A 56,434-nucleotide genomic window follows, 5' to 3' on the forward strand; every position below is an offset into this window, starting at 1 on the left:
CCGGTTATCAGCGAGACCCCGCTGGTAGCAGCAGTATTCGGTGGTGCGGTAGTTCAGTCGGTTAGAATACCGGCCTGTCACGCCGGGGGTCGCGGGTTCGAGTCCCGTCCGCACCGCCACCTAACAGAGAAGCCCTGACTGAGAAGTCAGGGCTTTTTCTTTTCCGAAAAAAAGATCACCGCACGCGATGATTCTGACAATTATCAACACCGATTGAATCCCCCGACTAAAATCCCTATAACAGACAGGTGCAACGGGTACGGAAGGAATTGGGCAATAACGTGCGAAAAAAAACTTATGCAATGCGCTATGTCGCGGGTCAGCCGGTCGAACAGATCTTTCCGCCGGGCGCTATGCTGCATCTTGGCCAGGCGCTGCCGCCAGGGGCGCCACTGTCGCCTGATGCCCATCTCAAAGTGCTGGTCTGGAATATCTTCAAGCAGCAGCGTGCCGACTGGATGTCCGTATTACAGGGATTCGGCAAAGACGCGCACCTGGTGCTGCTACAGGAGGCGCAAACCACGCCTGAGCTGGTGCAGTTTGCAACCAGCAACTACCTGGCCGCCGATCAGGTTCCCGCCTTTGTGCTGCCGCAGCACCCCTCTGGCGTGATGACGCTGGCTTCTGCCCATCCGGTCTACTGCTGCCCGCTGCGCGAGCGAGAGCCGCTGCTGAGGCTGGCTAAATCGGCGCTGGTCACCGCCTATCCGCTGCCGACCGGAGAAATGCTGATGGTCGTCAATGTTCATGCGGTCAATTTCAGCCTCGGCATCGATGTCTACAGCAAACAGCTGGGCCCCATAGGCGAGCAGATCCTCCATCACAAAGGGCCGGTTATCATGGCGGGCGATTTCAACGCCTGGAGCCGCCAGCGTATCCACGCGCTCTACCGGTTCGCGCGCGAAATGACGCTAAAAGAGGTGAAATTTACCGACGATCATCGACGTAAAGCCTTTGGCCGCCCGCTGGACTTCGTCTTCTATCGCGATATGAACGTCAGCCGCGCCTCAGTGCTGGTTACGCGCGCCTCGGACCATAATCCCCTGCTGGTAGAGTTTAACGCCGCACGCTGACCTCTCTGCTCGTTACGGCGTCCCGTAGCCTTCTCCGCCTCACTCGCGTGAGAAGGCGACCCCATCCGCCTCAATGCAATCCCTGTCTCTCTGACTTTCATTTCCGTCATCTATAGCCTGTCAGCATCAGGGAGACAAATGCGGGAAAAGGGCGTATCGCTCGACGCTTAAGAATGAGAACAGGGGGAGAGGGAAGGGGGCAGAAATGTAAAAAAGGCCAACAATTGTTGGCCTTTTCAACGCATCAGGTATCAGGCGACGCGTTATTATTTACGTAGAGCGTTAGCCTGTCACCAGGCTGGATATCTTTCGCGCTGCTCAGGACCGTATTCCATCGCATCACATCTTTGATATCGACGCCGTGGCGCCTTGCAATACTGGCAAGAGAATCACCTTTACGCACGCGATAGGTGATGCTGTTGCTATTATCAGCCAGGCTCGTGCCGCTCTCGCCGACGGTCAGCGTCTGACCGGTGCGAAGGCTGGCGCCCTGCAAATTATTCTGCTGCTTCAGCGACGCAACGCTGACGCCCAGCTTGCTGGCGATGCCGGAAAGCGTATCACCGCGACGCACTTTGTAGCTGCTGCCAGCCGCGCTGGCTTTTGCCAGCTGCGTTGGCTGTACCGCAGCGATATCGCCGGAAGCCAGCGAGCTACGCAACTTCGCCACGTGGGACTTAGGCACTAAGATGTACTGCGGTCCGTTGGGCGCGGTAGCCCCTTTCTTATAGCCGGTATTGAAGCTCTTGAGCTTGCTGAGCGACATCCCCGCCATTTCGGCAGCCTGCGTCAACTGCATCTGCTGACCGACTTCAACGCGCGCCAGTGCGCGGCTTTCGTCAGGCGTCGGCAGTTTAATACCGTAGCGCTTGTTGTTCTTCAGCAGTTCGCTCAAGGCCAACATTTTCGGTACGTAGACCGTAGTCTCGCGCGGCAGCGACAGATTCCAGAAGTCGGTGGGCTTTCCGCGCGCCTTGTTCTGTTTAATCGCCTTTAATACGCGTCCTTCACCGCTGTTATAAGCAGCAACGGTCAGCAACCAGTCGCCGTCAAACATCTTGTTCAGACGCTGCATCATATCCAGCGCAACTTTGGTCGAGGCCACCACGTCGCGGCGCCCGTCGTACCACTGGTTTTGTTTCAAACCATAGTTTTTGCCCGTTGTTGCAACAATCTGCCAGATGCCGGCGGCATTGGCTGATGAGGTTGCATGAGGGTCAAAAGCGCTCTCCACTATGGGTAGCAGTACCAGTTCCATCGGCATCTTACGTTTATGTATCTGCTCGACTATCCAGTACATATACGGCTCTGCCCGTAATGTTACATCGTGGAGATAGCTCTTATTTTTTAAGTACTTTTGTTTTTGTTCGCGGATCCGGCTGTTTTCCGGAATCCCCATCTTCAACTCGTCACTAATGAAACTCCAGAGATCGGTATCTTCTGCGAGGCCAGTTCCATCTTCCTGCCATCGCGGCGACAACATTCGATCACCGTACTTTCCATTTTCACCTTGACCAGCTGAAGACAGACTCTGTGCATGCTGTTCGGGGATATTGGCGTCATTCCGTGATGCCTGACATCCCACCAGCAAGACCGAGGCGAGTAATATCGCTTTAGCCTTCATGTGTGTGTCAATAGTTCGCTTAAAAGACGAGCAACTATACGTGACCCCTTGTCACAACACAACCCGAAAAATCAAAACTTGTCCTTCTTCTCACGTAAAAGGGCAAATGTGTCCCATATGTGGTCGGGTGTTAAATTTATGTTCAATGCTCTTTTTAAATCAGGATCTTGCGTACGCAAAAATAAATTTATTTGCCGTTCGTGCGCCAGTTTTGTGGGTAAAGTAATGCCGTTTTTGGCGCGTAAGTCCTTAATTTTCTGATATTCGGCCATAATTTGCGGGTCATGAGGCAGAATAGCCGCAGCAAACTTCAAATTGGATAAAGTGTACTCATGCGCGCAGCAGACCAGCGTGTCACCGGGAAGCTGATCAAGCTTTTGAAAAGATTCGTACATTTGCTCTGCTGTGCCTTCAAAAAGACGCCCGCAGCCGCCGGAAAACATTGTGTCGCCACAGAAAAGATAAGGCGCACTGTAATATGAGATATGTCCTAAAGTATGACCAGGCGTATGGATTACGCTGAAACGCATACCCAGCAGCGACACCGTATCCCCTTCGCTAACCACCCTGGTCGCGCCTTTATCTTCCGTCTCCTGTGGACCGAAAACCTCAATGCCGGGAAATTTTTCCAGCAGGGCTTGTACGCCGCCGACGTGATCGTAATGATGGTGGGTCAGCAAAATTCCCGCCGGTTTCCAGCCGTTCGCGTAGACTTTCTCCAGCACGGGTTGCGCCTCGCCGGGATCGACAATCAGGCAGTTGCCGGCCTCGTCGTTCAGCGTCCAGATGTAGTTATCCTGTAGCGCAGGAATACTGGTAAGATTCATAATCACCTCTCGCAGGCCGTTAGAAAAGGAAGATGGTAAAGCATGAAGCGCGCTAAAACACGCCAGATTCTGACCGCGCCGCACTCCTGGCGCGATATGCCATGGGGAGACTATTTCCGCGATGCGCTGACTCAGCAGCTTCAGCCCTACCTGGGAAAGCTTTATGGCTTTCATATGCTTAAGCTTGGCAACCTTAGTGCAGAAATCAACACCGAACACTGTGCTATTTCACATCAGGTCAACGTCGGCAGCGAAGGCGAGCTGCTGCAGGTGCTGGCGCATCCGACACAGCTGCCGTTTGAATCCAAGTCTATCGACGCCTGTCTGCTGGCGCATACCCTGGCGTGGAGCCAGGACCCACACCGGGTGCTGCGCGAAGTGGATCGCGTGCTGATTGACGACGGCTGGATGATTATCAGCGGCTTTAATCCCTTCTCGCTGCTGGGCATCACTAAAGCGCTGCCCGGCATTCAGCGCAAAGCGCCATGGAGCGGACGGATGTTTAGCCAGATGCGCCTGCTTGACTGGCTGAGCCTGCTGAATTACGAAGTGGTATTCCGCACCCGTTTTCAGGTGGTGCCCTGGCATCGGCAGGGCGGCAAGGTGATCAGCGCGCATCTGCCTGCGCTGGGCTGTCTGAATATCGTCGTGGCGCGCAAGCGCACTTTCCCGCTGACGCCGACCAAAGCGAAAAAATCGCTCTCTCAGGGGCATCTGCGTCCGGCGGTAAACGCCACGCGGCAGTTCCGCGCGGCGAAAGATCAGGACTCGACCTTGTAGCCGATATCCTCTGACTGCGGATGGGACGCCGCGCTGCGCGCCAGCTCGTCGCAGCGTTCGTTTTCCGGATGGCCGGCATGGCCTTTAACCCATTCCCACTGGATCTCATGCCCGGCCAGCGCACTGTCGAGGCGCTTCCAGAGATCGACGTTTTTCACCGGCTTTTTATCCGCCGTTTTCCAGCCGCGCTTTTTCCAGTTATGGATCCAGCTGGTAATGCCCTGGCGCACATACTGGCTGTCGGTGCTCAGCACGACGTGACAAGGCTCTTTTAGCGCCTCCAGCGCCACGATGGCCGCCATCAGCTCCATGCGGTTATTGGTGGTGAGCCGATAGCCCGCACTGAACTGCTTTTCGTGCTGGCCGTAGCGCAAAATCGCGCCATAGCCGCCGGGACCGGGATTGCCTAAGCAGGATCCGTCGGTGAATATTTCTACCTGCTTGCGCATCTCTGGTAGACTCCCTTCTGAGAAAAACGCCAAGTCTGACATAAAACGAATCCTATGAGCACTGCAAATAACCGCCAGATCGTACTCGATACTGAAACCACCGGCATGAACATGATCGGTGTGCATTACGAAGGTCACCGCATCATTGAAATTGGTGCGGTAGAGGTGGTGAACCGTCGCCTGACCGGCAACAACTTCCATATCTATCTGCGGCCCGATCGGCTGGTGGACCCGGAAGCGTTCGGCGTGCACGGCATTGCGGATGAGTTTCTCGCCGATAAGCCAACCTTCGCCGACATTGCAGATGAATTCCTCGACTATATTCGCGGCGCCGAGCTGGTGATCCATAACGCCTCGTTTGATATCGGCTTTATGGACTACGAGTTTTCCATGCTGAACCGCGGCATTGGGAAAACCGAAACCTTCTGCCATGTCACCGACAGCCTGGCAATGGCGCGCAAGATGTTCCCGGGCAAGCGCAACAGCCTGGACGCACTCTGCTCGCGCTATGAGATCGACAACAGCAAGCGTACGCTGCACGGCGCATTGCTCGACTCCGAAATTCTGGCGGAAGTCTTCCTGGCGATGACCGGCGGCCAGACGTTGCTGGCGTTCTCCCAGGAAGGGGACGGTGCGCAGCAGAACGAAGGCGAAACCATCCAGCGTATCGTTCGACCCGCGTCGGCGCTGCGCGTGGTGGCGGCGTCGGACGAAGAGGTGATGGCGCATGAGTCGCGCCTCGATCTGGTGATGAAAAAGGGCGGAAGCTGCCTGTGGCGCGGTTAACCGACAGGGTTTCGCTGGTTAAATCAGCGTTAAGCGTAAAAAAACAGCAAACGCGCGGCGCGGCGATAAAAAGCGTTGACGGGGTCTCGGGCGGCCATTAATATGCGCCTCGTTCCCGACGGGGAACACAGCGCGGTGCGGTAGTTCAGTCGGTTAGAATACCGGCCTGTCACGCCGGGGGTCGCGGGTTCGAGTCCCGTCCGCACCGCCAACTCTTCAGAAAGGCCGATTCAGCAATGAATCGGCCTTTTGCTTTTCTGACGCCTCAGCTTTTACTCTTTCTGCATTGCAACGCCGCCGGCGAAAGGCTGCGCTGCGCCCGCTTCGCGCTCATGGCGCGCCAGATAGCGATAGCATCCAGCCCCCAGCGCCGCGCCGATAAACCAGCTGAAGTTGGCAACCTCATGCAGCGACGGCACAAAGCTGATAATCAGCCCAATGATCACCGACGGCAGCAGCGCGGCGATCGCTTTCGGGTTGAAGCCGCTGCGATACCAGTAGCGCCCCTGCGGCGTCGCATCGAACAGATCGTCAACTGAGACGCGGCTGCGTTTAATCAGGTAGAAATCCGCCAGCAGAATGCCGAACAGCGGGCCGATAAAGGCGCCCAGAACGTCAAGGGTATAGTGGATCAGCTCCGGCGACTGAAACAGGTTCCACGGCGTCAGCAGCACCGAGCCGACCGCGGCAATCATGCCGCCGGTGCGGAAGCTGATTTTCTGCGGCGAGCAGTTAGAGAAATCGAACGCGGGCGAGACGAAGTTCGCCACGATATTAATGCCGATGGTGGCGGTGATCATAGTCAGCAGCCCAATCGCGACCGCCACATCATTGCCTACCATACTGACGGTCTCGATGGGATCGGTAATCATCTTGCCGAACAGCGACTGAGTACCGGAGACGATCACCACCGTGACCACCGAGAAGAGCAAAAAGTTAAAGGGCAGGCCCCAGCGGTTGCCGCGACGGATCTCCCCCATGCTTTTGCCGTAGCGCGAGAAGTCGCCGAAGTTGAGCAGCGGCCCGGAGAAGTAGGAGACTACCAGCGCGGTGGCGGTAATCATCTGCCAGCTCTGTTCGCCTGCGCTTAATGATTTGCTCGCCAGGGTAAAAGAGATACCGTCGAAGCCGGTCTTGTATACAATCCAGCCCGCCAGCGCCACCATGACCACATAGACCGCGGGACCCGCCACGTCGATAAAGCGCTTAATGGCGCTCATGCCGTGCCAGAACACCATCGCCTGCAGCAGCCACATTACGCCGAAGCAGCACCAGCCGAGCAGCGACAGGCCCAGCCAGCTGGCGTGGGTCATCGACGCCAGCGTCGGAAAGAACTTCAGCAGCACCAGCATCAGCGCGTTGGCGGCCAGATAGGTCTGGATACCGTACCAGGCGAAGGCGATCAGCCCGCGAATGACCGCCGGAATATTGGCGCCGAAGACGCCAAACGCCTGACGGCTGATCACCGCATAGGGCACGCCCGCCATCTGGCTCGGCTTCGCCACCAGGTTAGCGCAGAGCTGCACGATGCAGATTCCCGCCAGCAGACAAATCAGCACCTGCCAGCTCGCCAGGCCAAGGGTGAAAAAGCTGGCCGCGACCACATAGCCGCCCATGCTGTGCACATCCGACATCCAGAACGAGAAGATGTTGTACCACGTCCAGTTCTGCTGGCGCGTCGGCGCCAGATCCTCATTGGTCAGGCGGGGACTGTAGCGCGCGCGGGCTTCAGCGGCCGACGCAGAAACACTTTTTTGAGGGTTTGGCATGAAACCTGCTCCTTTTTACCAGGGTTAACGGTCATAGCAACGTAAAAAGCTGTTGCAGGATCCAGGCCAGAATTGAAATCTTGTATACAAAAAAAAGTGTTCGCGTATACGATGTTGGCACACAGCGCGTAAAGGGAGTCCGATATGAGAAGTGAGACAGGTCAGACGCTGGCCGCCGATCTCGGGGATAAAGACGAACCTATCTATCAGGCGTTGATGAACGCCATCGTCGAGCATCAGCTGCCGCCCGGCAGCAAACTGCCGGAGGAGGCGCTGGCGGAGGTATTCGGCGTCAGCCGCACCGGCATTCGTAAAGTCTTGCAGCGCCTCGCCGCAGTGCAGATGGTCACGCTGTTGCCCAGGCGCGGTGCACAGGTGGCGACGCCCGGCGTTGACGAAGCGCGTGATATCTTCCGCACCCGGGCGCTGATCGAGTGCGCCAATCTGCCCGCCGTACTGGCGCATCTGCAGCCGCCCCATCTGGCGGGACTCACGCAGCGCATCGCCGAAGAGCAGCGAGCGCACGACGCGCGCGACGGCGCGGCGGCAATTCGCCTTTCCGCCGCCTTCCATATTGAACTTCAGGCGATTGCGGGTAATCAGGTCCTGACTGAACTGGTTACGCGCCTGACGCAGCGCTCCTCGCTGGTGATCGCCGCCTGGGGCGCGCCCTGGCAGCAGGGCTGCCGCTGCGACGACCACGACCGGCTGGTGGCCTGTCTGCGCGATGGCGATCTCGCCGCGCTAACCCAGGTGCTGCAGCACCACTTCGACCATATCGTCTCCAGCCTGCACTTTGAACGCAGCGGCGAAACGCTGCCCGATTTCTCGCGGTTATTTGCCCGTCATAAAGAGGTGACATTATGAGCCTGATTCAGGTGATCAACCCCAACACCAGCCAGGCGATGACGGAGACCATCGGCGCGGCGGCGCGCGCGGTGGCCGCGCCAGGCACCGAAATCCTCGCGGTGTCGCCCACGCAGGGCGTGCCGTCGATAGAAGGGCACTTTGATGAGGCGATCGCGGCGATTGGCGTGCTGGAGCAGGTAAAGCGCGGCAAAGCGCAGGGCGTCAGCGGCCACGTGATTGCCTGCTTTGGCGACCCTGGCCTGCTGGCGGCGCGCGAGCTGGCCAGCGGGCCGGTTATTGGCATCGCCGAAGCGGCGATGCACACCGCGACGCTGGTGGCGACGCGCTTTTCCATCGTCACCACGCTGCCGCGCACGCTGATCATCGCGCGCCATCTGCTGCAGCAGTACGGCTTTACCCACCACTGCGCCGCGCTGCACGCCATCGACCTGCCGGTGCTGGCGCTGGAGGATGGCTCAGGTGTGGCGCAGGAGAAGGTGCGCCAGCAGTGTCTGCAGGCGAAGCGACAGGATGGCAGCGGCGCGATCGTGCTGGGCTGCGGCGGGATGGCGACGCTGGCGCGCGAGCTGACGCAGGAGCTGGGCATGCCGGTTATCGATGGCGTCAGTGCGGCGGTGAAAATGGTAGAGGCGCTGGTGGCGCTTGGCTTTGGCACCAGCAAACAGGGCGATCTCGACTGGCCGATTGCGAAACCTCTCTCAGGCGCGTTTCAGCATCTAAACTAACGGAACCTTGTCGTAATGAAACAGGAATTGATGAATGGATAGTGCAGAAAAGAAAGAGTACAGCTTCAACAAAAACTATCCGCGCGATCTGATCGGCTACGGTGCCACGCCGCCGCATGCCGCCTGGCCGAACAAGGCGCGCGTGGCGGTGCAGTTCGTGCTCAACTATGAAGAGGGCGCAGAGAACAACGTGCTGCACGGCGATGCCGGATCCGAGCAGTTCCTCTCCGATATCATCGGGGCGGCCAGCTATCCCGATCGCCATATGTCGATGGACTCGCTTTACGAATATGGTTCGCGTGCCGGCTTCTGGCGCATCCACCGCGAATTCCAGAAGCGCGGTTTGCCGCTGACGGTATTTGGCGTCGCGATGGCGCTGGCGCGTCATCCGGAGATCGTCGAGGCGATCAAACAGGCTGACTACGATGTGGTGAGCCACGGCTGGCGCTGGATCCACTATCAGTCGATGGACGCCAAAACCGAACGCCAGCATATGCAGCAGGCGGTCGACGTGCTCACCGATCTGTTCGGCAAAGCGCCCACCGGCTGGTACACCGGGCGCGACAGCCCCAATACGCGGCGGCTGGTGGTCGAGCAGGGCGGCTTCAGCTACGACAGCGACTACTACGGGGACGATCTGCCGTTCTGGACCCAGGTCACCTGTCAGGACGGTACCGTGAAGCCGCACCTGGTCATTCCCTACACCCTGGAGTGCAACGATATGCGCTTCGCCACGCCGCAGGGCTTCAACACCGCCGAACAGTTCTTTACCTACCTGCGCGACACCTTTGACGTTCTCTATGAAGAGGGGGAAACCCAGCCGAAGATGATGTCGGTCGGCATGCACTGTCGCCTGCTGGGTCGCCCCGGCAAATTCAAAGCGCTGCAGAACTTCCTCGACCATATCCAGCAGTATAGCGACGTCTGGATCTGTACCCGTCAGCAGATCGCCGATCACTGGGCCGCCACGCACCCTGCGCCGCAGCCCTGAGGCTAACCGACGCGGCCGCACGGCCGCGTTTTGCTGCACCTCCTTGTTAAAAAGATGTAACGGATTATTTAGCAGGAATATTAATGCATCTCCGCAACCGTTGACGAATCGTGCGTGTGAAAAAGCCGATTCTGCTGCTGTTTTTTAACCTCAGCTAAATGAAATAAAAATATTTGCGCAGCAAAATTGATTAACAATGCTAATTATATCTGCCGCCTGTTCAACTGTTACATCTTGCCTGCCGCCAGCATTCCCCTTTGCGCGTATAGCTATTCCAGGTCAATCACGGAAAAAGGAATGGTTTTATGAGCAAACTTTCCCGCAGAAACTTTATGGCGTTCGCGGCGGGCGGCACGGTGGCGCTGGCGGCAGGCCAGGTCCACGCCCATGACGTTATTACCGCCTGGCCCGCCGGTACGGCGCGCGATCCCGGCCCGCACGATCCGGCGCGTGAGGCGCAAAACCCCGATATCGTCGATCCGCCCGCCACCGACAGCGGCACGTTGCCCAACCTGCGCTTCTCTTTCAGCGACGCGCACGTGCGCAAAGGCAGCGGCGGCTGGACGCGACAGGTGACGCAGCGCGAGCTGGGCATCTCCACCACCATCGCCGGGGTCGATATGCGCCTCAATGCGGGCGGCATCCGCGAGCTGCACTGGCACAAAGAGGGTGAATGGGCCTATATGACCTTCGGCAACGCGCGCGTCACCGCCTTCGATACTGACGGCGGCTGGTTTGTGGACGATATCGGGGTGGGCGACCTCTGGTACTTTCCGCCGGGCATACCGCACTCAATTCAGGGGCTGGGGCCAGACGGCTGTGAGTTTCTGCTGGCTTTTGACGATGGCGGCTTTGATGAAGACAGCACCTTTCTTTTGTCCGACTGGTTCAGGCATATTCCGCCGGAAATTCTGGCGAAAAACTTCAGCGTGCCGGTCTCCTCCTTTGCAAAGCTGCCGTCCCCGGACGATGAGTATATTTTTGCCGGCAAGGTGCCGGGCAGCCTGGGCGCGGACGCCATCAGGGGCGCGCCAAAAGCTAAGCGCGTATTCACCCATCATATGCTGGCGCAGACGCCGATTAACGCGCCGGGCGGCACGGTGCGCATCACCGACTCCTCGACCTTTCCGATCTCAAAAACCATCGCTGCCGCGCTGGTAGAGATAGCGCCGGGTGGCATGCGCGAACTGCACTGGCATCCCAACAACGATGAGTGGCAATACTATCTGGCAGGCGAGGGGCGTATGGGCGTATTCGCCTCATCGGGCCAGGCGAGAACCTTTGACTATCGGGCGGGCGACGTCGGCTATGTGCCCTTTGCCATGGGGCACTATATCGAGAATACCGGCAGCGGGCCGCTGCGGTTCCTGGAGCTGTTTAAAAGCGATTACTACGCCGATATCTCCCTTAATCAATGGCTCGCCAGCACGCCGCGCGAGCTGGTGGCGCAGCATCTGCAGCTCGACGACGCATTCCTCTCTGCGCTGTCGCTGAAAAAGAGTCCGGTTGTCAAATAGCCTCTGGGGCTGGCGTCGCGCCAGCCCAGGGCACTATTCCGAATCCTGGCCATGCTGCCCGGGCCGGGTTGTTAGCGCTAAATCGATCGGCGACAATCGCCGCTTCTGTAATTTTTCTGATGAATACACGTTGTGAAGATGAGTGAAACGCGTCAGGCAAAGGAGAGAGGCGCGCTGCGCACCTTTTTTGCCCGCTTCTGGCCGCATCCGCTGCCGGTGGCAAAAAAAGAGATAGTGATTGCCAGCGCGGGTGCCGGGCTGGGCCTGACGATCACCAGTCTTATCAGCCACTGGCTGCTGGGGCAGGTTAATTTGTGGTTTGTCGCGCCGATGGGCGCCTCTGCGGTGCTGCTGTTTGGCATACCCAACAGCCCGCTGGCGCAGCCCTGGTCGATTGTCGGCGGCAATATGGTGGCGGCGGCAATTGGCGTAACCGCGGCCATGACCATTCCTTATGCACCGCTGGCCTGCGGCGTCGCCGCCTGCCTGGCGATCGCCGTCATGTTTCAGCTGCGCTGCCTGCATCCACCCAGCGGCGCGGTGGCGCTGACCGCCATTCTGGGCGGCGGCAACGTCCATCAGCTGGGCTATCACTATATTCTGACGCCGATCCTGCTTAACTCTCTCTGCCTGGCGCTGCTGGCGATTATCTTCAACAACCTGGCGGGCCGTCGCTATCCGCATCCGCTGGCCGCTGCCGAAGCGAAGCCCGAGCCGGTGGCGCTGGATGTGCCGATTACCCGCGACGATCTGCACCAGGCGCTGGAAAGCGGCCAGCTGCTGGATATCGATGAAGATGATCTCCAGCAGCTGCTGCAGCGCGCCGAAGCGATTGCGGCGCAGCGTCAGGCGCAGCGCGCCCGCTAGCCTCAGCTTTCGCTCATCAGGCTCACCTGTGCGGCGACGATGCGCCAGCCCTGCGGCAGCCTGACCCAGCTCTGCTGCTGACGGCCAGTTTTCGTCGAGCCTTCACGCGTGAACTCGGTGCTGCAAACGCCATAGTCTTCGCCGAAGGTGGTGATGACGGTGTTGCGCAGGGTGCGCGCCAGTCCGGCGGCGGGACGCTGGGCGCGAAAGGCGCGGATCTGCTCAATGCCGTAGAGGTTCTCGCCCGCGCCGAGGCGCACGGTGCGTTCATCGTGCCAGAAGAGCGCGTCGAGCGTCGCGATATCATTGCTCACCAGCGCCTGCTCGTAGCGGTAAAAAGCGGCGGTAAGCTCCGCCAGCACCTGCGGTAAATTAATCTCTTCAGTTTGCATCAGTTTTATCCATAGAGGCAGGCGCCAGGGTAATTCCCTGTTGCTCAAGGGCGAAGGCGACGCGCAGCGCGGCGGCTTCGTTAAAGGGCGCGGCAATCAGCTGAAGCCCGATCGGCAGTCCACTCTTCGTCGCCAGCGGCACGCTGCACACCGGCAGGCCCAGGAAGGAGATCGGCTGCGTCAGCATGCCCATACTGGCGCGCGACGGCAGATCGGTGCCGTTAACGCGAATGCTTTCCTGGCCGATATGCGGCGCGGTGCAGGGGGTAGCGGGCGCGATCAGCACGTCGAAGCGTTCAAACAGCGGCAATACCTGCTGCTGGAAATGGCGGCGGAAGCGCTGCGCCTGTACGTACCAGGCGGCGGGCAGCATCGCGCCCGCCAGCAGCCGCTCGCGCGAGGCGGGCTCGAAGCGCGCCGGCGAGGCGCGCAGCGCGGGCAGATAGTGATTGCCGCCTTCGCAGGCGGTCAGGATAAAGGCCGCCGATCGCGCCAGCTCCGCCTCCGGCAGCGTTACCTCATCATGGATATCCAGCGCCAGCGCGGCCCGGGCCAGCGCATCGCGCGCGTCGTCGTCGCACCAGGTGGAGAAAAAGCCGCCCAGCAGCGCGCAGCGCTGGCCTGTCACTTCGAGTCCAACCTGCGCCGGATCGGCGGGGCGGTTGGCCTGAAAGGCGTCCTGCGGATCGTGGCCCTGCAGCATGTCGTAGACCAGCGCCAGATCCTCGACGCGGCGCGCAAAGGGGCCGATATGATCGAGGCTGGCGACAAAGGGGTGGCTGCCGCTGCGCGACAGGCGGCCAAAGGTTGGCTTCAGGCCAAAGGTGCCGCACAGCGACGCGGGCACGCGGATCGATCCATTGGTATCGGTGCCGAGCGCAAAGTGCACCAGACCAGCGGCGACCGCCGCCGCGGAGCCGCCCGACGATCCGCCCGCCACGCGCGCCAGATCGTGCGGGTTGCGCGTCGCGCCGAAGTGGCTGTTCTCGGTGGTGAATCCATAGGCGTAGGCGTCCATATTCAGCATACCGGAGAGTAGCGCGCCGGCGCGGCTGAGGCGGCTGACCGCCCAGGCGTCCTGCGTCGCCGCCGGGCGATCCTGGAACAGGGCGGCGCCCGCCAGCGTGGTGTGACCCGCCACGTCGAACAGGTTCTTCACCGCATAGGGAATGCCCGCCAGCGGCGGCAGATCGTCGCCGCGGCGTCGCTGCGCGTCGATGGCGTCCGCCTCGCGCAGCATGCGGTCGGCGGTGATCTCGGTCCAGGCGTTAATCACCTGGTGCCGTTCAATTTCCTGCAGGGTCTGCTGCGCGACCTCGCGCGCGCCGATCTCGCCGCGCTGAATCGCCTGCTGCAGCGCCCGGAGAGAGAGTTCGCTCAGGTTCATGGATGAAACACTCCCGCCACTTCGAGCCGCTCATCGAGGGGAAACGCCATCAGCGGTGCCGCCAGCGCGGCGATGCGCTCAAGCTGAATAACCAGCTCGGCGCGACGCGAGTCGTCCAGCTCCAGCGCCAGCAGCTGCTCCATCTGCGCCAGATAGCGCGCCCAGTCTGTTGTCTGATCCATCTCTGTTTTCTCCTGTCAGAATCCGCTCGCGCTGCCGTTGCTGCGCGGATCGCATGCGCCTTCCAGCATGCCGTTGATATGGCGCACGATAGCGCCCGCGTGGCCTACCGCCTCGCTGAAGTCGGGCAGCAGCTCGACCTCGTGCCCCAGCTGCTGCAGCCTGGCGACGGTTTCCGGCGCAAAGCGGCCCTCCAGCTTGAGCGAGTCGGAGGACTGGCCCCAGGTGCGGCCCAGCAGCCAGCGGGGGGCGCTCACCGCCTGCTGCAGCGGCATGCCCTGAATCACATGGCGGGTAAAAATTGCCGCCTGCGTTTGCGGCTGGCCGTCGCCGCCCATTGCGCCATAGACTAGCGTGCGGCCATCCTTCAGGCGCGCGGCGGCGGGATTAAGGGTGTGAAACGGCTGTTTGCCCGGTGCCAGCGCCAGCAGATGATCCGCGTCGAGGCTAAAAGCCGCGCCGCGATTCTGCCAGGTGATGCCGGTGCCGGGGATGACCACGCCGCTGCCGAACTCGTGATAGATGCTCTGAATAAAGGAGACGGCGAGGCCGCTGCTGTCCATCACCCCCATCCACACCGTGTCGCCGGGGCCGCGGCCAGCGCCCCAGGGCGCGGCCTGCGTCTCGCTAATCTGGCTCGCCAGCGTGGCGAAATGATCCTGAGTCAGCAGCGACTGCGCCTTGCAGGTCATATGGCGCGGATCGGTAAGATGGGCGTCGCGCAGCGCAAAGGCTTTTTTCGTCGCTTCGACAATGCGGTGCACCGTCTGCGCCTCGTCAGCCTGCGCCATCGCCAGCGCGTCGGTAATGCCGAGGATCGCCAGCGATACCAGTCCCTGAGTCGGCGGCGCGATATTCCACAGGTCGCCTTCGCTGTGCGCCACATGCAGCGGGGCGCAGCGACGCGCGCGCTGCTGCTGCAGATCCGCCAGCGTCACCGGCATGCCGAGCGCCGACATTTCGCGCGCCAGATGGTGCGCCAGCTCGCCGCGATAGAAGCTGTCCAGCCCCTGCTCGCTCAGCAGGCTGAGGGTCTGCGCCAGCGCCGGCTGGGTAAAGCGGCTGCCTTCACGCGGCGGCTCGCCGTCGGGCAGAAAGGTCGCGGCAAATCCCGGCTGATCTTCCAGCTCGTGCCGCTTGGCGGCGGTGGCGGCCGCCTGCGAGGCGGTAACCGGAATACCGTCGGCGGCGTAGCGGATAGCGTCGCGCAGCAGGCGCGGCAGCGGCAGCGGGGTGCCGCCCAGCTCGCCGGAGAGGGCCAGCGCCTCCTGCCAGCCGCTTACCGTTCCAGCCACCGTTAACGCGGCCGCTGGACCGCGATGGGGGATGGCGCTTGCGCCGCGATAGAAATCGGGATGCGCCAGCGCACCCGCCGCGCCGCTGGCGTCGATAGCCACGGGATCGCCACTGGGCGGCAGCACCAGCCAGAAGCCGTCGCCGCCGAGGCCGTTCATATGGGGATAGACCACGGCGATGGTCGCGGCGGCAGCGACCATCGCCTCGATGGCGTTGCCGCCGTCGCGCAGTACCGCCAGCGCGCTCTCGCTTGCGAGATGGTGCGGCGCCACCGCCATGCCCAGCGGGGCCATATTGCTCTGAATCATAATGAGATGTCTTATTGGGTAACAGAGCGGGGATCCAAGCAAGAGCCGTTCCAGTTTTTTGCCATCGCGCACGGCGGCGGTAACCTGGATCGAATTATGCTAGCTTCTGCTGAAACGAAAGTTACAGGACGACGCATGAAACAGCTTGATGAACGACTCAGAAGTTACTATCCGCAGCTCTCGCCGCAGGAGCAGCGCATTGCGGATTTCGTCTTTGACCATTTCGACGATCTAATCAGCTATAACAGCGCCGAACTGGCGAGGCTCAGCGGCGTCTCGAAGGCGACCGTCAGCCGCCTGTTTCGCCGGCTGGGCTATGACAAATATAAAGATATGCGCGACGAGCTGCGCATCCTGCGCCAGAGCGGCATGCCGCTTACCGATAACCGCGACGCGGTGCAGGGCAATACGCTGCTGGCGCGCCACTACAAGCAGGAGATGGCAAACCTGACGCAGTGGGTCAACGCGCTTGACGCGCAGCAGTTCGGCGAGGCGGTGCAGCAGATGACCCAGGCGAAGCGCATTTTCGTTATCGGCATGCGCAACTCCTGGCCGCTGGCGCTGCACCTGCGCCAGCAGCTGCTGCAGGCGCGCGGGGACGTTATGGTCCTGCCGCAGCCGGGCCAGACGCTGGCAGAAGAGGTGGTCGATATTACCCCCGACGATATGGTGGTGGTGATGGCGTTTCGCCGTCGTCCGCGCCTGATCCGCCCGCTGATGCAGCAGCTGCAGCAGCGGCAGATCCCGCTGCTGGCGCTGTGCGAGCCGCAGGCGCAGTCGATGAGCGGCCTGGCGCGCTGGCAGCTCTGCGCGCCGCTCGACAGCGTATCGGCCTTCGACAGCTACGCCTCGGCGATGAGCCTGATCAATCTGCTGACCAATGCGCTGCTGCATGAAATGCTGACGCAAGGCCGCCAGCGCATTCACCAGATCGCCGATCTCTATCAGCAGCTGGAGGAGCTGGAGCACCGTTAAAGAGCACCTTTTTGGTGCTTTGCCTCATTTTGATCCCTGCACACCAGGCGGCGACACGCCGCCTTTCTTCCTTAAAATAGCCCTTTTTGCCGCTAAACCCACCGCCGCCGTGGTTGGCACATTAGTTGCAAATCACATTTACAAGAATCTTTTGTTTCAGGTCAACTTACCGGGGTGCATAATGAAAAAAGCGTTAATGGCGGTGGCGGCAGCGGCGTTACTTATGGTTCAGACCGGCAGTGCGCTGGCAGATCAGCTACAGGATATTGAGAAGCGAGGCGTGCTGCGCGTCGCGGTGCCGCAGGACTTCCCGCCGTTTGGATCGGTCGGCACCGATCTGCAGCCGCAGGGCTACGACATCGATACGGCGAAATACCTCGCGAAACAGATGAAACTTAAGTTGCAGCTGGTGCCGGTCACCAGCGCCAATCGCGTGCCCTATCTGCAAACCGATAAGGTCGATCTGGTGATCTCCAGTATGGGGAAAAACCCGGAGCGTGAAAAAGTGATCGACTTCAGCCGCGCCTATGCGCCGTTTTTCCTCGGCGTCTTCGGCCCGAAAGGCGAGACGCTGAAAGATGCGGCGGCGCTGAGCGGCAAGAGCATCGGCGTTACGCGCGGCGCAGTGGAAGATATGGTGCTAACCAGCCTTGCGCCGAAAGATGCGCAGGTAAAACGCTATGAAGATAACAACACCACGCTGTCAGCCTATCTCTCCGGACAGGTGGAGTATGTGGCGACCGGCAACCTGGTCGTGGCGGCAATCGCCCGTCAGAACCCGCAAAAAGCGCCGGTCGCGCAATTTATGCTGAAAGATTCGCCCTGCTTTATCGGCCTGAAAAAAGAGGAGCCGGCGCTGAAGGCGAAGGTCGACGCGCTGATTGAGCAGGGCATCAAAGATGGCACGCTCAATAAACTGTCGGAAGAGTGGCTGAAAGCGCCGCTGCCCGCCAGCCTCGGCGCATAAGGTCGCGCTATGCTCGGGCAACTTAATTTCCCTGCGCTCTGGCCTTACTGGCCGGAGCTGCTCGCCGGGCTGTGGGTCACGATCCAGCTGACGGTGCTGGCCACCGTCGGCGGCGTTGGGCTGGGGATCCTCGGCGCGGCGCTGCGCAGCGGCAAAGCGAGCTGGGCCAGCCGCCTGTGGGGCCTCTACGTTGAGATCATCCGCAACACGCCGTTCGTGGTGCAGCTCTTTTTTATCGTATTCGGCCTGCCCAATCTGGGGCTGAAGCTGACGGCGGGCGAGGCAGCGCTGCTGGCGATGCTGATTAACCTCGGCGCTTACAGCACCGAAATTATCCGCGCCGGCATTCAGGTGACGCCGAAAGGGCAGTGGGAAGCGGGGCGCGTGCTGGGCCTCACCCGCGCACAAACCTTTCTGCGCGTGGTGCTGCCGCCGTCGCTGCAGCGTATCTATCCGGCGCTGGTCAGCCAGTGCATTATCGTGATGCTCGGCTCCTCGGTGGTATCGCAGGTCTCCTATGAAGAGCTGACTTTCGCCGCCAACCTGATCCAGTCGCGCACCTTTTTAAGCTTCGAGGTCTACCTGGTGACCACGCTGATCTATCTGCTGTTATCGATCGCCATGCGTCAGGTGCTGCTGGCGCTGGGACGAAAATGCTTTGGAGCGCAGGCATGATGACGACCTTTACCGACTGGGACATTTTGCGCAACCTGCTTCTGGCGGCGCGCTGGACCCTGCTGCTGTCGCTGACCGCCTTTGTCGGCGGCACGCTGGTAACGCTGCCGCTGCTCTTGTTGCGCCTGCTGCAGCGTAAGTGGCTGACGCGGCTGATCCGCTGCTACACCGAGCTGTTCCAGGGCACGCCGCTGCTGATGCAGCTGTTTCTTGCCTTCTTCGGCGTCGGGCTGTTTGGCATCGACGTTGCGCCCTGGACGGCGGCCTCGCTCGCCCTGACGCTCTACACCAGCGCCTTTCTGCTCGATATCTGGTTCGGCAGCATTCGCGCGCTGCCGAAAGGGCAGTGGGAGGCGTCGCGCTGTCTCGGCCTCGGCTTCGGCCAGACGCTGTGCCGGGTGATCGCGCCGCAGGCGATCCGCATCGCTATCGCGCCAACGGTCGGCTTCGCGGTGCAGGTGATTAAGGGCACCGCGCTCGCCTCGATTATCGGCTTTATCGAACTGACCAAAGCCGGCACCATTTTGAACAATGTGACTTATCAGCCGTTTAAGGTGTTTGGCCTGGTCGCGCTGGGCTACTTCCTGATGTGTTATCCGCTGTCCCGCTACAGCCAGTACCTGGAGAAAAAATTCCATGCCGCTCATCACCATTAATCAGGTACAGAAGTACTACGGCGACAATCACGTGCTGAAAGGCGTCAATCTCGATATCGAGATGGGCGAAGTGATCTCCATTATCGGCCGCAGCGGTTCCGGTAAAAGTACGCTGCTGCGCTGCATGAACGGACTGGAAGGCTATCAGGAAGGGAGTATTAAGCTGGGCGGCATGACCATTACCGACCGCGACAGCCAGGCGCGTGAGATCAGCCGCTCGGTCGGCATGGTGTTCCAGAACTTTAATCTCTTTCCACATATGACCGCGCTGGAAAACGTAATGCTGGCGCCGCGCCGCGTATTAAAGAAAAGCGAGGCGGAGTGCCGCGCGCTGGCGGCGCAGATGCTGGAGAAAGTCGGCCTCGGCGAGCGCCTCGACTACTATCCGTCCAGCCTCTCCGGCGGCCAGCAGCAGCGCGTCGCCATCGCCCGCGCGCTGGCGATGAACCCAAAAGTATTGCTGTGCGACGAGATTACCTCGGCGCTCGATCCTGAACTGGTGGGCGAGGTGCTGAAAGTGCTGGAGCAGCTCGCCGCCGAAGGCATGACGCTGATTCTGGTCACCCACGAGATGAACTTCGCCCGCGACGTCGGCGATCGCGTGGTCTTTATGCATCAGGGGCGCGTCTGGGAGCAGGGCAGCAGCAAAACCCTGTTCGCCGCGCCGCAGACGCCGGAGCTGAAGCAGTTCATCTCCTCGGTGCGACTCTAATTTAGTAAGGAAATCAACATGGAAAACCGCTACCCGCAAATCAATCCGCCGCAGCGCCTGCTGATGGGGCCTGGCCCAATCAACGCCGATCCGCGCGTGCTGCGTGCCATGTCGACCCAGCTGATCGGCCAGTACGATCCGGCGATGACCCACTATATGAATGAGGTGATGGAACTCTATCGCGGCGTCTTCCGCACCGAAAACCGCTGGACGATGCTGATCGATGGCACCTCGCGCGCCGGGATCGAGGCGATCCTGCTGTCGGCGATCCGCCCCGGCGATCGGGTGCTGGTGCCGGTATTCGGCCGTTTCGGCCATCTGCTGTGCGAGATCGCCCGCCGCTGCCGCGCCGAGGTACACACCATCGAGGTGCCTTGGGGTGAAGTGTTTACGCCGGATCGGGTCGAAGATGCGATTAAGCGCGTGAAGCCGCGCCTGCTGCTGACGGTGCAGGGGGACACCTCGACCACCATGCTGCAACCGCTGGCGGAGCTGGGGGCGATCTGCAAAAAATATGATGTGCTCTTCTACACCGACGCCACCGCGTCGCTCGGCGGCAACGCGCTGGAGACCGACGCCTGGGGCCTGGATGCGGTTTCAGCCGGCATGCAGAAATGCCTCGGCGGCCCGTCCGGCACGTCGCCGATCACCTTAAGCCCGCAGATGGAGGCGGCGATCCGCCGACGCAAGTGCGTTGAAGAGGGGATCCGCACCGCCGCCCATCAGGATGGTGAAGAGGAGATGATCTACTCCAACTATTTCGATCTCGGCATGATCATGGACTACTGGGGGCCGGAGCGCCTCAACCACCATACCGAGGCGACCACCGCGCTGTTTGGCGCGCGCGAGTGCGCACGGCTGATCCTGCAGGAAGGGCTGGACGAAGGCATCGCGCGCCACAAGCTGCACGGCGACGCGCTGCTGAAGGGCATTCAGGGCATGGGGCTGGAAACCTTCGGCGATCTGAAGCACAAGATGAACAACGTGCTCGGCGTGATTATTCCGCAGGGCGTTAACGGCGACCAGGTGCGGCAGCTGATGCTGAACGATTTCGGCATCGAGATCGGCACCTCGTTCGGTCCGCTGCACGGCAAAGTGTGGCGCATCGGCACCATGGGCTTCAACGCGCGCAAAGATTGCGTAATGACCACGCTGGCGGCGCTGGAGGCGGTGCTGACGCACGTTGGCTTCCGCGCCACCCAGGGCGCAGCGATGCAGGCCGCCTGGGATCACTACGGGAGCCGCGCATGATGATGAACGCCGCTGAGGCGCAGCTGGCTGCCGAACGCGTAATGGCGCGCTGCGACGCGCTGGCGGCGATCAGCGAATCGCCCGATCAGCTGACGCGCGTCTATCTCTCGCCGGAGCATCTGCGCGCCAACGCGCAGGTCGGCGAGTGGATGGCGCAGGCGGGTATGCGCGTCTGGCAGGATGAGGTCGGCAATATCTGCGGCCGCTACGAAGGGGCGAGCGACGGCGCCCCCGCGCTGCTGCTCGGCTCCCACCTCGACACGGTGCGCAACGCCGGCCGCTACGACGGCATGCTCGGCGTGCTGACCGCAATTGAGACCGTGCAGTGGCTGCACCAGCAGCGGCAGCGACTGCCGCTGGCGGTGGAGATTGTCGGCTTCGGCGATGAAGAGGGCACGCGCTTCGGCATAACCCTGCTCGGCAGCCGCGGCATCGCCGGCAGCTGGCCAGAGAGCTGGACCACCCATCCCGACGGCAACGGTATTACCGTCGCCCAGGCGATGGCGGATGTTGGGCTGGATGCCGGGGCGATCCCGCGCGCCGCCCGTGACCTTAACGCCATCGTCGCCTATCTTGAACTGCATATTGAACAGGGGCCCTGCCTGGAGCAGGAGGGGCTGGCGCTGGGCGTGGTCACCGCCATCAACGGCGCGCGCCGCCTGCGCTGCCGCTTTACCGGTGAGGCGGGGCATGCGGGCACGGTGCCAATGACCCACCGTAAAGATGCGCTGGCGGCGGCGGCGGAGTGGATGGTCTTTGTCGAGGCGACCACGCGCGAGCAGGATCCGCAGCTGGTGGCGACGGTCGGCACCCTGAACTGCGCCCCCGGCGCGGTCAACGTGATTCCCGGCGAGGTCACGCTGTCGCTCGACGTGCGCGGCCCGCAGGATCTGCCGCTGGAGCGGCTGCTGTCGAGCCTGCTGACCCAGGGCGAGGCGATTGCGCTGCGGCGCGGGCTGCGTTTTGACGCGGAAGAGTATTACCGCATCAGCGCCACCGCCTGCGACAGCCAGCTCCAGCAGGCGCTGAGCAGCGCCGTCGAGACGGTGCAGGGCCGCGCGCTGGCGCTGCCGAGCGGCGCGGGCCATGACGCTATCGCTATCGCCGAGCGCTGGCCGGTCGGCATGCTCTTTGTGCGCAACGAGCGCGGCATCAGCCACCATCCGGCGGAAGCGGTGATGACGAGCGACGTGGCGCTGGCGGTGCGCGCCTGTCTCCACGCCGTGTGCCAGCTGGCGCAGCGGGGCGCGCCATGAATCTGACCACCTTTAACGCGCTGCCCGCGACGGCGGCGCAGGCCGCCATTGCCCACTGCGTAGCGATCCCGCGCTGGCAGCAGGCGCTGATCGCCGCGCGGCCTTTTACCTCTTTGGCAGCGCTGATGGCGGAGGCGGAGCGGCTGACTCAGGGGTGGACGAGCGACGATCTTGCCCTGGCGCTCGCCGCCCACCCGCGCATCGGCGAACGCGCAGGCGGCGCGGATAAAGAGGCGGCGCTGTCGCGGCAGGAGCAGGCCGCTATGGGCGACGCCGACGCGGCGCTGACGCTGGCGATGCAGGCGGGGAATCAGGCCTATGAGGCGCGGTTTGGCCGCGTGTTTCTGATCCGCGCCAAAGGGCGCAGCGGCGAGGAGATGCTGGCGCAGCTTCAGCGCCGGCTGGAAAATGACGACACCACTGAAGCGCGCGAAGCGCTGGAGCAGCTGCGGGAGATTACCCTGTTGCGTCTGAAGGAGAGCCTGACATGAGCACCATTACGACCCATATTCTCGACACGGCGCTGGGCAAACCGGCGGTTGGCGTCGCAATCTCTCTTGAGCAGAACAGCCCAGAGGGCTGGCTGCCGGTGGCCGAAGGCGCGACGGACAGCGACGGACGCATCGGCGATTTAACCCCGGCGCCCCTGACGCCGGGCCACTACCGGCTGACCGCCGAAATTGGCGACTACTTTGCGGCGGACGGGCGCGATGCGCTCTACGTCTCCGCGCAGATCGACTTTATTATCGCCGAGGCGGGCAGCCATTTTCACCTGCCTTTCCTGATCTCGCCCTGGTCGTGGTCTACCTATCGCGGTAGCTAAATTTGAAAGCTAACGACTATCAAAACCGTTGGTCTTTCCAGATAGAGTTTGCTTAGCGGTGCCGCTATTGTAATCCGGTAACCAAGAGCCAACGGAGCCGATAATGAGCACGCCCGAAGATAACAATAACGCCGCAGGTAAATGCCCTTTTCCCCACGGCGCGTCGCAGGAAAAAAGTCAGAGCGAGAGCGGCGTTGACGCCGGCAAATGTCCGTTCCACCACGGCGCCTCTGAAGAGAAAAGCGTACTGGCGCGCGGTGCCGGCAGCGGTACCACCAACCGCGACTGGTGGCCTAACATGCTGCGCGTGGATCTGTTAAACCAGCACTCCAGCCGTTCCAACCCGCTCAGCGAAGATTTCAACTACCGCGAAGAGTTCAGCAAGCTCGACTATTCAGCGCTGAAAGCGGATATCCGCGCGCTGCTCACCGATTCGCAGTCCTGGTGGCCAGCCGACTGGGGCAGCTATATCGGCCTGTTTATCCGTATGGCATGGCACAGCGCCGGTACCTACCGCACCGTTGACGGTCGCGGCGGCTCAGGTCGCGGCCAGCAGCGCTTTGCGCCGCTTAACTCCTGGCCAGATAACGTCAGCCTCGACAAAGCGCGCCGTCTGCTGTGGCCGGTGAAGCAAAAATATGGCCAGAAAATCTCCTGGGCCGATCTCTATATCCTGGCAGGTAACGTCTCGCTGGAGAACGCCGGCTTCCGTACCTTTGGCTTTGGTGCCGGACGTGAAGACGTGTGGGAGCCGGATATGGATGTGGACTGGGGTAACGAAACCGAATGGCTGGCGCACCGCCATCCGGAAAGCCTCGCCAACGCCCCGCTGGGCGCGACCGAAATGGGCCTGATCTACGTTAACCCGGAAGGGCCGGAAGCGAGCGGTAACCCCGCCTCGGCTGCGCCTGCCATTCGCGCCACCTTTGGCAATATGGGCATGAACGATGAAGAGATCGTGGCGCTGATCGCCGGTGGGCATACGCTGGGTAAAACCCACGGTGCCGGCGCGGCCAGCCACCTCGACGTTGACCCGGAAGCCTCGCCGATTGAAGCGCAGGGCTTTGGCTGGCAGAGCAGCTACGGCAGCGGCTCAGGCGCTGACGCCATCACCTCCGGGCTGGAAGTGGTCTGGACGCAAACGCCGACCCAGTGGAGCAACTACTTCTTCGAGAACCTGTTCAAATATGAGTGGGTGCAGACGAAGAGCCCGGCGGGCGCCATTCAGTTTGAAGCGAGCAATGCCGAAGCGATTATTCCCGATCCTTTCGATCCAGAGAAAAAACGCAAGCCGACCATGCTGGTGACCGACCTGACGCTGCGTTTCGATCCTGAGTTTGAAAAAATTTCGCGCCGCTTCCTTAACGATCCGCAGGCGTTTAACGAAGCCTTTGCGCGTGCGTGGTTCAAGCTGACCCACCGCGATATGGGGCCGAAAGCGCGCTACCTCGGGCCGGAAGTGCCGAAAGAAGATCTGCTGTGGCAGGATCCGCTGCCTGCGGCGATCCACCAGCCAGACGCCAGCGACATTAGCGAGCTGAAGGCGAAAATTGCCGCCTCTGGCCTGAGCGTCAGCCAGCTGGTCTCCGTGGCCTGGGCGTCCGCATCGACCTTCCGCGGCGGTGACAAACGCGGCGGCGCCAACGGCGCGCGTCTGGCGCTCTCTCCGCAGAAAGAGTGGCCGGTCAACGCCAGCGTGATTCAGGATGTGCTGCCGGTATTGCAGGCGATCCAGAAGGCGTCCGGTAAGGCGTCGCTGGCGGATGTGATTGTGCTGGCGGGTAACGTCGGGGTGGAGATGGCCGCCGCCGCCGCGGGTGCCGCGGTGCAGGTTCCCTTTGTGCCGGGCCGCGTCGATGCGCGTCAGGATCAGACCGACGTGGAATCTTTTGCGCTGCTGCAGCCGCTGGCCGATGGATTCCGTAACTATCGTCGCGTGCAGGGCGGTTCATCGACCGAAACGCTGCTGCTGGATAAAGCGCAGCAGCTGACCCTGAGCGCACCGGAACTCACGGTGCTGCTGGGTGGTCTGCGCGTGCTGGGCACCAACTTCGACGGCAGCGACCGCGGCGTCTTTACCGATCGCCCCGGCGTGCTGAGCACCGACTTCTTCGTCAACCTGCTCGATATGCGCACCGCCTGGCGCGCGACCGACGAGAGCGAAGAGCTGTTTGAAGGGCGCGACCGTCAGAGCGGCGAAGTGAAGTACCACGCGACCCGCGCCGATCTGGTGTTTGGTTCTAACGCCATCCTGCGCGCGCTGGCGGAAGTTTACGCCAGCAGCGATGCGCAGCAGAAGTTCGTGACCGACTTCGTGGCCGTCTGGACGAAGGTAATGAACCTGGACCGCTTCGATATCTGATCGTACGACGCGTAAAAATGAGAAAGCCGCAGCCTGACCGCTGCGGCTTTTTTTTTGGCGGGGGGGGGTTACGGCGTCAGCGTAAACCCATCGGCGTCGCGCCAGGCGGGAAAGCGCTCGCGATAAGCGGTCAGCGTCTCCAGCGACAGGGTGGCGTCGAGCCGCGCCTGGGCAAAGGGCTCGGCTTCGCTGAGGATCTCGCCCAGCGGCGAGATAATCCGGCTGTCGCCGCTGTAGTGATGCTGGTTGCCGTCGCTGCCGACGCGGTTGCAGCCCGCGACGTAGGCCTGGTTCTCAATGGCGCGCGCCAGCAGCAGCGCCTGCCAGTGCAGGGCGCGCGGTGCCGGCCAGTTCGCCACATAGAGCGCCAGGTCGTAGTCGTTGCGGTTGCGGGAGAAGACCGGGAAGCGCAGGTCGTAACAGATCTGCGGCAGAATGCGCCAGCCGCGCCAGGTCAGCACTTCGCGCGTCTCGCCCGGCAGATAGTGGTGATGCTCGTCCGCCATGCGGAACAGGTGGCGCTTGTCATACTGGTGCAGCGTGCCGTCCGGCTCCACCAGCAGAAAGCGATTCACCGCGCCTTGCGGCGTCTGAATCGCCGCGCTGCCGCCCACCAGGGCATTGCTCGCCTCGGCGTGTTTGTGCAGCCACTCCACTACCTGCGATTGCGGCAGCGAACGCTGCGCCGCCTCCATGGCGAAGCCGGTGGTGAACATCTCGGGCAGCAGAATCAGATCGCGGCCCGTCACGTCCTCAAGCACGGCGTCGAAATGGCGCAGGTTCGCTTCGCCATCCATCCAGTGCAGGGTTTCCTGCAGAACGGTGATCTTTAAATCTGACATAAGCGCTCCGCGGCGGCGTCAAGCGTCGCTTCCTGTTTGGCGAAGCAGAGGCGGATCAGCCTGTGGGGGAAGGGCCCGGCGCAGAACACCGAGAGCGGAATCGCCGCCACGCCCACCTCTCTGGTCAGCCACTGGCAGAAGCTGACGTCGTCAAGGTCGGAGATGGCGCTGTAGTCCGCCAGCAGAAAATAGGTGCCTTCACAGGGCAAGACTTTAAAACGGCTTTTCTCCAGCGCCTGCGCCAGACGGTCGCGGCGCGCGCGATAAAAGGCGGGCAGTTCCCGGTAGTGCTGCGGCTCGTGGCGCAGCATATCGGCGATCGCCAGCTGGGCGGGCGTATTAACCGCGAAAGTCAGATACTGATGCACCTTGCGGATCTCGGCGCTGATCGCGGCGGGCGCGACGCTGTAGCCCACCTTCCAGCCGGTCATATGAAAGGTCTTGCCAAACGAGGAGACGGCTACGGCGCGCTGGCGCAGCTGCGGGTGCGCCAGCACGCTGGCGTGGCCCGCCTCGTCAAAGCAGATATGCTCGTAGACTTCGTCGCTCAGCACGTAAATTTCCTGTCCGGCGATCGCCTGCCACAGCGCGTTAAAATCAGCGTTATGCCAGACGGTGGCGGAGGGATTGTGCGGCGTATTCAGGATCACCAGGCGGGTTTTGCTGGAGAGCAGGCTGGCGAAGGCTGGCCAGTCGACGCGAAAGCCCGGCGGCTGCAGCGCGATGCGTTTCAGCACGCCGCCCGACAGCTCAACGGCAGGGGCATAGCTGTCGTAGCTCGGGTCAAAGCAGATCACCTCGTCGCCCGGCCGCACCAGCGCGGTGATCGCCGCATAGAGCGCTTCGGTGGCGCCAGCGGTCACGGTGATATCACTGTTAACGTCGGGGCGATAACCATACAGCTCGGCGGTTTTTTCGGCGATCGCCTCGCGCAGCGGCAGCGCGCCGGTCATCGGCGCATACTGGTTCGCGCCCTGGCTGACGTGATGCGCCAGGCGCGCCTGCAGATAGCGCGGTCCGTCAAAATCGGGAAAGCCCTGCGAAAGGTTGATGGCGTTATGCTGCTGCGCCAGCGCGCTCATCTGGGTAAAGATGGTGGTACCGAGAGCGGGAAGTTTACTCTCCGGCGTCAGGTTGGGCTGCGTCATGGTTGATTGCCTTAAGCGCGAATGTCATTGCGGAGTAACCCTGTGTTGAAGCCACTATAAACAGGATGTTAGTATTTGGCAATCGAGACGCTTAGACGTCTAAAACCGACCTTACAGGATGCCTGAAACGCTATGTCTGCACTCTCTCCGCTCGACCAGCTGGTGGCAGCCTGCCACTGGATTGGCGCCAAAGGCTGGGCGCCCGCCACCGGCGGCAACATGTCCGTTCGCCAGGATGCCCGCTTCTGCCTGCTCAGCGAGTCGGGCAAAGATAAAGGCAGCCTGACGCAGGATGACTTTATTCAGGTGGAGATCGCCTCCAGCCGCGCGCCGTCCGGGCGCAGGCCCTCGGCGGAAACCGCCTTGCATACCCTGATCTACCGGCTCTTCCCCGAGGCGGGCGCGGTGCTGCATACCCATACGGTGAACGCAACGGTGCTGTCGCGCGTTGAGAAGGGAGATGCGCTGCGGCTGACCGGCTACGAGATGCAGAAATCGCTGGCGGGGCAGCGTAGCCACCTCGACAGCGTGGCAATCCCGCTATTTGATAACGATCAGGATATCGACGCGCTGGCGCAGCGCATTGAGGCGTATGCCCATAGCAACCCGCTGCGCTACGGCTTTCTGCTGCGCGGTCACGGCCTGACCTGCTGGGGGCAGGACGTGGGCGAGGCGCGCCGTCATCTGGAAGGTCTGGAATTTTTATTTGAATGCGAACGCCAACGTCGCCTGCTGGAGGCCCAATGATCCGCGCCATCGTTACCGATATTGAAGGCACGACCAGCGATATTCGCTTCGTGCATGACGTGCTCTTCCCCTACGCGCGTGAACATCTCGCCGCCTTTATCCGCGCGCAGCATGCGGATCCTGACGTCAGCGCAGCCCTTGAGGCGGTGCGCGCCGAGGCGGGGCAGCCGCAGGCCGATCTCGACGCCGTAACGCAGATCCTGCTGGGCTTTATGGATGAGGATCGCAAATCTACCGGACTGAAAGCGCTGCAGGGGATGATCTGGCGCGACGGCTACGTAAACGGCAGCTTTACCGGCCATCTCTATCCTGACGTTGCGCCCGCGCTGCGCGCCTGGCGAGAGCAGGGAATTCAGCTTTACGTCTATTCCTCCGGCTCGGTTGCGGCGCAAAAACTGTTATTTGGCTACAGTGATGAAGGAGATATTACCGGCCTGTTTAGCGGCTATTTCGACACGCGCGTCGGCGCCAAGCGCGAGGCCGCCTCCTACCGCAATATCGCCGAACAAACCGGCCTGCCCGCTGAGCAGCTGCTGTTCCTCTCCGACATTCGTCAGGAGCTGGATGCGGCAGCGGAAGCCGGATGGAATACCGTGCAGTTAATTCGCGGCCCCGCAGACAGCGAAAGCCGCCATCATCAGGTGAACACCTTTTCGGGAGTTGTTTTAGCATGAGCGCATTGACCATTTTTACCGATACCGAAGCCACGCTGCCGGTGTGGCACAGCACCGACGCGGAGATGATCCGCGAGCGGCTGAATGCAAAAAATGTGCGCTTTGAGCGCTGGGCGGCGGATCGCGATTTAGGTGACAATCCAGAGCCGGCCAAAGTGATCGAGGCCTATCAGCACGCCATCGATCGGCTGGTGGCGGAGAAGGGCTATCAGAGCTGGGATGTGATCAGCATGCGCGCAGACCATCCGCAAAAAGAGACGCTGCGCGAGAAGTTTCTCTCTGAACACACCCACGGCGAAGATGAGGTGCGTTTTTTTGTCGAGGGCGCGGGCCTTTTCTGCCTGCATCTCGACGGCCAGGTCTACCAGATCCTGTGTGAAAAGAACGATCTGATTTCGGTGCCGGCAGGCACGCCGCACTGGTTTGATATGGGATCCTCGCCCAACTTCACCGCCATCCGCATCTTCGATAATCAGGAGGGCTGGGTGGCGCACTTCACCGGCGACACCATCGCCGACGCCTATCCGCGCCTGCCGTAGTCACGCCAGACGGGCGCGCCAGGCGCGCCCTGTCAGGGCTGAAACGCGCCCGCCTTAACCGCCTCCGGCACGATGACGCCGGTATCCAGCACCCAGCCGCTAATCAGCGCCGCTGGGGTCACGTCGAACGCCGGGTTACAGACCGCTGCCGCTTCTGGTGCCCACCGCACGCTGCCAAAGCTGCCCGCTGCGCCGGTCACTTCGCTGGCGGCGCGCTGCTCGATAGGAATATCGCGGCCGCTGGCGCACTGGCGATCCAGCGTGGTGTGCGGCGCGGCGACATAGAACGGGATCTGATGGTAATGCGCCAGCACCGCCAGGCTGTAGGTGCCGATCTTGTTCGCCACGTCGCCGTTGGCCGCAATGCGGTCCGCGCCGACCCAGACGGCATCGACCTGGCCGCTCGCCATCAGGCTGGCCGCCATCGAGTCGGTGATCAGCTGAAAGGGGATCGCCAGCTCGCCCAGCTCCCAGGCGGTAAGGCGTCCGCCCTGCAGCAGCGGACGCGTCTCGCCCACCCAGACGTTCGCCACCTTGCCCTGCTGATGCGCGCGGGCGATAACGCCCAGCGCGGTGCCGACGCCCGCCGTCGCCAGCCCGCCGGTGTTGCAGTGCGTGAGCAGGCGACTCTCTGGCTTCACCAGCGCGCTGCCCGCCTCGGCGATGTTGTCGCACAGCTGGCGATCCTCCTCCACCAGACGCAGCGCTTCCTGACCCAGCGCGGCGGCGAAATCCGCCTGCGCCAGCGCCACCTTCATCCGATCGAGATTGTTCATCAGGTTGACCGCCGTGGGGCGCGCGGCGCGCAGCACCTCCAGCGCCTGCGCCAGCGCGTCGCGGCTGGCGCCCGCCTCGGCCAGCAGCGCCAGCAGCAGCGAGGCGGAGAGGCCGATCAGCGGCGCGCCGCGCACGCGCAGGGCGTGAATATGCCCGACCAGCTGCGCGACATCGTGCGCCGGTAGCCAGTTTTTTTGCTGCGGCAGCGCCTGCTGGTCGAGGATCCAGAGCTGACTGTCACGAACCTGTAAGCTGGTGGTGTGGAGTGTTTGCATTGTCTGTGAAATCTCTGTTGCGTTGTTGTCACGTATTGTGCCAACATGCGGAACGGATGTATAGACGTCTGAACGGCTTATTATACTGCCCCGGCGGGTTTCGTTTCAGTTTTGCATGAGAGGAAAGGCAATGTCGCAATACCGTACCTTCACCGCGGCGGACGCCGTTGAGTATGCCCGGCAGTTTGGCGGCGTGGACGATCCCGCCTCGCTGGTCGAGGCGGAAGAGATTGGCGATGGCAACCTTAACCTGGTCTTCAAAATTTTCGACCGTCAGGGCAACAGTCGGGTGATCGTAAAGCAGGCGCTGCCTTACGTGCGCTGCGTGGGTGAATCCTGGCCGCTGACGCTGGACCGCGCGCGGCTGGAGGCGCAAACCCTGATTGAACACTACAAATATTGCCCGCAGCACACCGTCAGGGTAACGCACTATGATGAGACGCTGGCGGTGATGGTGATGGAGGATCTCTCCAGCCACCGCATCTGGCGCGGCGAGCTGGTGAAGGGGGCGTTCTATCCGCAGGCGGCGGCACAGCTGGGCGAATACCTGGCGCAGACGCTGTTCCATACCTCCGATTTTGTGCTGCATCCCCATCAGAAAAAAGCGCAAGTGGCGCGCTTTATCAACCCGGAAATGTGCGAGATCACCGAAGATCTCTTCTTTAACGATCCCTATATCGATCACGAGCGCAACAGCTACCCGCAGGCGCTGGAGCCGCTGGTGGCCAGCCTGCGCGGTGACGAGACGCTGCGCATCGCCGTGGCCGGACTGAAGCACCGCTTTTTCGCCCATGCCGAAGCGCTGCTGCACGGCGATATTCACAGCGGCTCGATTTTCGTCGCCGACAACAGCCTGAAGGCGATCGATGCGGAGTTCGGCTATTTCGGCCCAATGGGCTTCGACGTCGGCACGGCGCTGGGCAATCTGCTGATCAACTACTGCGGCCTGCCGGGGCTGCTGGCCCCGCGCGAGGCGGCAGAAGGGCGCGAGCTGCGTCTCAACGACGTGCGCGAGGTGTGGAATACCTTCTCTGCGCGCTTCCTGGCGCTGGCGCAAGCGAAGACCAGCGACGTGGCGCTCGCCTCTCCAGGCTATGCGCAGGCGTTTCTGCGCAAGGTGTGGGCCGATACCATCGGCTACTGCGGCACCGAGCTGATTCGCCGCACCGTCGGCATGTCGCACGTGGCGGATATGAAGCTGATTAAGGATGAGGCAATGCGCACCGAATGCATCCGCAGCTGCATTACGCTGGGACGCACGCTGATTCTGGCGGCGGATCATATTGAGGACGCCGAGGCGCTGATCGCGCGTATTCGGCAGGCGGGGTAAGGGCAGGCCGCGTCGGTTGACTCCGCGCGAACGCGGGTAACATGGCCCGATCGCAAAGTCGCTCAAGGCATCCCTGCACGCTCGGCCCGCGACATCCTTGTCGCGGGACGCTTTGCTCTTCGGTCCATGTTACCCGCTAACGGACTTTTGTGCGCTTTGTCGAGTAACAACATCGACAGCTAAGGTTTACGCCGCCTCGCTCTCCCGCGCCGCCTTCACCGCCGGCTGTTTCACCGGAACCGCCAGCGCATCCGCGTCAAACTCATCGACGTTAATGGCGCGCAGACGGCTCGCTTCGGCGCGCGTCAGCACCTCTGCCTCGGCGGCGTTAATCCAGCCCGCTTTCAGCGCCCGCTGCGCCAGCGCATCCAGCCGGGTGAAAGAGAAGTGCTCTTTCTGCTGCTTGCACAGGCGATCGTGGATCGCTTCCGCCGCCATAACCTCCTGCAGCGCCTGCTCAAGCTGGCCTGCCGGATTATGCTCGCTCGGCGTCAGATACTGGCCGCGCCCCAGACGGGTCCGCGTGGCGGAAGGCAGCTGCAGCAGCTTCGCCAGCTTATGATCGAGGCGGTCGCTCGGCGCCGGGCAGTGCTTGCCGCCGGCGAAAATCATCATGCGCAGCGCGCCAGCCACCAGCGGGCTGGGGAAGTTGCGCAGCAGATCCTCAATCGCCTGCTCGGCCTGATGCAGCGCATCCTGCACGCCCCAGTGCAGCAGCGGCAGATCGGCCTCGTGGCGGCCCTCATCGTCATAGCGCTTCAGCGTGGCAGAGGCGAGATAGAGCTGGCTCAGCACATCACCCAGGCGCGCCGAAATCCGCTCGCGGCGCTTCAGGCTGCCGCCCAGCACCGCCATCGACACGTCCGCCAGCAGCGCCAGATTAGCGCTAAGGCGATTAAGATGCTGGTAGTAGCGGCGCGTGGCGTCGCGCGTCGGCGAGGCGCTGCCGCGTCCCGCCGTCAGGCCGAGCCACAGGCTGCGCACGGCGTTGCTGCCGACATAGCCGACGTGGCTAAACAGCGCGGCGTCAAAGGCGTTAAGATCCTGGCTGGCGGCGGCCGCCATCTCCTTCAGTACAAACGGATGGCAGCGGATAGCGCCCTGACCGAAAATAATCATGCTGCGCGTCAGAATATTGGCGCCCTCTACCGTAATGGCGATAGGCGCGCCCTGATAGGCGCGGGCAAGGAAGTTATTGTTGCCGAGCATAATGCCTTTGCCGCCCGCGATATCCATGGCGTCCATAATGGCGCGCTGGCCGCGATGGGTGCAGTGATACTTCACAATCGCCGACAGCACCGCCGGTTTTTCGCCCTGCATAATGCCGGTGGTGATCAGCGTCGCCGCGGCGTCCATCACGTAGGCGTTACCGGCAATGCGCGCCAGCGGCTCTTCGATGCCTTCCATCTTGCCGATTGAGACTTTGAACTGGCGGCGGATATGCGCATAGGCGCCGGTGGCCAGCGCCACGCTTTTCAAACTGCCGGTGGAGTTAGAGGGTAGGGTAATGCCGCGACCCACCGACAGGCACTCAACCAGCATGCGCCAGCCCTGACCGGCCATCTGCGGCCCGCCAATAATAAAATCGATCGGCACGAAAATATCTTTGCCGCGCGTCGGGCCGTTCTGAAACGGCACGTTAAGCGGGAAGTGGCGCTTGCCGATTTCCACGCCCGGCGTGCTGGTGGGGATCAGGGCGCAGGTAATGCCCAGCGACTCGGTTTCGCCCAGCAGACGATCGGGATCGGAGAGCTTAAAGGCGAGGCCCAGCACGGTGGCCACCGGCGCCAGCGTAATGTAGCGCTTATTCCAGGTGAGACGCATGCCCAGCACCTGCTTGCCCTGCCATTCACCCATGCAGACCACGCCGGTATCGGGGATCGCCCCGGCGTCGGATCCCGCTTCCGGGCTGGTCAGCGCGAAGCAGGGGATCTCGTCGCCGCGCGCCAGACGCGGCAGATAGTGATCTTTTTGCGCGTCGGTGCCGTAATGCTGCAGCAGCTCCCCTGGGCCAAGCGAGTTAGGCACGCCGACGGTAATCGCCAGAATGCCGGACACGCCCGCCAGCTTTTGCAGCACGCGCGCCTGGGCATAGGCGGAGAATTCGAGGCCGCCATACTCTTTCTTGATGATCATGGCGAAAAAACGCTGCTCTTTCAGGTAGGCCCACAGCTCCGGCGGCAGATCCGCCATCTCATGGGTGATGGCGAAATCGTTCGCCATGCGGCACGCCTCCTCCACCGGGCCGTCGAGAAAGGCCTGTTCGGCGGGCGTCAGGCGTGGCTGCGGATAGTTATGCAGCTTCTGCCAGTCAGGCTTGCCCTGAAACAGGTCGCCTTCCCACCAGGTGGTGCCGGCGTCGATCGCCTCTTTTTCCGTGCGCGACATCGGCGGCATCACCTTCTGGAAGCGCTGCAGCATCGGTTTCGAAAAGAGCGAGCGGCGCAGGGAAGGGAGGTTAAACGGCAGCAGAAGGATCGCCAGCGGCAGCAGCAGCCAGGGCGTCCAGATATGCGCCGCGGACCAGGCGGCGGTCCACAACAGTAAAATTGCGCTGCTCGCCGCCAGAGAGACGCGGTGATAAAAGAGGGCGCTGATTAATACCAGCGTCGCGAGGATCGACACAACCATCATAATCACGGCTCCGTAAGTAGTAAGAGGTCTGACCTGTTCTCTGTAGAGGTGTATGACACTGGCGGTTAATTAGCAATTTGTTTACATCGCAATTACAACCTTACTCACAAAATCGTTAAATCCGCTGCGCTGGCGGCGCAGGCTTTCGCGCGGCGCGCGCTTTGCGCCAACCCGCCATTCCGTTAAACTTGCAAAGTCACTCTTTTACTAACAAGGACATCCCTATGTACCAGGACATCATTCGCTCCGAGCTGAATGAAGCAGCGGATACGCTTAATAACTTTCTTAGCGACGAGGCGAATATTCACGCCATCCAGCGCGCCGCGGTGCTGCTGGCCGACAGTTTTAAAGCGGGCGGAAAAGTGCTCTCCTGCGGCAACGGCGGCTCGCACTGCGACGCCATGCACTTCGCTGAGGAACTGACCGGCCGCTATCGCGAAAACCGTCCGGGCTACCCGGCGATCGCCATCTCTGACGTCAGCCACCTCTCCTGCGTCAGCAACGATTTCGGCTACGATTACGTTTTCTCACGCTATATCGAAGCGGTAGGGCGTCCGGGCGATGTGCTGCTGGGGCTGTCGACCTCCGGCAACTCCGCCAATATCATCAAGGCGATCGAGGCGGCGCGGGCGCAGGGCATGAAGGTGATCGCCCTGACCGGCAAAGATGGCGGCAAGATGGCCGGTTCGGCGGATATCGAAATTCGCGTGCCGCACTTCGGCTACGCCGACCGCATTCAGGAGATCCATATCAAAGTTATCCATATCCTGATGCTGCTGATCGAAAAAGAGATGGTGAAGTAAGGGTTCAGCCGCCATCTTGCTGGCTGGCGGCTTTTCTGACTAAGGCGGTAGCTATGTGCGAATTGCTCGGGATGAGCGCCAACGTTCCAACCGATATCTGTTTCAGTTTTACTGGCCTGGTGCAGCGCGGCGGCGGAACCGGGCCGCATAAAGATGGCTGGGGCATTACCTTTTATGAAGATCGGGGCTGCCGCACCTTTAAAGATCCGCTGCCGAGCTATAACTCACCTGTGGCGCGGCTGGTGCAGGAGTATCCGATTAAGTCCCATTCGGTGGTGGCGCATATCCGCCAGGCGAATCGCGGGCCGGTCTCGCTGGAGAATACCCATCCTTTCACCCGCGAACTCTGGGGACGCAACTGGACCTATGCCCACAACGGTCAGCTAAAGGGCTATCGCCAGCTGGAAACCGGCCATTTTCGCCCGGTCGGCGAAACCGACAGCGAGAAGGCGTTCTGCTGGATCCTGCACAACCTGGCGACGCGCTATCCGCGCACGCCTGCCAACTGGCCGGCGGTATTTCGCTATGTGGCGCAACTGGCGGGTGAACTGCGGCAGAAAGGGGTGTTCAATATGCTGCTGTCGGACGGGCGCTATCTGATGGCGTTCTGCTCGACTAATCTCTACTGGATCACGCGCCGCGCGCCCTTTGGCAAAGCGCAGCTGCTCGATCAGGATGTGGAGATCGATTTCCAGCAGCACACCACCGCCAACGACGTGGTGACGGTGATTGCGACGCAGCCGCTGACGACCAATGAAACCTGGCAGCGGATCGTGCCAGGCGAGTGGGCGTTATTCTGCCTTGGAGAGCGCCAGGAATGATTTAGAGGCGGCTTCGGGATTGACGATCGCCGGGCTGCCGCTGTTCATCACGTAGCTGCCGCTGGCAACGTTGACCGTTGGCGGCTGATGGTATTTCGCAAACCAGGCATAGCCCGGCTGCAGCTCGCGCCAGAAGCTGGCGTAGGTGGAGTAGCGATGGCGCTGCATATTGGCGTCGGTCATGCGGAACGGGAAGATGCTGATATTCACCTCTGACTGGCCGTTACGCAGCGCTGCGTTCACGTAGGTGAAGATCTCATCCATGTAGGCGTCGGTCATGGCGTAGCAGCCAATCGACTTGCAGTCGCCGTGGATCATCAGGTAGTTGCCGGTGTAGGCGTGTTCGCGATCGTACTGGTTAGGAAAACCGACGTTGATGGCGCGATAGAAACGGCTGTCCGGCTTGAGCTGATTGAGCCTGACGCTGTAAAAACCTTCCGGACTTTTGAAATCCCCTTCGCGGCGCTTCGGGCCGAGGCCGCCGGAAAAGTTACAGATGCGGTAGGTATCAAGCAGGCGGAATTCGTTGCCGATTTTGCCGTAAAGCTCCAGGGTGCGCTCTTCCTTGAAAATCTGAATATAGACCGGCGTGCCGAGTAGCTGTTTCTTTAATTCTTTACTCACCGGCGTCGACATCTGCTGCGTCGGCTCGGGAGTCATTGCCATGCTGAGGGCTGGCATCAAAATCATCGCAAACAGAAGTGCGATTTTGCCCATGCTGTGTATACCTTGAGTGAAGAGAACGATGACGCGAGAGGCGTCTGGGACTTGCATTATCGGAAAACTCCGCTACCGCAGCGCAACATTAGCATTGTCTGTTTTTTTATCAAGACGCCGCCCGGTAAATTCGCGTATTCCTCAAAATATGACGGCCAGAAATTTGTAAACTTTAGTGGCGAAGAGGGGTAAATCCGCTTTTCAGAGCCGCCTGACGCGGCGGACTGGCGGCGGCGCTTTTGCATCTGTACATCTATACAGTATCATAAGGCGTGACGAAAAGCGGATGGCGGGCAAGCGTGAAAATCATACATGTCGATATGGACTGCTTCTATGCAGCGGTGGAGATGCGTGACAACCCGGCGCTGCGCGATATCCCTATCGCTATCGGCGGCAGCCGTGAACGGCGCGGCGTGATCAGCACCGCCAACTACCCGGCGCGCAAATTTGGCGTACGCAGCGCGATGCCCACCGCCATGGCGCTAAAGCTCTGCCCGCATCTGAAGCTGTTGCCGGGACGTTTTGACGCCTACAAAGAGGCGTCGCAGCAGATCCGCGAGATTTTCCTGCGCTATACCCCCTTAATCGAACCCTTATCGCTGGACGAAGCCTATCTGGACGTCACCGACAGCCCGCACTGCCACGGCTCCGCCACGCTGATCGCCCGCGAGATCCGCGCCACCATTCAGCGCGAGACGGGGCTGACCGCCTCGGCCGGCATCGCGCCGATTAAGTTTCTCGCCAAGATCGCCTCCGATCTCAATAAGCCTGACGGGCAGTACGTTATTACGCCGCAGGAGATGCCCGACTTTCTGCTGTCGCTGCCGCTGGCGAAGATCCCGGGCGTCGGCAAGGTGGCAACGAAAAAGCTTGAGGAGATGGGGCTGCATACCTGCGCCGACGTGCAGAAAGCCGACGTGGCGCAGCTGCTTAAGCGCTTCGGCAAGTTTGGCCGCGTGCTCTGGGAGCGCAGCCACGGCATCGACGAGCGCGGCGTGGTGGTGGAGCGCGAGCGCAAATCCGTCGGCGTCGAGCGCACGCTGGCGGAGGATATTCACAGCTGGGACGCCTGCCTGGAAATTATCGATTTTCTCTACGCGGAGCTGGAGCGCCGCCTGACGCAGGTGCGGCCCGACAGGCAGATCGCGCGGCAGGGGGTGAAGCTGAAGTTCAACGATTTTCAGCTGACGACGCAGGAGCATATCTGGCCGGAGCTGAACAAAGAGGATTTGATCGCGGTGGCGCGCAAAACCTGGGATGAGCGCCGCGCCGGACGCGGCGTGCGGCTGGTCGGGCTGCACGTAACGCTGCTCGATCCGCAGCTTGAGCGGCAGCTGCTGCTGGGGCTGTAGTCAGACAGGGAAAAACCAGTACGCACCTCATCCCTGAGGTGCGCCCGTATCGGGCCAACGCACGGCGTTTTTGTCCCTGGCGCGGGACGCTTTGCTCTGCGGGCAAGGCTATCCGTTTGCTAAGCCATTGTGCCTTCTGCGCATCTTAAGGTGCCGGATAGGTGTAGCGGCGGTGAATCGCCTCAATCCCTTCCAGAACCTCCGCGTCCAGCGTCAGGTTGAAGCTGTCGATATTGGTCTTCAGCTGCTCCATCGTGGTGGCGCCCAGCAGGGTGCTGGCGACGAACGGCTGCTGACGCACATAGGCCAGCGCCATCTGCGACGGATCCAGGCGATGCTTCTGCGCCAGCGCCACATATTCAGCAATCGCCAGCTGCGACTGCTCGCCGCTGTAGCGCGTAAAGCGGCTGAACAGCGTATTGCGCGCCCCGGCCGGTTTCGCGCCGTTCAGATATTTGCCGCTCAGGGTGCCGAAAGCGAGGCTGGAGTAAGCCAGCAGCTCAACGCCTTCATGCTGGCTGATTTCCGCCAGGCCCACCTCAAAACTGCGGTTCAGCAGGCTATAGGGATTCTGAATGGTCACGATGCGCGGCAGCTCGTGCTTCTCCGCCAGCTGCAGATAGCGCATCACGCCCCAGGCCGTTTCGTTCGACACGCCGATATAGCGAATTTTACCGGCGCGCACCTGCTCGGCCAGCGCTTCCAGCGTCTCCAGCAGCGTAACGGGAATGGTGTTCTCGCTGTACTGATAGCCCAGCTTGCCAAAGTAATTGGTCTGGCGCTGCGGCCAATGCAGCTGGTAAAGGTCGAGGTAGTCGGTGTTGAGGCGCTTCAGGCTGGCGTCCAGCGCGTCGCGGATATTCTTGCGATCCAGCGCCTGATTCGGGCGAATCGACGCGTCCGCGCCGCGCGACGGGCCCGCCACTTTGCTGGCGAGGATCACCTTGTCACGGCTGCCGCGCTTCTTCAGCCAGCTGCCGATGTACTGTTCGGTCAACCCCTGGGTTTCCGGGCGCGGCGGCACCGGATACATTTCAGCGGTATCGATAAAATTAATGCCGCTGGCGATGGCGAAATCGAGCTGCTCGTGGGCGTCGGCTTCGCTATTCTGTTCACCAAAGGTCATGGTTCCCAACCCCAACTGACTCACTTCCAGCGTGCTATGGGGGATACGGTGATAGTGCATAGCCGTCTTCCTTATTTTTATGGAATGTAATGGTGTGTCCTGTGGGACTATAGCGCGTGAATCAGCGGGGAAGGAAGTGGGGAAAATCGGGGAAATCACCTGTCCGGACAAATTGCGGGACAGGTGAGCTGAAATGGCACTTAACGCTCAATAATGGTCGACACTTCGTCGCCATTGATCTGCACTTCATGGCCGGACTGATCGGTATATTTCACCAGACCGGTCTCTTTATCGATGGTCGGCTTGCCTTCCGTCATAATCATCTGGCCATTTTTTGTTGCCATTACATAATCTGAACTGCATCCGCTCAGTGTAACGGCGGCAAACATCAACACTGCTACGCCCGCCAACTCTTTCATCACGCTTATTCCTCTCACTCCCGTCAGCCAGTGGGCCGCGTCGCCTCGTCAGAGGCCAGCGGCATTAACTGCAAAAAGTGTAGTAATAAATCGTTTTGGCGCTTTGCGTTATCGCATGAATCTGAAAATAAAAGGGCGGCCCGTAGCCGCCCTTGACATTTTACGTCGCGCTTTTCTTAGTGCGCATCAGGTTCAGGCACTCAACGGCCATGGAGAAGAACATGGCGAAATAAATGTAACCTTTTGGTACATGAACCGCGAAACTCTCCAGAATCAGGGTAAAACCCACCAGAATTAAAAAGGAGAGGGCGAGCATTTTGATCGACGGATGGCGATCGACAAACTCGCCGATGGCGCGCGCGGCAAACATCATCATCAGCACGGCGATCACCACGGCCGCCATCATAATAAAGAGATGATCGGAAAGGCCAACGGCGGTAATCACCGAATCCAGGCTGAAGATAATATCCAGCAGCATGATCTGCACGATAGCGCCCAGGAAGGAGTGCACATTGGTTTTATGCTCCTCTTCGCCGCCTTCGATGGTTTCATGGATCTCCATACTCGACTTCCACAGCAGAAACAGACCGCCGCCGAGCAGGATCAGATCGCGCCAGGAGAAGGCGTGATCGAACAGGGTAAACAGCGGATGGGTCAGCCGCGCGACCCAGGCGATAGAGGCCAGCAGGGCGAGACGCATCAGCATCGCGCCCATCAGGCCGAGACGACGCGCGCTGGCCTGCTGATGCTTAGGCAGTTTCGCCACCACCAGAGAGAGGAAAATAATATTATCAATGCCAAGAACCACTTCGAGGATGGTCAGCGTGCCCAGCGCCAGCCAGGCGTTGGGATCGGTTATCCACTCAAACATGCGCACACTCAATCTTAAACGAAAATTAAACGGCGATTATACGCATCCGCATCAATGAACTTACAGTAAAAAATGACGCGCCAGCAGCGGGGCGGTGAAGCTCTTTTTCAGGTAGAAACCGCGCGGCAGCGTCATAATCGGCTCGCCGTGTTCGCCGATGCCCTCGGTCAGCGCCCGGCTGTTGGCGGCTTTCGGCCGGATCTGCAGCCAGGCACCGTGGCGCGCGGTGATGCGTTCGACCTGGCCCAGCACGATCATATCCATCAGCTCCTCCCAGTCGTGGCGCAGCATGCGATCCTCCTCTTCGTTCGGACTCCACAGCAGCGGCGCGCCGACGCGGCGCTGTGCGAGCGGGATCGCGCGATCGCCCTCCACCGGGATCCAGAGCACGCGCGCCAGCTTGTGGCGCACATGGCTCGTCTCCCAGGTTACGCCGCTGTTTCCGGTGAGCGGCGCCACGCAGACAAAGGTGGTTTCCAGCGGTTTGCCCTGGGCGTCAATGGGGATGGTTTTGAGTTCAATACCGAGATGGGCGAAATCCTGCTCCGCCTTGCTGCCTGCGCTGGCGCCCAGATAGCGCTCCAGCAGCATGCCGACCCAGCCTTTATCGCGTTTCAGATCGGCCGGCATCGGCAAGGCGGCCTGCGCGGCCAAGGCTGCCAGCGTCTGGCCCGCCAGCGCATGGGCGCGAGCCAGGAGAACAGATTCATTTTCGGGCGGATCATGGAGCTGGAACATAGCGAATACTCAACTGGTCAAAAAATAGACAATTTTTTTCCCGGCAACTTTTCCCACAGCGGCGTCAGGATAAAGAGCGTTGATAATAGCATGATTCGCCGCGCTTTTTTAATTGCCCCCGGTGCTGACTTTCCATTACGGCACAAGGTTATCCCGGACTGAGGGCATTAATGAACAGGATCTTCGCCTGAGTTATCCACAGATCGGTGGGATAACCCCACCTCATCCCCATTACTGGTTCCATTTACAGCCTTGACTTCGGCGGAAAAGCCGCTTTTTTATCCGCTGATGAGCAAGTTTACTGCATTGTCTGTGGATAAAAACGGCGTCGCTTGATCTTTAACCAGCTAAAACGCTTTCGCGTCGTCCACCGCAAAATCAGCTATTTTAATTCTGAATAAGAGTGATTTAAGTGCATGTTTTAAATGGTTAAAAACAGGTTGTTCATTTGTGGGGTGGTTCAGGGCCATAAAAGTTTATTCAGCTAATTCCCGTGTTCTGCACAAAGCTATCCACAGAAAACGTGAATAAGATCGGCGCTTTGCCGCCTTAATTGTTTATAACTCGGGCCAATACTGTGAGTTATCCAGGTTGAGCACCGCGTTCTTCCCGTTAATCCAGTGGTTTACCGCCTGTAAGGAGTGTGAAACAATCAGGCTATTCAAATTTAGCTTTGAGGTAGTCCAGTGATCGATGATGATGGCTACCGCCCGAATGTTGGTATCGTAATCTGTAACAGGCAAGGACAAGTGTTGTGGGCCAGGCGCTTCGGACAGCACTCCTGGCAGTTTCCTCAGGGAGGCATCAATCCCGGTGAAACCGCCGAACAGGCGATGTATCGCGAACTGTTCGAAGAAGTGGGTTTACACCGTAAAGATGTTCGAATACTTGCATCTACCCGTAACTGGTTGCGCTACAAATTGCCAAAACGTTTGGTGCGTTGGGACACGAAGCCGGTGTGTATCGGCCAGAAACAAAAGTGGTTTCTTCTGCAGTTGATGAGCAGTGACGCGGATATCAATGTGCAACACAGCAGCACGCCGGAGTTCGACGGCTGGCGCTGGGTAAGCTTCTGGTATCCGGTGCGTCAGGTTGTCTCCTTTAAACGTGACGTCTACCGTCGCGTAATGAAGGAATTCGCTGGCGTGGTAATGTCGATGCAGGAGAGTGCGGGGCAGCAGCGCAGCGCGCCAGCCCATCGACGGAAAAGAGGATAGGCCACGCCCTTATGCTCACTCAGTTGCGCGAAATAGTAGAAAAGGTGGCGGGCGCGCCGCGGCTTAACGACGCGCTCGACATCCTGGTCAATGAGATTTGCCTGGCGATGGATACGGAGGTCTGCTCCGTTTATCTCGCAGATCACGATCACCATTGCTATTACCTTATGGCCACGCGCGGCCTGAAAAAGCCGCGCGGGCGCACCGTCACGCTGGCGTTCGATGAAGGGATCGTCGGCCTGGTGGGGCGTCTCGCCGAACCCATCAACCTTGCGGATGCGCAAAGCCACCCCAGCTTTAAATATATTCCTGCCGTGAAAGAAGAGCGCTATCGCTCATTTCTCGGCGTGCCGATCATCAGCCGTCGCCAGCTGCTGGGCGTGCTGGTGGTGCAGCAGCGCGAACACCGACAGTTCGACGAGAGCGAAGAGTCCTTCCTGGTAACGCTAGCGACGCAGATGGCGACGCTGCTGTCGCAGTCGCAGCTCGGCCAGCTCTTCGGCCAGTTCCGCCAGACGCGGGTGCGTGCCATCGCCGCCGCGCCGGGCGTCGCCGTTGCCCCAGGCTGGGTCGACGAAACGCAGCCGCTGCTGGATCAGGTTTCCGCCGCCTCGACGCTCGACGTGCAGCGCGAACGCGAGCGGCTGGTGCTGGCGATGAGCGAAGCCGCCAGCGAATTCCGCCGCTTCAGCAAACGTTTTGCCGCCGGCGTGCAGAAAGAGAGCGCGGCGATCTTCGATCTCTACTCCCACCTGCTAACCGACGCCCGCCTGAAAAAGGATCTGTTTGACGAGATCGAGCAGGGATCGGTGGCCGAATGGGCGGTAAAAAAGGTTATTGAGAAATTCGCCGCCCAGTTCGCCAGCCTGAGCGACAGCTATCTGCGCGAGCGCGCGGGCGATCTGCGCGTGCTGGGCCAGCGCCTGCTGTTTCATCTTGATGACTCGGTGGTCGGCACCAACGCCTGGCCGGAGCGCTTTGTGCTGGTGGCCGACGAGCTTACCGCCACCACGCTGGCGGAGCTGCCGCACGAGCGGCTGGCGGGCATCGTGGTGCGCGACGGCGCGGCTAACTCGCACGCCGCGATCCTGACGCGCGCCATGGGCATCCCCACGGTGATGGGCGCCGACATCCTGCCCGCGCAGCTAAATAAACGCCTGCTGATCGTCGACGGCTATCGCGGCGAGCTGCTGATCGATCCCGAGCCGGTGCTGGTGCAGGAGTATCAGCGCCTGATCAGCGAAGAGAACGCGCTGAGCAAAATGGCGGAAGGGGTGGTGGATCAGCCGGGCGAGCTGAAAAGCGGCGAGCGTATTCAGGTGATGCTTAACGCCGGCCTCAGCCCGGAACATGAACAGACGCTCGACAACTGGGTGGACGGTATCGGCCTCTACCGCACGGAAATTCCCTTTATGCTGCAGAACGGCTTCCCGTCCGAAGAGGAGCAGGTGGCGCAGTATCAGGGCATGCTGCAGCTGTTTCATAACAAGCCGGTCACCCTGCGCACGCTCGACGTCGGCGCCGACAAGCAGCTGCCCTATATGCCGATCAGCGAAGAGAATCCCTGCCTCGGCTGGCGCGGCATCCGCCTGACGCTCGATCAGCCGGAAATTTTCCTGGTGCAGGTGCGTGCGATGCTGCGCGCCAACGCCGCCTCCGGCAACCTCAGCATTCTGCTGCCGATGATCAGCCATATCGACGAGATCGACGACGCGGTGCGGCTGATCCAGCGCGCCGGGCGGGAAGTGGAGGAGATGCTGGGCTATGCGATCCCTAAACCGCGCATCGGCGTGATGATTGAAGTGCCGTCGATGCTGTTTATGATCCCGCAGCTGCAGTCGCGCGTCGATTTCGTTTCGGTCGGCACCAACGATCTCACCCAGTATCTGATGGCGGTGGATCGCAACAATACCCGCGTCGCCAACCTCTACGATCCGCTGCATCCCGCGATGCTGCGCGCGCTGCAGGCGATTGCCACCGAAGCCCGTCTGGCGAATCTTGAACTCTGCCTTTGTGGTGAAATGGCGGGCGATCCGATGTGCGTTGCGCTGCTGGTGGGGCTGGGCTATCACCATCTCAGCATGAACGGCAAGAACGTGCCGCGCGTAAAATATCTGCTGCGCCATCTGGATAAAGAAGAGACGCAAAAGCTGAGCGAGCAGGGGCTGAGCGCAGACACCGCGACGGAGGTTCGCCATCTGGTCGCCGCCTTTATGGAGCGGCGCGGCCTGGGCGGCCTGATCCGCGGCGGGCGCTAGGCGTTATCCTCGTTTACATTTACGCTGCTCTGTAAAAAATCAGGCTGTGCTATGATGCGCAGCCTTTAACATATCCGCCTGGTGCCCCTTTTTCAGGGCTGAAAATTGAATGGTGAATGATGAATAACGGCTATATCGCTTTTCCGCAGTTCGATCCGGTGATCTTCTCTGTCGGACCGGTTTCGCTGCACTGGTACGGACTGATGTACCTCGTCGGCTTTATTTTTGCCATGTGGCTGGCGGTGCGCCGCGCCAACAAACCCGGCAGCGGCTGGAAAAAAGAGGAAGTTGAAAACCTGCTCTACGCCGGTTTCCTTGGCGTCTTCCTTGGCGGCCGCATCGGCTACGTGCTCTTCTACAACCTGCCGCTGTTTCTGGAAAACCCGCTCTACCTGTTTAAAGTCTGGGATGGCGGCATGTCGTTCCACGGCGGCCTGATTGGCGTTATCGTGGTGATGCTGATCTTTGCGCGCCGCACCAAACGCACCTTTTTCCAGGTCTCCGACTTTATCGCGCCGCTGATCCCGTTTGGCCTCGGCGCAGGCCGTCTCGGTAACTTTATCAACGGCGAGCTGTGGGGCCGCGTCGCGCCTGACTTTAAATTCGCTATGCTCTTCCCCGGCTCGCGCAGCGAAGATGTGGCGCTGGCGGTGAATAATCCGCGCTATCAGGAACTGCTGAACACCTACGGCGTGCTGCCGCGTCATCCTTCGCAGCTCTATGAGCTGATGCTGGAAGGGGTGGTGCTGTTTATTATTCTGAACCTGTTTATTCGCAAACCGCGCCCGATGGGTAGCGTTTCCGGCCTGTTCCTTATCGGCTACGGCGCGTTTCGCATTATCGTTGAATTCTTCCGTCAGCCAGACGCGCAGCTCGGCCTGTTCGAGGGCGGCGTCAGTATGGGGCAGATCCTCTCCATACCGATGATTCTGGCCGGCATTATTATGATGATCTGGGCGTATCGTCGTCGCCCGCAGCAACAGACTCGAGAGGTAAAATGAAACAGTATCTGGACCTGATGCAATACGTGCTGGACCACGGCACGCCGAAATCTGACCGTACCGGCACCGGCACGCTGTCGATTTTCGGCCACCAGATGCGTTTCAACCTGCAGGACGGCTTTCCGCTGGTGACCACGAAAAAAGTTCATCTGCGCTCTATCATTCACGAGCTGCTGTGGTTCCTGAAAGGAGAGACCAATATCGGCTACCTGAAAGAGAACAACGTCACTATCTGGGACGAGTGGGCGGATGAAAACGGCGACCTCGGCCCGGTCTACGGCAAACAGTGGCGCAGCTGGGGCAATGCGCGCGGCGAAGAGATCGACCAGATTGCAAAGGTTATCGAACAGCTGAAGCGCGATCCCGACTCACGCCGCATTATCGTCTCGGCGTGGAACGTCGGTGAGCTGGACGAGATGGCGCTGGCGCCGTGCCACGCATTCTTCCAGTTCTACGTGGCGGACGGCAAGCTCTCTTGCCAGCTCTATCAGCGCTCCTGCGATATTTTCCTCGGCCTGCCATTCAATATCGCCAGCTATGCGCTGCTGGTGCATATGGTGGCGCAGCAGTGCGATCTGCAGGTGGGGGATTTTGTCTGGACCGGCGGCGACACCCACCTCTACAGCAACCATCTGGAGCAGGCGCGCCTGCAGCTGACGCGCGAGCCGCGTGCGCTGCCGAAGCTGGTGATTAAGCGCAAGCCCGACTCGATCTTCGACTACCGCTTCGAGGACTTTGAGATCGAAGGCTACGATCCGCATCCGGCCATTAAGGCACCGGTCGCGGTGTAGCGACTCGCTCTGCGGTAATCAGGCCCCGGCGCAGCCCTGCTCGCCGGGGCTTTTTTTATCCTGATTTTGCGCCTCTCTTCGCATCTCTTTGTGGCCGCCTGCAACCCGATCATTTTGGCGGGAAAGCGGCGCGCATCTCCCCTCTGCACCGCTGGCGGCGGCGCGCGCGGCGCGGCAGAGTTGCGTCATGGAAAAAGAGAGAGACAGAGGCTTTACGCTGCCGGAGCTGCTGATCGTGCTGGTCATCATCGGCAGCCTCAGCCTCGGCGCGCTGCAGGGCTGGCAGCGCTGGCAGCAGCGACAGCAGCTGCGCGAGACGGCGCAACAGCTGCAGGGCTTTTTACAGCGGCTGCGCGCCCAGGCCAACTGGCAGAACCAGGATCGCGCGCTCTGGCTGATACCGGGCGAGCGCGGCTGTCTGGGCAGCGGCCCGAAACCCGACGGCGGCTGCGCGCGCGGCGGACGGCTGCGGTTTGTGGCGCCTTATCCCGGTATTAGCCTGACCGCGCTGCAGGGCGAGCCGGGCTTCTACGGCCGCCGCAATATGGCGAAGGCGGGCAGCCTGGCGTTCGGCAACGCCAGCGGCAGGCTGCGGCTGATTATCTCCGCCCGCGGCCGCATTCGGCTCTGCCAGCCGGAGGAGCAGGGGTGCGACTGAAGATGGCGGGATTCAGCCTGCTGGAGATGCTGGTGGCGATGGCCGTCAGCGCCGTGCTGATGCTGAGCGCGGGACGATTTTTACCGCTGCTCACTGGGGAAAGCCTGCGCCTGCAGCAGCGCGTTCAGCTGCAGGAGGATCTGCAGCAGCTGATGCAGACGCTGGAAAAAGCGGTGCGCCGCGCCGGCTACTGCAACGGCGAGTGCGGCGGGGCGGCGCTGAGCTTCTCCGCCAGCTGCCTGCTGCTGCGCTGGGACGACAACAGCAACGGCAAATGGGAAGGCGTGACCCACAGCGACAGCGATTACTACGGATTTCGGCTGCGGCAAAAGCAGCTGGAAACCCAGCGCGGCGTGGATAGCTGCGATGGAACCGGCTGGGAGCGCCTGACCGATCCTGCGTTTCTCACCGTTGAGCAGTTCAGCGTCGAACGCGCGGGCGCGCTGATTAAACTGCGGCTGGCCGGGCGCGCCGGGCGCTGGCTGGAAAGGCTGGAGAGCTGGGTTGAAGGAGAGAATTTGTGAATCAGCAAGGCAACAGCGCGCTGGGCATGGTACTGACGATCCTGCTGGCAGGCAGCCTGACGCTGCACGCCAGCCGGGAACGGCTGGAGCAGGGGATGTCGCTGGTGGCGGATGAGCGGCAGCACTATCGCGATTTCTGGGCGGCGCAGTCGGCGCTGCAGTGGGGGCTGACGCTGAGCTGGCCGACGTTGCCGGGCTGCCAGCAGGCGCCGGAACAGGGCTGGCAAAGCTGTTTACAGAGGGCTGGGGATGAACGGGCGTTACTTAAAGGCCGCGCGGCGGCGAGCGAACAGGCGCTGTGGCGCTGGGTGGCGCTGGAAGGCGCGCGCATCAGAGCGCTGCCGCACGGCTGGATCGACTACTGCCCGCTGGCGGGGGCGCGCTGCCTGTAGGCAGCGCGGGTTTAGCCTGCCGGAAGCGCTGTTTGCGCTGCTGCTGCTGGCGACCAGCGTCAGCGCGCTGCTGCAGTATCATCGCGTCCTGGCGCAGGGCTTCAGCCAGCAGTGGCAGCAGCGCGCTGCGGTGCGCGTCGCCGCGCAGCGTCTGATGGGCCACGAGGTCGCGGGCTGGCGCACCTCACTGCAGCGCAGCGGCACGATCTCCACCTGCATCCTGGCGCGCGCCGAGGTGAGCGGGCCTTACGAGGCGCACGCCACGCTGACGCGTTTACGCTGCTGAGAGGCAAAAGCGCCCGCGCACTATGGGCAACCCAGGCGATACGCGGTAGAGTGACCAGTCTGCCGCTTTGCCGCGCCAGACAGTGTCACCACAGGAGTTTCCATGTTTCACGTTTATCACTCAAACCAGCTCGATGTTCTGAAGATTCTCGCGGCAGCGGTGATAGAACATGACCCCCTCAGCGATCCTTTCGCCGCTGAAACCGTGCTGGTGCAGAGTCCCGGTATGGCGCAGTGGCTGCAGATGGAGCTGGCGCACACCTTCGGCATCGCCGCCAATATCGACTTTCCGCTTCCCGCCTCCTTTATCTGGGATATGTTCGTGCGCGTGCTGCCGGATATTCCCGCCGAAAGCGCCTTTACCAAAGCCAGCATGAGCTGGAAGCTGATGCATCGCCTGCCGGCGCTGCTGACCGAGGAGGCGTTTGTTTCGCTGCGCCACTACCTGCACGACGACAGCGACAAGCGCAAGCTGTTCCAGCTCTGCTCTCGCGTCGCCGATCTCTTCGATCAGTATCTGGTTTACCGCGCCGACTGGCTGAATCGCTGGGAGCAGGGCGAGCTGGTAGAGGGGCTGGGCGACGCGCAGCTGTGGCAGTCGGCGCTGTGGCGCGATCTGGTGGCCTACACCGATGCGCTGGGACAGCCGAAATGGCACCGCGCTAATCTCTACGCGCGCTTTATTCAGACGCTGGAGCGGGCCGAGCAGGCGCCGCCCAGCCTGCCGAAGCGCGTCTTTATCTGCGGTATATCCGCCTTGCCGCCGGTCTATCTGCAGGCGCTGCAGGCGCTGGGCCGCCATATCGATATTCATCTGCTGTTCACCAATCCCTGCCGCGATTACTGGGGCGATATTCAGGATTACGCCTTCCTGGCGAAGCTGCAGAGCCGCCAGCGTCGCCGCCTCGACAGCGACGAGTCGCGCGATCTCTTCAGCGATCCGCTTGAGGCGCCCGCGCGCTTCAACGCCGAAGGCGAACAGCAGCTCAGCAACCCGCTGCTCGCCTCCTGGGGCAAGCTGGGCCGCGACAACCTGTTCCTGCTCAGCCAGATGGACGAGGCGGATGACGTCGACGCCTTTGTCGAGGTTGAGGAAGATAATCTGCTGCACGCTATGCAGCACGACCTGCTGAATCTGCAGGATAACGCGGTGCTGGGGCTGAGCGCGGAGGAGCTGGCCTGGAGCGGCAACAAGCGTCCGCTCGATCCTGACGATCGTTCGATCAGCGTGCAGATCTGCCACAGCGCCCAGCGCGAGGTGGAAGTGCTGCAGGATCATCTGCTGGCGATGATGGAGGCGGATCCTGGCCTCAAGCCGCGCGATATTATCGTGATGGTGGCCGATATCGACAGCTACGCCCCCTTTATTCAGGCGGTTTTCGCTAACGCGCCCGCCGATCGCTATCTGCCGTTCTCTATCTCCGATCGCCGCGCCAGCCAGGCGCATCCGGCGATCTTCGCCTTTCTGAGCCTGCTGGCGCTGCCGGACAGCCGCTTTGCCGCGGAAGATGTGCTGGCGCTGCTGGAGGTGCCGGCGCTGGCGAACCGTTTTTCGGTGGATGAGAGCGGCCTGCGCCTGCTGCGCCGCTGGGTGGATGAATCGGGCGTGCGCTGGGGGCTGGACGACGACAGCGCCGAAGCGCTGGCGCTGCCGGTCACCGGCCAGCACACCTGGCGCTTTGGCCTCGAGCGCATGCTGCTGGGCTATGCGATGGAGAGCCATCACGGCGACTGGCAGGGCATTCTGCCCTATGACGAATCGAGCGGACTGGTCGGCGAGCTGGCTGGCCATCTGGCGGAGCTGCTGATGCGGCTAAACCACTGGCGCGCCCGGCTCAGCGAGTCGCGGCCGCTGGAGGGCTGGCTGCCGCTCTGTCGGGAGATGATCAACGACTTCTTCCACGGCGACGCCGAAGCGGAAGCGGCGCTGCTGCTGGTAGAGGAGCAGTGGAAACAGCTAATCGAATATGGCCAGGCGGCGCGTTATGAAGCTGCGATTCCGGTGACGCTGCTGCGCGACGATCTGCGCGCGCGCCTCGATCAGCAGCGTATCAGCCAGCGCTTTCTCGCCGGCCAGATTAACTTTTGCACGCTGATGCCGATGCGTTCGATTCCCTTCCGCGTCGTCTGCCTGCTAGGCATGAACGACGGCGTCTATCCGCGTACGCTGCCGGCGCCGGGCTTCGATCTGATGCAGCAGCAGACGCGCAAAGGCGATCGCAGCCGACGCGACGACGACCGCTATCTGTTTCTTGAGGCGCTGCTGTCGGCGCAGGATCGGCTCTATATCAGCTATATCGGTCGCGCCATTCAGGATAATACGGAACGCTATCCCTCGGTGCTGGTCACAGAGCTGCTGGATTATATCGGCCAGAGCTTCTGCCTGCCCGGCGACGAGGCGAAAGAGCTGGACGAGAGCGCGCAGCGCGTGCAGCGGCATATTCAGCATCTACACAGCCGTATGCCCTTCGCTGCCGAAAATTTTCAGCCGCAGTCGCGCTGTCACAGCTTTGCGCGCGAGTGGCTGCCCGCCGCGCAGGGAAAAGGCGAGGCGCAGCCCGACTTTGTGCAGCCGCTGCCGCTGCCGGAGATGGAATCGGTCTCCTGCGAACAGTTCCTGCGCTTCTGGCGGCATCCGGTACGCGCCTGGTTTCACCAGCGGCTCGGCGTCGCCTTCTGGCTGGAAGAGACGGAGCTGTCGGACAACGAGCCTTTCGCGCTCGATAGTCTGGAACGTTACCAGATCAACGCCGAGCTGCTGAACGCGCTGGTGGAGGGGGAGGACACGCAGCGTCTTTACGCCCTGCATCGCGCGGCGGGCAACCTGCCTTACGGGGCCTTCGGCGAGCTGTTCTGGCAGGCGCAGCAGGAAGAGATGCAGGAGGTCGCGGCGGCGGTGGTTGAGCAGCGCAGCGAAGGCGAAAGCTGGGAGGTGAGTCTGCCGCTCGACGGCGTCACGCTGACCGGCTGGCTGACGCAGGTTCAGCGCGACGGCCTGCTGCGCTGGCGTCCTGGCGTGCTGAACATGAACGATGGGCTGCTGCTCTGGCTGGAGCATCTTATCTACTGCGCACTGGGCGGCGACGGCGAAAGCCGCATGATGGGCCGGGAAAAGAGCCGCTGGCGCTTTGCGGCGGTGGCGCAGTCAGAGGCGCAGGCGATGCTGACGCACTATATGCAGGGCTATAAGCAAGGCATGTCGCAGCCGCTGCTGCTGCTCAACAAGAGCGGCGGCGCCTGGCTGACGGCGAGTTACGATAAAAAAACGCGGCAGCTGCTGCTGGACGAGGCGACCCAGATCAAGGCGCGCAATCGCCTGCTGCAGGCCTGGACCGGTGGCTATCAGCTGGAGGGCGAGGGCGGCGATCCCTACCTGCAGCGGCTATGCCGCGTCTTGAACGAGGCGCAGCTTACGCAGATCACCGAGGCCGCGCAGCGCTGGTATCTGCCGGTGCTGCAGGCCCACCTGGATGATGAATAGCAAGCGGTGCGACGAGCGCTGACGCGTCGACGCCCGATAACAAGGTACGTCAGTTTGAACCATTTTCGGCTGCGCCTGCCTGACAGCGCAGTTTCAAGGGTAACAGAAGGGGTTTACATGCGTAGATACGCTCGCTGGATAGCGGCGCTGATGTTGAGCCTGACGGCCTGCGCCGGGCAGGCGCAGGCCGCGACGGGCTGGACGGCGGTCAATGAAACCATTCGCAAAAGCGACAACGATCCGCGCCAGTATCAGGCCGTCCGGCTCGACAACGGGCTGGTGGTGCTGCTGGTCTCCGACGCGCAGGCGCCGAAGTCGCTGGCGGCGCTTACCCTGCCCATCGGCTCGCTGGACGATCCCGATCGGCAGCTCGGGCTGGCGCACTTCCTCGAGCATATGGTGCTGATGGGGTCGCAGCGCTATCCGCAGCCGGATAACCTGGCGGAGTTTCTGAAAAAGCACGGCGGCAGCCACAACGCCAGCACCGCTTCCTACCGCACCGCGTTCTACCTTGAGGTGGAAAACGACGCGCTGGAGCCAGCGGTGGACCGCATGGCGGATGCGCTGGCCGCGCCGCTGCTCGATCCGGTCAACGCCGATCGCGAACGCAACGCCGTAAATGCCGAGCTGACGATGGCGCGCTCGCGCGACGGCCTGCGTATGGCACAGGTCGGCGCAGAGACGCTTAATCCGGCGCACCCCGGCTCGCGCTTTTCCGGCGGCAACCTCGACACGCTGAAGGATAAGCCGGACAGCAAACTGCTCGACGCGCTGTCGGCGTTTTATCACACCCACTACTCCGCCAACCTGATGAAGGCGGTGCTCTACAGCAATAAACCGCTGCCGGAGATGGCGCAGATCGCCGCCAACACCTTTGGCCGCATCGCCAGCCACGACGCCACGGTGCCCGCTATCGACGTGCCCGTTGTGACCGAGGCGCAGCAGGGCATCGTGATCCACTACGTGCCGGCGCAGCCGCGCAAGCAGCTAAAAATTGAGTTTCGCATCGCCAATAACAGCGACCGCTTTCGCAGCAAGACCGATACGCTGATCGGTTATCTGATCGGCAACCGCAGCAAAAATACCTTGGCCGACTGGCTGCAGAAGCGCGGGCTGGCCGACGGCGTCAATGCCGGCGCCGATCCGATGAGCGAACGCAGCAGCGGTGTCTTCGCCATTACCGCCTCGCTCACCGATAAAGGTCTGGCGCAGCGCGACGAAGTGGTGGCGGCGATTTTTAGCTATATCGCCATGCTGCGCGAGCAGGGTATCGACAAGCGCTACTTTGACGAGGTCTCTCACGTCCTGGCGCTCGATTTTCGCTATCCCTCGCTGACGCGCGATATGGATTACATTGAATGGCTGGCGGACACCATGCTGCGCGTGCCGGTGGAGCATACGCTGGATGCGCCTTACCTGGCCGATGACTATGACGCCGCCGCCATCAACGCGCGCCTCGATGAGATGACGCCGCAGAAGGCGCGCATCTGGTATATCAGCCCGCAGGAGCCGCACAACAAAGAGGCCTACTTCGTTAATGCGCCCTATCAGGTCGATCGCATCAGCGAGCAGACCTTTGCAGAGTGGCGTCAGCGCGCCAGCCAGATCCACCTCTCGATGCCGACGCTGAACCCCTATATTCCTGACGACTTCACCCTGATCCCGCAGGATGGTAAAAGCTATGCCCATCCGGTCTCACTGCCCAACGACTTCGGCATGCCGATCTACTGGATGCCGAGCCGTTTTTACGCCAGAGAGCCGAAAGCCTCGGTGATGCTGGCGCTGCGCAACCCGCACGCCATCAGCGACGCGCGTCAGCAGGTGCTGTTTGGCCTGAACGACTATCTCTCCAGCCTGGCGCTGGATGAGCTTAACTCGCAGGCCTCGGTGGGCGGCATCAGCTTCTCCACCAGCGAAAATGACGGGCTGGTATTCAGCGCCAGCGGCTTTACCCAGCGGCTGCCAACGCTGCTGAAAAAGCTGGTAGAAGGCTACGCCGCCTTCCGGCCGACACCGCAGCAGCTGGAGCAGGCGAAATCCTGGTATCTGGATCAGCTGGACGCGGCGGATAAGGGCAAGGCGTTCGAGCTGGCGATCCAGCCGATGCAGATGCTGTCGCAGCTGCCCTATACGCAGCGTGAGACGCGCCGCGCGCTGGTCAAGGCGATCGCGCTTGATGAGGTAGTGGCGTATCGCGACAATCTGATCCATCATGCGACCCCTGAACTGCTGGCGGTAGGCAACCTCAGCGCCGACAGCGTGACCCAGCTGGGCCGCGAGCTGAAGCAGCAGATGCAGACGCAGGGCACGCAGCACTGGCGCAACAGCTACGTCTCTTTTGCTAAGCCGGTGAAAGCTAACCTGCAAAAAGCGGGCAGCAGCACCGATTCGGCGCTGGCGGCGCTCTATGTGCCGCTCGGCTACGGCGAATATCAGAGCATGGCGAGCAGTTCGATGCTGAGCCAGATCGTGCAGCCCTGGTTCTACAACCAGCTGCGCACCGAAGAGCAACTGGGCTATGCGGTCTTCGCATTCCAGATGCCGATCGGCCGCCAGTGGGGCATCGGCTTCCTGCTGCAGAGCAACAGCAAGCAGCCCGCTTATCTGCTGCAGCGCTATCAGGCCTTCTACCCGCAGGCAGAAAAGCGGCTGCGCGCCATGCCGCAGAGCGACTTCGCGCAGTATCAGCAGGCGATGATTAATCAGCTGAATCAGCGGCCGCAGACCCTCGATGAAGAGGCGTCGCGCTATAGCCGCGACTTCGATCGCCAGAACTACGCCTTCGATACGCGGCAGAAGGTGATTGCGCAGCTCCAGCAGCTGACGCCGGGCGCGCTGGCGGACTTCTTCCATCGCGCCGTGCTGCAGAAAGAGGGCATGGCGATGACGTCACAAATTGCCGGCAACAGCGCGGAAAGCGTCGCCTTTGCGCGGCTGCCTGGCTGGAAAACCTGGAATGAGGTAGCGAAACTGCAGCAGTCGCTACCGGTTAAGAGTGAGACGCAATGAGTTACCCTGAATCGCTGAATCCGTTGACGCTGCCGCTGCGCGGCGAGCGTCTGATCGAGGCTTCGGCGGGCACCGGCAAAACCTTTACCATCGGCGTGCTCTATCTGCGCCTGCTGTTGGGGTTGGGCGGCGAAAACAGCTACAGCCGTCCGCTGTCGGTGGAAGAGATACTGGTGGTGACCTTTACCGAGGCCGCCACCGCTGAACTGCGCGGGCGCATCCGCGAAAATATTCACGAGCTGCGCCTGGCCTGCGTGCGCGGCGCCAGCAACAATCCGATGCTGGCGCAGCTGCTGGAGCAGATTAACGATCTTGCGCAGGCCGCTTCGCTGCTGCTGGCGGCGGAGCGTCAGATGGATGAAGCGGCGATATTTACCATTCACGGCTTCTGCCAGCGCATGCTTAACCTGAACGCCTTTGAGTCCGGCATGCTGTTTGAGCAGGAGCTGATAGAGGATGAGGCGGCGCTGTTTAAGCAGGCGACGGCGGACTTCTGGCGACGCCACTGCTACCCGCTAACGCTGGAGGTGGCGCGTGCCATCGTCGCGGAGTGGAACGGCCCGGAGAGCCTGCTGCTGACGCTGCGGCCCTGGCTGCAGGGCGAGTCGCCGCGGCTGAAACGTCCGCCTGCCGATGACGAAACCCTGGCGACGCGCCACGCCGCCAACCTGGCGCGCATCAGCGAAATGAAGCGGCAGTGGCAGGCGGTAAGCGACGAAGTAGAAGGCATTATCAGCCAGTCCGGGGTGGATAAACGCAGCTACAGCAGTAAATATCTGCCGCTCTGGGTGGCAAAAATCACCCAGTGGGCCAACAGCGAAACCACCGACTATCTCTTCCCGAAAGAGCTGGAGCGTTTCGCCCAGCGCGTGCTGGTGGAGAAGACCAAAAAAGGCGAGCCGCCGCAGCATCCACTGTTCCAGGCGGTAGAGGCGTTTCTCGCCGAGCCGCTGTCGCTGCGCGATCTGGTGATCGCCCGCGCGCTGGTAGAGGTGCGCGACGCTGTGCGTAAAGAGAAGCGCCTGCGCGCGCTGCTTGGCTTCGACGATCTGCTGAGCCGCCTCGACGAGGCGCTGCAGCAGCCGGGCGGCGCGCTGCTGGCCGAGACCATTCGCGCCCGTTATCCGGTGGCGCTGATCGACGAATTTCAGGATACCGATCCGCAGCAGTATCGTATTTTCCGCACGCTCTATCTTCATCAGCCCGAGCTGGCACTGCTGCTGATCGGCGACCCCAAACAGGCGATCTACGCCTTCCGCGGCGCCGATATCTTTACCTATCTGCGCGCCCGCAGCGAGGTCAGCGCGCACTACACGCTGGATACCAACTGGCGATCGTCGCCGGGCATGGTGCAGAGCGTTAATCGCCTTTTCGCCCGCATGGCGTCACCGTTTCTCTTCGAGGCGATCCCGTTTCAGCCGGTTCATCCCGCCGGGCCGAACCAGCCGCTGACGCTGCTGAAAGATGCGCAGCCGCAGGCGGCGCTG

Annotated in this window: 53 protein-coding genes and 2 tRNA genes (1 of these 55 cut by a window edge); 38 read left to right on the forward strand and 17 right to left on the reverse strand. The window is 61.4% G+C overall.

Annotated features, from left to right (window positions below; genetic code table 11):
- Positions 1-42: 42 nt before the first annotated feature.
- Positions 43-119 (forward strand) — tRNA-Asp (locus MHZ97_RS14915).
- Between the two features lie 162 nt (positions 120-281).
- A complete protein-coding gene (locus MHZ97_RS14920; protein WP_103795279.1) occupies positions 282-1,073 on the forward strand; it encodes an endonuclease/exonuclease/phosphatase family protein in 792 nt (263 codons plus the stop codon).
- Between the two features lie 244 nt (positions 1,074-1,317).
- Here the strand turns inward: MHZ97_RS14920 and mltD are convergent, their stop codons facing one another.
- Positions 1,318-2,697 carry a murein transglycosylase D gene (mltD, locus tag MHZ97_RS14925; protein WP_103795262.1) on the reverse strand — a complete coding sequence of 460 codons (1,380 nt, stop codon included), beginning with the start codon at positions 2,695-2,697 and terminating at the stop codon, positions 1,318-1,320.
- Between the two features lie 71 nt (positions 2,698-2,768).
- The gene (gene gloB / locus MHZ97_RS14930) at positions 2,769-3,524 is read right to left on the reverse strand and encodes a hydroxyacylglutathione hydrolase (protein WP_239314839.1); all 756 of its coding nucleotides are present in this window, start codon (positions 3,522-3,524) and stop codon (positions 2,769-2,771) included.
- Between the two features lie 42 nt (positions 3,525-3,566).
- On the opposite strand from gloB, the gene MHZ97_RS14935 reads away from it, so the two are divergent.
- Complete coding sequence (locus MHZ97_RS14935; protein WP_103795260.1) at positions 3,567-4,304, forward strand: class I SAM-dependent methyltransferase; 738 nt, start codon at positions 3,567-3,569, stop codon at positions 4,302-4,304.
- Here the strand turns inward: MHZ97_RS14935 and rnhA are convergent.
- Positions 4,286-4,753, reverse strand: a complete 468-nt coding sequence (rnhA, locus tag MHZ97_RS14940) for a ribonuclease HI (RefSeq protein ID WP_103795259.1) — start codon at positions 4,751-4,753, stop codon at positions 4,286-4,288. The two genes, MHZ97_RS14935 and rnhA, sit on opposite strands and share 19 nt — an antisense overlap.
- 54 nt (positions 4,754-4,807) lie before the next feature.
- Between rnhA and dnaQ the strand changes: the two genes are divergently transcribed.
- Together dnaQ and MHZ97_RS14950 are read left to right on the forward strand one after the other, a co-directional pair.
- Positions 4,808-5,539: a DNA polymerase III subunit epsilon gene (dnaQ, locus tag MHZ97_RS14945; protein ID WP_103795258.1), complete on the forward strand. Its 732-nt coding sequence runs from the start codon at positions 4,808-4,810 to the stop codon at positions 5,537-5,539.
- Positions 5,540-5,673: 134 nt separating this feature from the next.
- A tRNA-Asp gene (locus tag MHZ97_RS14950) sits at positions 5,674-5,750 on the forward strand.
- Between the two features lie 61 nt (positions 5,751-5,811).
- Here MHZ97_RS14950 and MHZ97_RS14955 read toward each other — a convergent pair.
- Positions 5,812-7,308 carry an NCS1 family nucleobase:cation symporter-1 gene (locus MHZ97_RS14955; protein ID WP_239314840.1) on the reverse strand — a complete coding sequence of 499 codons (1,497 nt, stop codon included), beginning with the start codon at positions 7,306-7,308 and terminating at the stop codon, positions 5,812-5,814.
- Positions 7,309-7,452: 144 nt separating this feature from the next.
- Between MHZ97_RS14955 and MHZ97_RS14960 the strand changes: the two genes are divergently transcribed.
- The 5 genes from MHZ97_RS14960 (at position 7,453) to MHZ97_RS14980 (ending at position 12,278) form a co-directional block, all read left to right on the forward strand.
- Positions 7,453-8,175, forward strand: a complete 723-nt coding sequence (locus MHZ97_RS14960) for a GntR family transcriptional regulator (RefSeq protein ID WP_103795256.1) — start codon at positions 7,453-7,455, stop codon at positions 8,173-8,175.
- Positions 8,172-8,903: an allantoin racemase gene (gene hpxA, locus MHZ97_RS14965; protein ID WP_239314841.1), complete on the forward strand. Its 732-nt coding sequence runs from the start codon at positions 8,172-8,174 to the stop codon at positions 8,901-8,903. Before MHZ97_RS14960 ends, hpxA begins: the two co-directional genes overlap by 4 nt.
- 34 nt (positions 8,904-8,937) lie before the next feature.
- Positions 8,938-9,894: an allantoinase PuuE gene (gene puuE / locus MHZ97_RS14970; RefSeq protein ID WP_239314842.1), complete on the forward strand. Its 957-nt coding sequence runs from the start codon at positions 8,938-8,940 to the stop codon at positions 9,892-9,894.
- A 305-nt stretch (positions 9,895-10,199) separates the two neighbouring features.
- Positions 10,200-11,411 (forward strand): cupin domain-containing protein, encoded by a 1,212-nt coding sequence (locus MHZ97_RS14975; protein ID WP_239314843.1) that lies wholly within the window; start codon positions 10,200-10,202, stop codon positions 11,409-11,411.
- Between the two features lie 138 nt (positions 11,412-11,549).
- A complete protein-coding gene (locus tag MHZ97_RS14980) occupies positions 11,550-12,278 on the forward strand; it encodes an HPP family protein (protein WP_103795252.1) in 729 nt (242 codons plus the stop codon).
- Positions 12,279-12,280: 2 nt separating this feature from the next.
- Here the strand turns inward: MHZ97_RS14980 and hpxZ are convergent, their stop codons facing one another.
- The 4 genes from hpxZ to MHZ97_RS15000 are packed head-to-tail and all read right to left on the reverse strand — an operon-like array spanning position 12,281 to position 15,841.
- Entirely contained in the window at positions 12,281-12,670 is a 390-nt protein-coding gene (hpxZ, locus tag MHZ97_RS14985) for an oxalurate catabolism protein HpxZ (protein ID WP_199187303.1), read from the reverse strand.
- A complete protein-coding gene (locus MHZ97_RS14990; RefSeq protein WP_239314844.1) occupies positions 12,660-14,057 on the reverse strand; it encodes an AtzE family amidohydrolase in 1,398 nt (465 codons plus the stop codon). Before MHZ97_RS14990 ends, hpxZ begins: the two co-directional genes overlap by 11 nt.
- Entirely contained in the window at positions 14,054-14,239 is a 186-nt protein-coding gene (gene hpxX, locus MHZ97_RS14995) for an oxalurate catabolism protein HpxX (protein ID WP_103795250.1), read from the reverse strand. Before hpxX ends, MHZ97_RS14990 begins: the two co-directional genes overlap by 4 nt.
- A 15-nt stretch (positions 14,240-14,254) precedes the next feature.
- Positions 14,255-15,841 (reverse strand): gamma-glutamyltransferase family protein, encoded by a 1,587-nt coding sequence (locus MHZ97_RS15000; protein WP_239314845.1) that lies wholly within the window; start codon positions 15,839-15,841, stop codon positions 14,255-14,257.
- 135 nt (positions 15,842-15,976) lie between these two features.
- Between MHZ97_RS15000 and hpxU the strand changes: the two genes are divergently transcribed.
- The 10 genes from hpxU (at position 15,977) to katG (ending at position 25,518) form a co-directional block, all read left to right on the forward strand.
- Positions 15,977-16,816 (forward strand): MurR/RpiR family transcriptional regulator HpxU, encoded by an 840-nt coding sequence (hpxU, locus tag MHZ97_RS15005; RefSeq protein ID WP_239314846.1) that lies wholly within the window; start codon positions 15,977-15,979, stop codon positions 16,814-16,816.
- Positions 16,817-16,997: 181 nt separating this feature from the next.
- Positions 16,998-17,783, forward strand: coding sequence for a transporter substrate-binding domain-containing protein (locus MHZ97_RS15010; protein ID WP_103795247.1), 786 nt, complete (start codon positions 16,998-17,000; stop codon positions 17,781-17,783).
- A 9-nt stretch (positions 17,784-17,792) separates the two neighbouring features.
- A complete protein-coding gene (locus MHZ97_RS15015; protein ID WP_103795246.1) occupies positions 17,793-18,458 on the forward strand; it encodes an amino acid ABC transporter permease in 666 nt (221 codons plus the stop codon).
- Positions 18,458-19,114, forward strand: a complete 657-nt coding sequence (locus tag MHZ97_RS15020) for an amino acid ABC transporter permease (RefSeq protein WP_199187307.1) — start codon at positions 18,458-18,460, stop codon at positions 19,112-19,114. Before MHZ97_RS15015 ends, MHZ97_RS15020 begins: the two co-directional genes overlap by 1 nt.
- The gene (locus MHZ97_RS15025; RefSeq protein WP_103795244.1) at positions 19,095-19,826 is read left to right on the forward strand and encodes an amino acid ABC transporter ATP-binding protein; all 732 of its coding nucleotides are present in this window, start codon (positions 19,095-19,097) and stop codon (positions 19,824-19,826) included. Before MHZ97_RS15020 ends, MHZ97_RS15025 begins: the two co-directional genes overlap by 20 nt.
- Positions 19,827-19,844: 18 nt before the next feature.
- A complete protein-coding gene (locus MHZ97_RS15030) occupies positions 19,845-21,077 on the forward strand; it encodes an alanine--glyoxylate aminotransferase family protein (RefSeq protein ID WP_103795243.1) in 1,233 nt (410 codons plus the stop codon).
- A complete protein-coding gene (gene hpxK, locus MHZ97_RS15035; RefSeq protein WP_239314847.1) occupies positions 21,074-22,333 on the forward strand; it encodes an allantoate amidohydrolase in 1,260 nt (419 codons plus the stop codon). The genes MHZ97_RS15030 and hpxK overlap by 4 nt, the downstream gene beginning before the upstream one ends.
- Complete coding sequence (gene uraD / locus MHZ97_RS15040; RefSeq protein WP_239314848.1) at positions 22,330-22,824, forward strand: 2-oxo-4-hydroxy-4-carboxy-5-ureidoimidazoline decarboxylase; 495 nt, start codon at positions 22,330-22,332, stop codon at positions 22,822-22,824. Before hpxK ends, uraD begins: the two co-directional genes overlap by 4 nt.
- Positions 22,821-23,156 carry a hydroxyisourate hydrolase gene (gene uraH, locus MHZ97_RS15045; protein WP_103795240.1) on the forward strand — a complete coding sequence of 112 codons (336 nt, stop codon included), beginning with the start codon at positions 22,821-22,823 and terminating at the stop codon, positions 23,154-23,156. Before uraD ends, uraH begins: the two co-directional genes overlap by 4 nt.
- Positions 23,157-23,259: 103 nt before the next feature.
- Positions 23,260-25,518, forward strand: a complete 2,259-nt coding sequence (gene katG, locus MHZ97_RS15050; protein WP_103795239.1) for a catalase/peroxidase HPI — start codon at positions 23,260-23,262, stop codon at positions 25,516-25,518.
- Between the two features lie 68 nt (positions 25,519-25,586).
- Here the strand turns inward: katG and MHZ97_RS15055 are convergent, their stop codons facing one another.
- Together MHZ97_RS15055 and MHZ97_RS15060 are read right to left on the reverse strand one after the other, a co-directional pair.
- A complete protein-coding gene (locus MHZ97_RS15055; protein WP_239314849.1) occupies positions 25,587-26,360 on the reverse strand; it encodes an amidohydrolase in 774 nt (257 codons plus the stop codon).
- Positions 26,348-27,508 carry a pyridoxal phosphate-dependent aminotransferase gene (locus MHZ97_RS15060; RefSeq protein WP_103795237.1) on the reverse strand — a complete coding sequence of 387 codons (1,161 nt, stop codon included), beginning with the start codon at positions 27,506-27,508 and terminating at the stop codon, positions 26,348-26,350. The genes MHZ97_RS15055 and MHZ97_RS15060 overlap by 13 nt, the downstream gene beginning before the upstream one ends.
- A 132-nt stretch (positions 27,509-27,640) precedes the next feature.
- On the opposite strand from MHZ97_RS15060, the gene MHZ97_RS15065 reads away from it, so the two are divergent.
- From MHZ97_RS15065 to MHZ97_RS15075, 3 genes are read left to right on the forward strand one after another with little or no spacing between them, the layout of a single operon-like run.
- Entirely contained in the window at positions 27,641-28,255 is a 615-nt protein-coding gene (locus MHZ97_RS15065; RefSeq protein ID WP_103795236.1) for a methylthioribulose 1-phosphate dehydratase, read from the forward strand.
- The gene (gene mtnC, locus MHZ97_RS15070) at positions 28,252-28,929 is read left to right on the forward strand and encodes an acireductone synthase (RefSeq protein ID WP_239314850.1); all 678 of its coding nucleotides are present in this window, start codon (positions 28,252-28,254) and stop codon (positions 28,927-28,929) included. Before MHZ97_RS15065 ends, mtnC begins: the two co-directional genes overlap by 4 nt.
- The gene (locus tag MHZ97_RS15075; RefSeq protein WP_239314851.1) at positions 28,926-29,468 is read left to right on the forward strand and encodes an acireductone dioxygenase; all 543 of its coding nucleotides are present in this window, start codon (positions 28,926-28,928) and stop codon (positions 29,466-29,468) included. The genes mtnC and MHZ97_RS15075 overlap by 4 nt, the downstream gene beginning before the upstream one ends.
- 32 nt (positions 29,469-29,500) lie before the next feature.
- Here MHZ97_RS15075 and mtnA read toward each other — a convergent pair whose 3' ends face one another.
- Positions 29,501-30,520, reverse strand: a complete 1,020-nt coding sequence (gene mtnA / locus MHZ97_RS15080; protein ID WP_239314852.1) for an S-methyl-5-thioribose-1-phosphate isomerase — start codon at positions 30,518-30,520, stop codon at positions 29,501-29,503.
- A gap of 130 nt (positions 30,521-30,650) precedes the next feature.
- Between mtnA and mtnK the strand changes: the two genes are divergently transcribed.
- Positions 30,651-31,850, forward strand: coding sequence for an S-methyl-5-thioribose kinase (mtnK, locus tag MHZ97_RS15085; protein ID WP_103795232.1), 1,200 nt, complete (start codon positions 30,651-30,653; stop codon positions 31,848-31,850).
- A gap of 186 nt (positions 31,851-32,036) precedes the next feature.
- Here the strand turns inward: mtnK and fadE are convergent, their stop codons facing one another.
- A complete protein-coding gene (gene fadE / locus MHZ97_RS15090; protein WP_103795231.1) occupies positions 32,037-34,484 on the reverse strand; it encodes an acyl-CoA dehydrogenase FadE in 2,448 nt (815 codons plus the stop codon).
- A gap of 224 nt (positions 34,485-34,708) precedes the next feature.
- Here fadE and lpcA point away from each other — a divergent pair, with 224 nt between their 5' ends.
- Together lpcA and MHZ97_RS15100 are read left to right on the forward strand one after the other, a co-directional pair.
- Entirely contained in the window at positions 34,709-35,287 is a 579-nt protein-coding gene (lpcA, locus tag MHZ97_RS15095; RefSeq protein ID WP_081141209.1) for a D-sedoheptulose 7-phosphate isomerase, read from the forward strand.
- Positions 35,288-35,340: 53 nt separating this feature from the next.
- Positions 35,341-36,108 carry a class II glutamine amidotransferase gene (locus MHZ97_RS15100; protein ID WP_239314853.1) on the forward strand — a complete coding sequence of 256 codons (768 nt, stop codon included), beginning with the start codon at positions 35,341-35,343 and terminating at the stop codon, positions 36,106-36,108.
- Here the strand turns inward: MHZ97_RS15100 and dpaA are convergent.
- Entirely contained in the window at positions 36,079-36,825 is a 747-nt protein-coding gene (dpaA, locus tag MHZ97_RS15105) for a peptidoglycan meso-diaminopimelic acid protein amidase (RefSeq protein ID WP_103795229.1), read from the reverse strand. The two genes, MHZ97_RS15100 and dpaA, sit on opposite strands and share 30 nt — an antisense overlap.
- A gap of 299 nt (positions 36,826-37,124) precedes the next feature.
- On the opposite strand from dpaA, the gene dinB reads away from it, so the two are divergent.
- Positions 37,125-38,177 (forward strand): DNA polymerase IV, encoded by a 1,053-nt coding sequence (dinB, locus tag MHZ97_RS15110; protein WP_224481543.1) that lies wholly within the window; start codon positions 37,125-37,127, stop codon positions 38,175-38,177.
- 145 nt (positions 38,178-38,322) lie between these two features.
- Here the strand turns inward: dinB and MHZ97_RS15115 are convergent, their stop codons facing one another.
- From MHZ97_RS15115 to mutH, 4 genes are all read right to left on the reverse strand, one after another.
- Positions 38,323-39,363: an NADP(H)-dependent aldo-keto reductase gene (locus MHZ97_RS15115; protein ID WP_103795227.1), complete on the reverse strand. Its 1,041-nt coding sequence runs from the start codon at positions 39,361-39,363 to the stop codon at positions 38,323-38,325.
- Between the two features lie 140 nt (positions 39,364-39,503).
- Positions 39,504-39,722 (reverse strand): YgdI/YgdR family lipoprotein, encoded by a 219-nt coding sequence (locus MHZ97_RS15120; RefSeq protein ID WP_103795226.1) that lies wholly within the window; start codon positions 39,720-39,722, stop codon positions 39,504-39,506.
- A 160-nt stretch (positions 39,723-39,882) separates the two neighbouring features.
- Entirely contained in the window at positions 39,883-40,593 is a 711-nt protein-coding gene (locus tag MHZ97_RS15125) for a TerC family protein (protein ID WP_103795225.1), read from the reverse strand.
- Positions 40,594-40,653: 60 nt separating this feature from the next.
- Positions 40,654-41,331 carry a DNA mismatch repair endonuclease MutH gene (gene mutH / locus MHZ97_RS15130; RefSeq protein WP_239314854.1) on the reverse strand — a complete coding sequence of 226 codons (678 nt, stop codon included), beginning with the start codon at positions 41,329-41,331 and terminating at the stop codon, positions 40,654-40,656.
- A 686-nt stretch (positions 41,332-42,017) separates the two neighbouring features.
- Between mutH and rppH the strand changes: the two genes are divergently transcribed.
- From rppH to recB, 11 genes are all read left to right on the forward strand, one after another.
- Positions 42,018-42,548, forward strand: coding sequence for an RNA pyrophosphohydrolase (gene rppH, locus MHZ97_RS15135; protein WP_033752842.1), 531 nt, complete (start codon positions 42,018-42,020; stop codon positions 42,546-42,548).
- A gap of 11 nt (positions 42,549-42,559) precedes the next feature.
- Positions 42,560-44,806: a phosphoenolpyruvate--protein phosphotransferase gene (gene ptsP, locus MHZ97_RS15140; protein ID WP_103795223.1), complete on the forward strand. Its 2,247-nt coding sequence runs from the start codon at positions 42,560-42,562 to the stop codon at positions 44,804-44,806.
- Between the two features lie 119 nt (positions 44,807-44,925).
- Positions 44,926-45,807: a prolipoprotein diacylglyceryl transferase gene (lgt, locus tag MHZ97_RS15145; RefSeq protein WP_103795277.1), complete on the forward strand. Its 882-nt coding sequence runs from the start codon at positions 44,926-44,928 to the stop codon at positions 45,805-45,807.
- The gene (gene thyA / locus MHZ97_RS15150) at positions 45,804-46,598 is read left to right on the forward strand and encodes a thymidylate synthase (RefSeq protein WP_103795222.1); all 795 of its coding nucleotides are present in this window, start codon (positions 45,804-45,806) and stop codon (positions 46,596-46,598) included. Before lgt ends, thyA begins: the two co-directional genes overlap by 4 nt.
- A 187-nt stretch (positions 46,599-46,785) precedes the next feature.
- Complete coding sequence (locus MHZ97_RS15155; RefSeq protein ID WP_239314855.1) at positions 46,786-47,256, forward strand: prepilin peptidase-dependent protein; 471 nt, start codon at positions 46,786-46,788, stop codon at positions 47,254-47,256.
- Positions 47,253-47,780: a prepilin peptidase-dependent protein gene (locus MHZ97_RS15160; RefSeq protein ID WP_239314876.1), complete on the forward strand. Its 528-nt coding sequence runs from the start codon at positions 47,253-47,255 to the stop codon at positions 47,778-47,780. The genes MHZ97_RS15155 and MHZ97_RS15160 overlap by 4 nt, the downstream gene beginning before the upstream one ends.
- The gene (locus tag MHZ97_RS15165; RefSeq protein WP_103795219.1) at positions 47,777-48,172 is read left to right on the forward strand and encodes a DUF2509 family protein; all 396 of its coding nucleotides are present in this window, start codon (positions 47,777-47,779) and stop codon (positions 48,170-48,172) included. The genes MHZ97_RS15160 and MHZ97_RS15165 overlap by 4 nt, the downstream gene beginning before the upstream one ends.
- Before the next feature lie 88 nt (positions 48,173-48,260).
- A complete protein-coding gene (locus tag MHZ97_RS15170; protein WP_255729595.1) occupies positions 48,261-48,458 on the forward strand; it encodes a prepilin-type N-terminal cleavage/methylation domain-containing protein in 198 nt (65 codons plus the stop codon).
- A gap of 102 nt (positions 48,459-48,560) precedes the next feature.
- Positions 48,561-51,938, forward strand: a complete 3,378-nt coding sequence (gene recC / locus MHZ97_RS15175; protein WP_103795217.1) for an exodeoxyribonuclease V subunit gamma — start codon at positions 48,561-48,563, stop codon at positions 51,936-51,938.
- Positions 51,939-52,055: 117 nt separating this feature from the next.
- Positions 52,056-54,947 carry a pitrilysin gene (gene ptrA / locus MHZ97_RS15180; protein WP_239314856.1) on the forward strand — a complete coding sequence of 964 codons (2,892 nt, stop codon included), beginning with the start codon at positions 52,056-52,058 and terminating at the stop codon, positions 54,945-54,947.
- Positions 54,944-56,434, forward strand: the beginning of a protein-coding gene (gene recB / locus MHZ97_RS15185) for an exodeoxyribonuclease V subunit beta (RefSeq protein WP_239314857.1). 2,046 nt of this gene lie beyond the right edge of the window; 1,491 of the gene's 3,537 nt are visible here — the first part of the coding sequence; its start codon is at positions 54,944-54,946; the stop codon falls past the right edge of the window. Before ptrA ends, recB begins: the two co-directional genes overlap by 4 nt.

It is taken from the genome of Pantoea sp. ACRSC, assembly GCF_022346785.1.
GTDB classification, from domain to species: domain Bacteria; phylum Pseudomonadota; class Gammaproteobacteria; order Enterobacterales; family Enterobacteriaceae; genus Pantoea; species Pantoea alvi.

Excerpts from the sequence above, each read along its gene's own strand:
- MHZ97_RS14960 (WP_103795256.1), top strand. The coding sequence starts at position 7,453 with ATGAGAAGTGAGACAGGTCAGACGCTGGCCGCCGATCTCGGGGATAAA.
- hpxX (WP_103795250.1), bottom strand. The coding sequence starts at position 14,239 with ATGGATCAGACAACAGACTGGGCGCGCTATCTGGCGCAGATGGAGCAG.
- rnhA (WP_103795259.1), bottom strand. The coding sequence starts at position 4,753 with ATGCGCAAGCAGGTAGAAATATTCACCGACGGATCCTGCTTAGGCAAT.
- MHZ97_RS15065 (WP_103795236.1), top strand. The coding sequence starts at position 27,641 with ATGTCTGCACTCTCTCCGCTCGACCAGCTGGTGGCAGCCTGCCACTGG.
- MHZ97_RS15055 (WP_239314849.1), bottom strand. The coding sequence starts at position 26,360 with ATGTCAGATTTAAAGATCACCGTTCTGCAGGAAACCCTGCACTGGATG.
- hpxZ (WP_199187303.1), bottom strand. The coding sequence starts at position 12,670 with ATGCAAACTGAAGAGATTAATTTACCGCAGGTGCTGGCGGAGCTTACC.
- puuE (WP_239314842.1), top strand. The coding sequence starts at position 8,938 with ATGGATAGTGCAGAAAAGAAAGAGTACAGCTTCAACAAAAACTATCCG.
- mltD (WP_103795262.1), bottom strand. The coding sequence starts at position 2,697 with ATGAAGGCTAAAGCGATATTACTCGCCTCGGTCTTGCTGGTGGGATGT.
- MHZ97_RS15010 (WP_103795247.1), top strand. The coding sequence starts at position 16,998 with ATGAAAAAAGCGTTAATGGCGGTGGCGGCAGCGGCGTTACTTATGGTT.
- mtnC (WP_239314850.1), top strand. The coding sequence starts at position 28,252 with ATGATCCGCGCCATCGTTACCGATATTGAAGGCACGACCAGCGATATT.
- mtnA (WP_239314852.1), bottom strand. The coding sequence starts at position 30,520 with ATGCAAACACTCCACACCACCAGCTTACAGGTTCGTGACAGTCAGCTC.
- MHZ97_RS15075 (WP_239314851.1), top strand. The coding sequence starts at position 28,926 with ATGAGCGCATTGACCATTTTTACCGATACCGAAGCCACGCTGCCGGTG.
- lpcA (WP_081141209.1), top strand. The coding sequence starts at position 34,709 with ATGTACCAGGACATCATTCGCTCCGAGCTGAATGAAGCAGCGGATACG.
- MHZ97_RS15125 (WP_103795225.1), bottom strand. The coding sequence starts at position 40,593 with ATGTTTGAGTGGATAACCGATCCCAACGCCTGGCTGGCGCTGGGCACG.
- MHZ97_RS15025 (WP_103795244.1), top strand. The coding sequence starts at position 19,095 with ATGCCGCTCATCACCATTAATCAGGTACAGAAGTACTACGGCGACAAT.
- MHZ97_RS15015 (WP_103795246.1), top strand. The coding sequence starts at position 17,793 with ATGCTCGGGCAACTTAATTTCCCTGCGCTCTGGCCTTACTGGCCGGAG.
- ptrA (WP_239314856.1), top strand. The coding sequence starts at position 52,056 with ATGCGTAGATACGCTCGCTGGATAGCGGCGCTGATGTTGAGCCTGACG.
- MHZ97_RS15030 (WP_103795243.1), top strand. The coding sequence starts at position 19,845 with ATGGAAAACCGCTACCCGCAAATCAATCCGCCGCAGCGCCTGCTGATG.
- lgt (WP_103795277.1), top strand. The coding sequence starts at position 44,926 with ATGAATAACGGCTATATCGCTTTTCCGCAGTTCGATCCGGTGATCTTC.
- hpxA (WP_239314841.1), top strand. The coding sequence starts at position 8,172 with ATGAGCCTGATTCAGGTGATCAACCCCAACACCAGCCAGGCGATGACG.
- MHZ97_RS15020 (WP_199187307.1), top strand. The coding sequence starts at position 18,458 with ATGACGACCTTTACCGACTGGGACATTTTGCGCAACCTGCTTCTGGCG.
- MHZ97_RS14990 (WP_239314844.1), bottom strand. The coding sequence starts at position 14,057 with ATGAACCTGAGCGAACTCTCTCTCCGGGCGCTGCAGCAGGCGATTCAG.
- MHZ97_RS14955 (WP_239314840.1), bottom strand. The coding sequence starts at position 7,308 with ATGCCAAACCCTCAAAAAAGTGTTTCTGCGTCGGCCGCTGAAGCCCGC.
- MHZ97_RS14975 (WP_239314843.1), top strand. The coding sequence starts at position 10,200 with ATGAGCAAACTTTCCCGCAGAAACTTTATGGCGTTCGCGGCGGGCGGC.
- MHZ97_RS15100 (WP_239314853.1), top strand. The coding sequence starts at position 35,341 with ATGTGCGAATTGCTCGGGATGAGCGCCAACGTTCCAACCGATATCTGT.
- MHZ97_RS15120 (WP_103795226.1), bottom strand. The coding sequence starts at position 39,722 with ATGAAAGAGTTGGCGGGCGTAGCAGTGTTGATGTTTGCCGCCGTTACA.
- MHZ97_RS15000 (WP_239314845.1), bottom strand. The coding sequence starts at position 15,841 with ATGATTCAGAGCAATATGGCCCCGCTGGGCATGGCGGTGGCGCCGCAC.
- dpaA (WP_103795229.1), bottom strand. The coding sequence starts at position 36,825 with ATGGGCAAAATCGCACTTCTGTTTGCGATGATTTTGATGCCAGCCCTC.
- fadE (WP_103795231.1), bottom strand. The coding sequence starts at position 34,484 with ATGATGGTTGTGTCGATCCTCGCGACGCTGGTATTAATCAGCGCCCTC.
- recC (WP_103795217.1), top strand. The coding sequence starts at position 48,561 with ATGTTTCACGTTTATCACTCAAACCAGCTCGATGTTCTGAAGATTCTC.
- thyA (WP_103795222.1), top strand. The coding sequence starts at position 45,804 with ATGAAACAGTATCTGGACCTGATGCAATACGTGCTGGACCACGGCACG.
- mutH (WP_239314854.1), bottom strand. The coding sequence starts at position 41,331 with ATGTTCCAGCTCCATGATCCGCCCGAAAATGAATCTGTTCTCCTGGCT.
- MHZ97_RS14935 (WP_103795260.1), top strand. The coding sequence starts at position 3,567 with ATGAAGCGCGCTAAAACACGCCAGATTCTGACCGCGCCGCACTCCTGG.
- hpxK (WP_239314847.1), top strand. The coding sequence starts at position 21,074 with ATGATGATGAACGCCGCTGAGGCGCAGCTGGCTGCCGAACGCGTAATG.
- MHZ97_RS15060 (WP_103795237.1), bottom strand. The coding sequence starts at position 27,508 with ATGACGCAGCCCAACCTGACGCCGGAGAGTAAACTTCCCGCTCTCGGT.
- katG (WP_103795239.1), top strand. The coding sequence starts at position 23,260 with ATGAGCACGCCCGAAGATAACAATAACGCCGCAGGTAAATGCCCTTTT.
- gloB (WP_239314839.1), bottom strand. The coding sequence starts at position 3,524 with ATGAATCTTACCAGTATTCCTGCGCTACAGGATAACTACATCTGGACG.
- mtnK (WP_103795232.1), top strand. The coding sequence starts at position 30,651 with ATGTCGCAATACCGTACCTTCACCGCGGCGGACGCCGTTGAGTATGCC.
- MHZ97_RS14980 (WP_103795252.1), top strand. The coding sequence starts at position 11,550 with ATGAGTGAAACGCGTCAGGCAAAGGAGAGAGGCGCGCTGCGCACCTTT.
- ptsP (WP_103795223.1), top strand. The coding sequence starts at position 42,560 with ATGCTCACTCAGTTGCGCGAAATAGTAGAAAAGGTGGCGGGCGCGCCG.
- hpxU (WP_239314846.1), top strand. The coding sequence starts at position 15,977 with ATGAAACAGCTTGATGAACGACTCAGAAGTTACTATCCGCAGCTCTCG.
- uraH (WP_103795240.1), top strand. The coding sequence starts at position 22,821 with ATGAGCACCATTACGACCCATATTCTCGACACGGCGCTGGGCAAACCG.
- MHZ97_RS15155 (WP_239314855.1), top strand. The coding sequence starts at position 46,786 with ATGGAAAAAGAGAGAGACAGAGGCTTTACGCTGCCGGAGCTGCTGATC.
- MHZ97_RS15115 (WP_103795227.1), bottom strand. The coding sequence starts at position 39,363 with ATGCACTATCACCGTATCCCCCATAGCACGCTGGAAGTGAGTCAGTTG.
- uraD (WP_239314848.1), top strand. The coding sequence starts at position 22,330 with ATGAATCTGACCACCTTTAACGCGCTGCCCGCGACGGCGGCGCAGGCC.
- dnaQ (WP_103795258.1), top strand. The coding sequence starts at position 4,808 with ATGAGCACTGCAAATAACCGCCAGATCGTACTCGATACTGAAACCACC.